Consider the following 54,687-nt stretch of genomic DNA (forward strand, 5'->3'; position numbering starts at 1 on the left):
CGCGAAGCGCTCACCAAGATGTGCACGCTCCCGCTGCTGGCCGGCGAGAACATTGGCAGCCGCTTTGTGCTGCCGACGGTGGCGGGCTGCGTCGACATCGTCATACATCTGGGGATCGCGGCGGACGGCCATCGGCGGGTGCGCGAGATCGTCGCGGTCACCGGGCGGGTCGAGGAGCAGGCGATCGAGACGGAGTCGCTCTTCGTGACGTACGACGGGTATCTGCGCCGGGCCGAGGGACACCTGCCGCACGCGGAGCGTTTCCAGCAGGCCGGGTACAACGTGGCCGGGCTGCTCACCGAGTTGCCCCGGAGCGCGGGCTGATGGGCCTCCTGATCGGGCTGTTCTTCGGGGTCGGCCTGCTGCTGATCATCGCGGCGTTCGTGTCGCCGTCCGAGGCGGTGGCCGGCACGGACGGGCGACTGCGTCGTCGAAGTCGTGAATTGCTTGCGAGCGCAGGGATCGAAGGCCTGACACCGGGTGCCTTCATGGGCGCTTGTGTGATCACCGGGCTGGCCGCATTCGTGCTGATGTTCCTCGTCTCCAGGGCCTTGCCGGTCGGTGCGGTGTTCGGGTTGATGGCGGGCTGGCTGCCGATCGCGTTGGTGCGATCGAGGGCTCGTCGGCGGCTGGCGGAGTTCCGCGAGTTGTGGCCGGACGTGGTGGACAACGTCGCGTCCGCGGTTCGTGCCGGGTTGTCGTTGTCCGAGGCATTGGCTCAAGTGGGTGAGCGCGGGCCGTTGCCGCTGCGCGAGCCGTTCCGCCGGTTCGGTGCGGACTACGCGTCGACAGGCCGGTTCGCCGAATCGCTCGACCGGTTGAAGGCACGATTGGCCGATCCGGTCGGCGATCGCGTGGTCGAGGCGCTGCGGATCGCGCGCGAGGTCGGCGGTGGTGATCTCGGTCGGCTGCTGCGATCGCTGTCGACGTTCTTGCGTGACGATGCGCGGACCCGGTCCGAGCTCGAGTCGCGGCAGTCGTGGTCGGTTAACGGTGCTCGGGTCGCGGTCGCCGCACCGTGGCTGGTGCTGGCGATGCTGTCGTTCCAGGGTGATGTGATCCAGCGCTACAACTCGCCCGTCGGTGCGCTGATCATCGCCGGCGGTGCAGTCATCTGCGTGCTCGCGTACCGGTTGATGCTGCGCATCGGTCGCTTGCCCGAGCCCGAGCGGGTGCTGCGATGAGCCCGATGCTGCTCGGCGGTTTCCTCGGCGCATTGCTCGGCGCCGGGTTGCTCGTCGTCGTACTGCGGTTGCCGTTCTTGCGCAAACCGACGGTCGACGAGCGGATCTCGCCGTACCTGCGGGATCTCGGGGCGCCGGACGTGTTCGTCGGCGTGGTCGATTCGCGGTCGCCGTTCTACGCGATCCTGCGGTTGTTCGGGCCGTCGCTGCGGTCGGCCGCGGCACGGCTCGAGCGGATCCTCGGCGGGGCGAACACGGTCCGGCGACGGCTGCAGCGGGCCGGGATCCAGCGGACCGTCGAAGAGTTCCGGATCGAGCAGTTGCTGTGGGGAGCGCTGGCTTTCGGCGCCGGTCTGGTGATCTCGATCATCGCGGCGGCGTTCGACACCGGGGATCCGGTCGCCCTGATGGTGTTCTGCTTGGTTCTCGGTGTCGTCGGAGTGCTTGGCCGCGACACCTATCTGACCTCGCAGGTACGTCGCCGCGAGCGGCGGCTGCTTGCTGAGTTGCCGACGGTTGCCGAGCTATTGGCGTTGTCGGTCGCCGCCGGTGAGGGGCCGGCGGCGGCACTCGATCGGGTGACGCGATCATGCCGGGGCGACCTGGCCGACGAGCTGGAACGGGTCCTGGCGGAGACCAGGGCGGGGGAGTCACTGGTCCGCGCGCTCGACGCGCTCGCGGACCGCACCGGATTGCTGGCGCTCTCGCGCTTCGCGGACGGGCTGGCGGTGGCGCTCGAGCGTGGCACCCCACTGGCCGACGTACTGCGGGCACAGGCCGCCGATATCCGGGAAGCGGGGCGCGTGAGCTGATCGAGTCGGGCGCGCGCCGCGAAGTAGCCATGATGGTGCCGGTGATCTTCCTGGTCCTCCCGGTGACCATCGCCTTCGCCTTCTACCCGGGCGCTGTCGGAATCCGGCTGATCGCCGGATGAATCGAGGAGAGGTCATGTCCCTACACCTGACGAGACTGTTCGTGGCGTTGCTGCTGAAGCCACGCCCGGCGCGGACAGAGCGCGGCGACGTCCCCGGCTGGGTGCTGATCACCGTGATGACGGCCGGCCTGGTCGTCGTGATCTGGCGCGTGGCCGGCGACCAGCTCGCCACCATGCTCAAGGACGCGCTGTCGTCGGTCTCCAACAAGTAATGCGCAAGGCCCGTGGCGAGCGGGGCGCGGCGGTTGTCGACTTCGTCCTGGTCTCGACGCTCGTGGTGCCGTTGTTCCTCGGGATCCTGCAGGTCGGCCTGTTCCTGTATGTGCGCAACACGGTGACCGCCGCAGCCTCCGAGGGCGCGCACTACGCGGCCGTCCTCAACCGGGAGCCGGCCGATGGTGAGGCACGCACCCGCGAGCTGATCAGCGGCGTGGTGCGGGACCAGTTGATCGACTCGGTATCGGCGGAGGCGACCAATATCGACGGGCAGCCCGGCGTCGAGGTCACCGTCGACGCGCACATGCCGCCGCTCGGGCTGTGGGGACCGGGTATCTCGTTCAGCGTCCAAGGGCATGCGGTCAATGAGACAGGCGAATGAGGCGCCGGCGGGACGAGCGCGGGAGTGCGATCGTCGAGTTCTCCTGGTTGGCGATCCTGCTGATGGTCCCGTTGGTGTACTTCATGCTCGGCGTCTTCGACGTCCAGCGAGCTTCGTACGGCGCGACCGCGGCGACCCGCGCCGCCGGACGCGCGTTCGTCATCGTGCCGGACGGCGTGTCCGAGGACGAGGCGCGGTCGCGCGCGTTCGAGGCCGCGAAGCTGGCGATGAAGGACCAGGGGATGGAGCTCAGCACTGACGAGCTCACGATCACCTGTAGCTCGGCCTGTCTTCAGCCGGGGTCGACGGTGACCGTCACGCTCAACACCGAAGTACGCCTGCCGTTGATCCCCGACGCGCTTGGTGGCGAACCGCCCGCGATCCGCATCAGCGCCTCGCACACCGAGGCGTTCGGCGACTACCGCGAAGCCAAGGGCAACGGATGAGCCGGCGCCGGGGAGAGGACGGGCAGATGACCGTCCTGATCATCGGGTTCACCGTGGTCATCCTGCTGATGATCGTGGTGGTGACCGACATCTCGAAGGCCTTCCTCGTCCGCCGCGACCTCGACGCGACGGCCGACGGCGCCGTCCTCGCGGCCGCCAACGGTCTGGCCGCGGTCTACGCCCAGCCCGGCGCCGGCGGCAACGCGGCGATCGACCCCGACCAGGCCGCCCGCCTGACCGCCGACTACCTGAACGAAGTTGCCGCCAGCAACAGATTCGACAGCCTGGGCTGGTCGGTCGACGTCCAAGGTACGACGGTCACCGTCCGCCTGACCTCCACCGCGAACCTCCCGTTCCACCCGCCAGGCTTCCCCACCTCGACCGACCTCTCTTCCGAAGCCGCCGCAATCGTCCCGATCCGCTGAACCGCCGTGCCCGCGTTGCCTTGGGAGGCGTTTCAACAGGTTGTGGTGGGTCGGCACAGGTTATTTCCTGTGTCGGACCCCGAGAAGCTGTGTCGACCCGGGTGGGGGCGCGGCCAGGTAGCTGGTTAGCTGAACAGGCCGGGGTGGTCGGTCAGCCAGGTCTGGAAGGTCCGGCCGGTGTGGCCGGTGAGGAGTTCGACGCCGGGCTCGATGCGTTGGGGCATGCCCACGCGGGACTTCCAGTAGGCCAGCAGTGTCTCGCGCTGACCCTCGTCGCGCATACGCATCTCGGCACGCGCCTCGTCGGGCGTGAGGTCGACGGCCTCGATCGGTACGGCGGTGGTCGCGGTGATCAGGCTGATCTGGTGCCGACGGGTCATCGACTCCGGGCCGGTGAGCGGATAGCCGCGACCGTCATGCCCGTTGCCGGGGCCGTCGAGGAGGATGCGGAGAGCCGCGTCGGCGATGTCCCGCTCATGGATCGGCGCCTCCTCGGCGTCGAGGTACGGCAACCGGATCTGACCGGTCGCGCGGACCTGATGCGCCCAGTACTTCGCATTGCTCATGAACGCACTGGGCTGCAGACGGGTCGTCGCATACGACCCGTTGGCGATCACCTGCTCGGTCTTCGCGTGCGGATCGTCGGGACCGCCGAGTGAGGACAGCGAGGAGAGCAGCACGACCTGCTTCACGCCGGCGGCCTCGGCTGCGGCCGCAAAGGCAGGCGCGGTCGACGGATCGGAGTACAGGAAGACCTGGCTGACATCGCGGAGAGCGGGTGCCGGGTCGGCGGGGTCGTAGCCGACGGCCGACGGGAGAGCGGAGGGCTCTCGGCTGGCGACGCGGACGTCGTGTCCGGCCGCGATCAGGCCGGCGGTGACGGCGCGGGCGATCGCGCCACGGCCGCCGGTGACGAGAATAGTCATTGGATGTGCTCCAAAAATGTAGTGACTACATGATTGGAATCAGTAAAGCAGATGCCCTACGCTCGGTGCAATGGAGCTCGGGCGGCGGGAACGCAAGAAGCAGCAGACGCGGCACGCCATCTCGGACGTGGCCACGCGGCTGTTCCTCGAGCGTGGGTTCGACGCCGTCACCGTTGCGGAGGTGGCGCGCGCGGCCGACGTCGCCGTACAGACCGTGTTCAACCACTTCCCGGCGAAGGAGGATCTGTTCTTCGACGAGTCGGGGTGGTGGCTGGGGCCGGCGCAAGCGATCCGGGAGGCGCCGGAGGATGCGGATCCGATCGATCTGCTCGAGGCGCACTACCTGGCCGGCACGCGGGATCGGTTCGAGGTCGGGCATCTGGCGACCTGGAAGCAGTTCGTCCGCACGATCGAGAACAGCCCGGCGCTGGAGGCCCGTCGTCGGTTGCAGGCCGCCGAGCTGGAGACCACGCTGACCGCGGCGCTCGACGAACGCGGCCTCGATCACCTGCGCAACCGGCTGATCGCAGCGCAGTACGCCGCCGCGCAGAAGGTGCTTGAGGAACAACTGATGCGCGTCCTAGCCGAGGACGCGTCGCCCCAGGAGCTCGAAGCCGCCCAAACCGAGCTCGAGCAGGCGATTGCCCAGGTCTTCGCCGTTCTTCGTCGCGGTCTGGCCTGAGGTACGCTGTTTCGTTGTGGCTGGACTGGATTTTGACGCGGAGCTGAAGCAGCTCGACGCGACGATGACCTCGATCGAGAAAGTGCTTGATCTCCCCGCACTGCGCAAGGAGATCGACGAGCTCGGCGAGGCTGTCGCTGCGCCCGACCTCTGGGACGACCAGGCGAACGCGCAGAAGGTGACGTCGCGGCTTTCCAGCCTGCAGGCCGATGTGGAGCGGGTGACCGCGCTACGCAGCCGGGTCGACGACCTCGGCATCATGGTCGAGCTCAGCCGCGAGGAGAACGACGCCGACAGCCTGGCCGAGGCGGAGAAGGAACTCAGCTCGCTGGCCAAGTCGATCCAGTCTCTCGAGGTCCGCACGCTGCTGTCCGGCGAGTACGACGAGCGCGAGGCGCTGGTCACGATCCGTTCCGGCGCGGGCGGTGTGGACGCGGCCGACTTCGCCGAGATGCTGCAGCGGATGTACCTGCGCTGGGCCGAGCGCCACGGCTACCCGACCGAGGTCTACGACACGTCGTACGCCGAAGAGGCGGGCCTCAAGTCGACCACGTTCGGGGTCAAGGCGCCGTACGCGTACGGCACGCTGAGTGTGGAGTCGGGGACGCACCGGCTGGTGCGGATCTCGCCGTTCGACAACCAGGGTCGCCGGCAGACGTCGTTCGCCGCGGTCGAGGTGGTCCCCGTGCTCGAGCAGACCGACGAGATCGATGTACCGGAAGAAGAGCTGCGGATCGACGTGTACCGGTCGTCGGGTCCGGGTGGTCAGAGCGTCAACACCACCGACTCCGCGGTCCGGATCACGCACATCCCGACCGGCACCGTGGTCTCGTGCCAGAACGAGAAGTCCCAGCTGCAGAACAAGGCCAGCGCGATGGTCATCCTGAAGGCCAAGCTGCTCGCGCTGAAGAAGGCCGAGGAGCGGGCCCAGCTCGACGCGCTGCGCGGTGACGTGGCCGGTTCGTGGGGTGACCAGATGCGGTCGTACGTCCTGCACCCGTACCAGATGGTGAAGGACCTGCGGACGCAGTTCGAGTCCGGCAACACCTCCGGGGTCTTCGACGGTGAGATCGACGAGTTCATCGAAGCCGGCATCCGCTGGCGCCGTACCGGCCACACGGTTGCCGAGCAGAACTGAACTCCGCGCCGACTGCGCTAACTGCGTCGGCCTGTGCTGCATCGCGCTGACTTTCACCAAGTCGGCGGACTTCGCGCTGGACAAACCGGCGGGTGAGCCGTGCCCGAATCTCAGTGACGACTTCCGCTGCACGATCCACAAAGACCTGCGCAGCAAGGGTTTCCAGGGCTGCACGGTGTACGACTGCTTCGGCGCCGGCCAGGCGATCACCAGCCGCGGACAGTCCGCGCCGGAGATGTTCGCGGCGCTACCGATCCTCCGCCAGCTGCACGAGCTGCTCTGGTACCTCACCGAAGTCCTCGAGTACGACGAGACCGCCCGCGAGGCGATCGCCCACATCCACCAAGTGAGCCGTACACCGGACCTCACAACCGTCGACGTGAACGCCGAGCGTGCGGCCGTGAACGAGCTGCTCCTCAAGACCAGCCAACGCGTCCGCGGCAAGCAGAGCAAGAAGAAGGAACGCCGCGGCGCCGACCTGATCGGAGCCCGCTTGCGCGGCGCCGACCTCGCCAAGGCCAACCTCCGCGGTGCCTACCTGATCGGCGCCGATCTCCGCGAAGCAGATCTGCGCCAGGCCGACCTCATCGGCGCGGACCTGCGGGACGCAGACCTGCGCGGCGCCGACCTGAGGGGCGCCTTGTTCCTCACCCAGTCCCAGATCAACGCCGCGCGCGGCGACGACGCGACCAAGCTCCCGCCGGCCGTCGAGCGACCGGCGCACTGGTCACAGCCGTAGCGTCACGTACTGCGTCGCGCCGGCCGCTCCGGTCACATCGACGGTCACATCGGCGCCCAGCAGCGTACGGCGTACTGTCACGCCCTGGTCCGCCTCGACCAGCCGTGCGCCAGGTGCGAGCAGGTGCAGCCGGAGCGACGTCGCGAGCTGGGTCGGGTCCGAGATGCCGATCTGAATGGTCGGCCCGTCGATCCGGCGAATGACCGAACATGGGTCGTCCGCAACCAGCCCACCGACCCGACCGGCCTGCCAGAAGTTCGCCAGCGTCAGACCGTGTCCGAGATCGAGCACGGCCTGCACCACCGTGGTGTTGCTGAGGATCAGAACCCCTGGGTTCCGCGACAACGCCTTGGTCTGCGCGACCGAAGCGCCCGGAACGACCAGATAGCTGTACGACGCCCCCGCCGGGTCCACCCCGTGATCCATCCACATGGTCGCGTACCGCCGCGTGATCGGTGTCGTCGGGCCACCCGTGTTGATGTCCCGCCACGCCCCTGTCCTGGCCTCTCGCAACACGTGCACGTCCGCACCCGACGGGAACACGTATCCGCCGACACCTTCCAGGTGCGCCCATCGCGCGTCTTCGATCGTCGCCGTGTCGCCTGGCGCCGGGACCTGTACTTGGCCGCCGACAGTTAGCGTGTTCGTCCCGTCGCTGTGCAGATTCCGGTTCTCCACCACGGTCTCCACCGGATGCCCGCTGCCGCCGGCGATGCCGGTACCCAGAGCGACGACGTAGCGGTCCAGGCAGAACCACGACTTCCGCGCACGCATCGGCGACGACGGCCCTTGCAGGTCCTGGCCGACAGCGGCGTATCCGTCGAGAGTGGTGCCGCCGACCCAGCTGGTCGTCGGCCGGGCCGCACCCCATTCGCCGCCGGCCTTCGGCGCGAGCGGCAACTTGTCGACGGTGATGCCGGGGAGACGATAGCGATCGACGGTCGGCCAGAAGGCATCGGCGTACTGCCCGTTGTCGTGGTCGTACAGATAGGTCATCCCGGACCCGGAGTGCCAGCCCTGGTCGTTCTCGCCGTTACCGCATTCGTAGTGCGCGATCCGGCGGCTGGCCATCGAGATCGAGTACGCCCACCCGGAGCGCCGGTGCACCGACCGGTCCATGCTCGCGAACAACGTGTGTCCGTCCGCCTCCGCGGCCGGCGCCACACCCTGCACGGACTTGATCAGCGCCACCCGCGGAATGCTTGCCCCCGACAACATGTTTCCGAACGTGTCGCGCTCCAGCCAGCCGGCGACCGCGGCGCGCCAGGGGCCGGCCAGCGAGGCGTCGACCCCTGCGGCCAGGCGCAGGATCGCCTCGGCGGCGATGTAGGCGTCGTCGTGGTCCGACTCGGTGTTGCGCGACACCGCGCGCCCGCGGACGAAGTCCATCATCCGCAGATCGTGGACGACCGGCAGGAACGTCCTGGCGACGGAGTCGAACAGGATCTGCCGCTTCGGGTCGGTCACCGCCCACGGCGAACCGGCCAGCAGCGCGAGCAGCTTCCCGATCCCGCCCAGCAGCACCTGCCCGTAGGTGCCCGTATAGGCGACCCAGGTGTGCTGGACGAACGAGCCGTCGCGGTAGAACCCGTCGCCGGTCGTCACGTACTGCCAGACGTCGCTCAACCCGTCCCGTGCGTGTACGAGCCTCGCCTCGTCCTCGGTGACGAGCGCGCGGACGATGGCCGCCTGGCACAGGTCCACCCGGTTGGCTCCGGTCGACACGACGGCGCGCGACGGCGGGAACATCTGGTACGGATCCGGCACGAAGTGGTCGATCGCGGCGCAGTACCGCGCCCGGGCCTCGGCCGGCAGGACGTCGTACAGCAGGACCATCGTGTTCGCGAGCGGCCGGGTCGCGCCGATCTCCCACGACCACCAGTTGCCGAACTCGGCCTGTCCGGGGTTGTAGATCAGCTGGTTCATCGACTCCAGCGCGGCCTGGACGTCGGCGAGCAGGCTCGCGCTGGAGTGGTACTGCGAACCCGGCGTCGCCCAGGCGGTGGCGAGTTGTTCCAGCCGGACGTACGTGTTCGCGACCGAGGGATCGGCGGTCAGCGGGTAGTCGGTGAAGACCTGTGTGCGCGATGCCGATCGGTCGAGCCTGGCGAGCGATGCTGTCGCGCCGGCGTCGAGGCGGGTCAGCGCAGCGGCGAAGTCGGGGTCGGACGGATCGAGGACCGACCCGCCGGTGAGCGCGTCGGCCCATTTCCGGCGGAGAGCGGCGAAGTCGGTGGGATCGGCGAACGCGCGAGGGCTCAGGGTCATGGCGGCGGCGGTTGCGGTCGAGGCGGCGAGGAACGTCCTGCGTTTCATGAGGTCTCCTGCAGTGGTGGCGGAAATCACTGAGGCGCTGCTGACGAATGAGTCTGTGACAAGTCATTCCCTTTGGCAACAGATTCATGAGAATGAATTTCTGGATTCATCCCGGTAGAGTCAGCGCTGTGACTGACGTCGTACGGGGCCAGAAGGCACGGCACCTGGCCGCTGAACTGCGCCGCGGGATCGCCGAGCTGCGCTGGCCGGGCGGCAAGCTGCCGACCGAGCAGCAGTTGGCCGCCGAGCGGGGCGTCAGCCTCAACACCGTGCGCCGGGCGGTCGACCTGCTGGTCCAGGACGGGCTGGTGTACCGCCGTCAGGGCTCCGGGATGTACATCGCGAGCCCCAGCACCGGTCCGCTGATCGGCGTCGCCGTGCCGTCGATGACGTACTACTACCCGCGGATCATCGTGGGGATCGAACGCGAGTTGTCCAAGCATGGCGCCCAGATGCTGCTCCGCAGTACCGAGTGGAACTCTGCAGAGACCAGATTGGCGATCGATGGGCTCGTCGGCGCTGGTGTTGCCGGCCTGATCGTCGCACCGGACACAGCCGAGTTCGAGGAGCTGGATCTGCCTGTGGTGCTGGTGGAGCGCGGACTGGAGGATCCGGCCACCCTGCACGAGTTCGTCGGTACCAACCACGCGGCGGGTGCTCGGCTGGCACTGAAACACCTGAAGGAGCTCGGGCACACCCGCATCGCCTACCTCGAACGCACCAGCCCGCATACCGCGCCGCAGGTGCGGGCCGGGCTGGGTGACGTGCCGGTGCTGAGCCGAGCGCTCGACCGCTGGACCGGTGTGGACGTGGAACGCTTCTTGACCGAGGTACGGCGGGAGCGGGTCACCGCCGTGATCTGCTTCGCGGACCGTGAGGCCAGCCTGCTCCTCAACGTGGCGCTGGCCCATGGGATCGACGTACCGGGTGAGCTGTCGGTGATCAGCTACGACGACGAGATCGCCGAGCTGTCCGACGTACCACTGACCGCTGTGTCGCCGGTGAAGCTGGAGGTCGGTCGCAGAGCGGTCGAGGTACTCCGGGCGCGCCTGGCGGACCCGGAGTCACCTCGTCGGCAAGAGTCGCTCGTTCCACGGCTCGTAGTCCGTGAGTCGACCGGACCAGCTCCGCGTTAGGGACTGCGGAGCTGGTTGGTCACAGGGGTCATCAGTAGCGAGATCGCGGTGATGGCCAGCGCTACTGCGGCCAACGCGCCGCCCTGGCCCCAGGACCCACCGGCCAGCGACAGGTAGGCGGTGCCGACCGTGGCTGCGCCAAGAGCCAGGCAGGTCTGCTGGCTGGTGAGCAGGATGCCGCTACCGAGGCCTGCCTGCGCAGGTGGGACCTGACTGAGCACCACACCCATCAGCGGAACCATGACCAGGCCGGAGCCGAAGCCGGCGATCAGCATCGGCAGGGCGAGCTTCAGCGGGTTCACGTCCGGCCACAAGGTGAGCGCCGCGACCGCGAGTACGGCATACCCGACGCCCTGGATGATCCAGCCCCGCACGATGAGGCCGGCGCCGTACCGCATCTGCAGACGCGGTCCGTAGATCGAGGTGATCAGGAACCCGACCGCCATCGGCAGCAGGCTCAGCCCGCCTTCCAGCGGGGACATGTGCGCCTCGCCCTGGGTGGCGATCGCGAACACGAACATGAACCCACCGAACGTGGTGAAGAACGCGACTGCCAGCAGGAGGCCGATCCGCATCGCCCGCAGCCGCAGCACGGTCGGCGGGATCAGGGGAGACCGGCCGGACTGCTCGGACCGGTGCTGATGTACGCCGAGGGCGAGTACGGCCGGAATCGTCGCGGCCAGGCAGAGCCAAGTCCACAGCGGCCAGCCGAGCGGCCTGCCCTCGGTGAGCGGCAGAAGCAGCAGGACCAGCGTCAGCGCGAGCAGTGCGGCTCCGACGAGGTCGACCCGCTGAGCCTTGGCGGCCTTGGTCTCCGGGATCAGCCGGATGGCCGCAGCCACGCCCACAATGCCGACCGGCACGTTGACGAGGAACACGGCCCGCCAGCCGAGGTCGAACACGTTCGCCTCGACCAGTACGCCGCCGAGAATCTGACCGAACGCCGCAGCGGCGCCGCCGGCCACGCCGTACATGGCCATGGCGCGGGCGCGGTGCTCGCCGGTGAGCAGGCTGGTGATCGTCGCCAGCACCTGTGGGGTCACGGCGGCGCCGGCAGCGCCCTGGACGACTCGGGCGACCAGAAGGACGCCGATGGTCGGGGCGACGGCGCAGATGAGCGACATCACAGTGAAGCCGACCAGACCGATCAGGAACAGGCGTTTGCGTCCGAACGTGTCGCCGAGACGACCGCCGACCACGAGCAGGGTGGCGACGGCGATGCCGTAGCTGCCGACCACCAGTTGGAGTTCGCCGGAGGTCGCCCGCAGGTCGGAGCCGATCGCGGGCAGGGCGACGTTGATGACGAAGAAGGAGAGCATCGGCAGGAAGGCGCCGAAGATGAGAGTCGTGAGGGCCACCGGCTTCAGCGGCGCCGCGACGGCCTGCGGCCGGACGGGCGCTCCGGTGGTGGCGGCTTGGAGCTGGTCTGTCATGCGTCCAGCCTGAACGCGATCGGAGCCTGGTGGTGAGAGCCTGGTTATCCTATTACCGACAGCACCTGGCACCAGGATCGATCTGTGCCCATGATGGAACCATGACCACTGTCCCAGCCGCCACCGACAGAACCGTGACTGCCGAGCGGCGGGAGCTCGGCGTGTTCCTGCGCAGCCGGCGCGAGCGCATCCAGCCGGACGAGGTCGGGTTCGCGCCGGGCGGCCGACGGCGTACGCCGGGACTGCGGCGCGAGGAGGTCGCGCTGCTCGCCGGGGTCGGAGTCACTTGGTACACCTGGCTCGAGCAGGGCCGCGAGATCAACGTGTCCGCGCAGGTCCTGGACGCGATCGCGACGGCGCTGCGGTTCGACCGCCAGGAGCGCAGCCACCTGTACCGGCTTGCCGGGAGCCGGTCCGCTCCGACGCCGGGACTGTGCTCGGCGTTGCCGCCGTCGGCGCAGAAGACCCTCGACGCGGTCTCGCCGTACCCGGCGGTGGTGCTGAACAAGCGGTACGACATCCTCGCCTTCAACGAGGCGTACTGCCGGGTCATCATCGATCTGGAGCAGGTGCCGGTCGAGGACCGGAACCTGCTCTGGCTGAACTTCGTCTCGAACGAGTGGAACTGCAGCTTCGTCGACGCCGAGGCGACCAAGCACCACATGGTCGCGGCGTTCCGCGCGGCATCGGCCGACCACCTCGGCGACGCGCTGTGGCAGGACCTGATCCAGAGCCTGCTCAGGAGCTCGCCGTACTTCGCCGAGCTGTGGGAGCGGTACGACGTCGCAGCGCCGAGCACCCGGACGAAGATGCTGGAGATCGACGGGTACGGCATCCTGCGGATCGATCCGATCAATCTGTGGCTGTCGCCGGTCGGGCCGTTGCGCGTGACCGTGTACACGGCTCTCGACGAGGAGACCGAGACCAAGCTCCGGCAGATCGTCGATCACGCCTGATCAGGCGGTGTCGCGGTCCGGCCAGGCGGCTTTCAGGGTGGCGAGCGTGACCGCGATCGCCGGGCGGCGCGAGGTGGTCGTGCGCCAGACGGCGTACAGGCGACGGGTCGGCGCGGGCTGCAGAGGTACGACGACCACGCCGTCGGGGACCGGGCCGCGGCCGAGGCGGGGAAGCAGGCCGATGCCGATGCCGCGGGCAAGCATCGCGAGCTGGGTCTGGTACTCCGCGACCGAGTAGGCGACGTCCGGCTCGACGCCCGCGCGACGCATCGTCCGGATCAGCCACTCGTGGCAGATCGACCCGACCGGCTGGCAGATCCAGCGCTCGCCGACCAGGTCCTCCGCGCGCACAAACTCCTTGCCGGCAAGGCGATGCGACGCCGGCACCAGTACGTCGGCCGGATCCGTGCCGAGCTTCGCCCGCGACAAACCTTCCGGCAATGCGAGTGGTGTGTTGTGCCAGTCGTGCACGACCGCGACATCGATCTCGCCGCGGTTGACCGCCGCCACTGCCTCGAACGGATCGGTCTCCCGGACGCGAATATCCAGCCCGTCGTGATCGTGGAGCAGCCGCACCAGCGCCGGCGGCAGCAAGCCGCGCGCAGCGGTCGGAAAGGCCGCGATGCTGAGCGTCCCGATCGCCTGCCCGCGCTGCTCGTCCAGCGTCAGCTCGGCGTCCTCGACCAGCGCGAGAATCCGGGCCGCCGTCGACGCGAGTTGCTGGGCCGCGTCGGTCAGCACGATCCCACGCCCTTGCCGCTCGATCAGCGTCGTCCGCGTCTCGCGCTCGAGCTTCGCCAGCTGCTGCGACACCGCGGAGGGTGTGTAGCCGAGCACCTCGGCCGCCCGGTTGACCGAGCCGTACTGCGCGACCGCGTGCAACGCGCGGAGCCGACCGAGATCGATCATGTAGCACTCCTACATTGAAGGCGGTAGAAATCGGTGCTGGTCCTTAAGTGTACCGCCACCCACACTGGACCGTATGAAGCCTCGTGACCTGCTCCTCGCACTCGCCGTCGTCGTTGTCTGGGGCATCAACTTCGTCATCATCGAGGTCGGCCTGGAGGGTGTGCCGCCGCTCCTGCTGTCCGCCCTGCGGTTCTTCTTCGCCGCCGTGCCGGCGATCTTCCTGCTCGGCAAACCCCGCGTCCCGTGGCGGTACGTCGTCGGCGTCGGGCTCGCGCTCGGCGTGGCGAAGTTCGGTCTGCTGTTCATCGCGATGGATCACGGCGTACCGGCCGGTCTGTCGTCGCTCGTACTGCAGGCGCAGGTGATCTTCACGGTCCTGTTCGCGATCGCCGTACTGCGGGAACGCCCGCGGCCGGCGCAGCTCGCCGGCATCGTGATCGCCTGCGTCGGGATCGCGTTGATCGTGCTCGACCGCAAGCTGTCGGCACCGCTCGGCGCGCTCGTTCTCGTCATCGTGGCGGCCGGCTTCTGGGGTGTGTCGAACACAATCACCCGGTACGCCAAGCCGCCGGACACGCTGCGCTTCATGGTCTGGGTGAGCGCGGTCGCCGTCGTACCGCTGCTGATCCTGTCGCTGATCACCGAAGGACCGCAGGCCGATGTCGACGCGCTGCGCGACCTCAACCTCAGCGGCATCGGCGCGATCGCCTACCTCGCCTTCGGAGCGACGCTGTTCGGCTTCGGGGTGTGGGGCTACCTGCTCCGGCAGTACGACGCGAGCACGGTCGCGCCGTTCTCGCTGCTCGTGCCGATCGTCGGGATGTCGGCCGCGTGGGTACTGCGCGGCGAGGCCGTCGGGCTGCAGCAGGGGATCGCCGCGGTGCTGGTGATCGGCGGTATGGCCTGCACGGTCATCCGGCGCCGGACCCCGCGCGCGGTGGAGTCCGGCGATCCGGAGCTGACGTCAGTCGCCTGATCCGACGGGGATCGGCATCGGCGGCATCTGCCAGCCGCGGGCGAGCGAGGACGCGTACGCCGGGCTGCCGCCGGCGAAGTACTCGGTGAACTTCATGATCAGTGGATCCCACCGCAGCGGGTCGATGTAGCGGTCGTTGCTCATCAGGAGGTCCTCGCGGACCCGCACGCGCTCGACCTTCATCTCCAGCGAGCACAGGTGCGAGTCCGGCCCGCCGATCTCGTTGATCGCCACGATCCGGCCCTCGAGGTTGATCGGGCTCTCGACGACGGAATGCACGTCGGACAGCTCGCTCGGCTCGCGGGTCAGCCCGGCCGCGGCGAACTTGTCCGGCTCGTACCGGTACCCGCGTGCCCGCTTCGCGTCGGACATCTCCTGCGACCCGGTCAGCAAGGCGATCCGGTCGAGCGCCGCGACCATGTCCGGGTCGACCAGGTTGAGGACGATCTCCGGCCGCTCGACGAGGTTCTTCACGGTCTGGGCGCTGGTCCCCATGCCCAACATCGCGGTGTATCCGAGCCACCAGGCCGACGACATCGGGGCGAGGTTCGTAGTGCCGTCGGGGTTGAGGGAGCTGATCAGGACAACCGGCGTACCGAAGTACAAGACCTTGGGCTCGACAGTTCGCTTCATGCGAATGGAACGGCTTGGAGCCCAGATGTGTGAGGGGACTACTCGTACGGATTGACCGGCGCCGTCGTCGGGGTGATTGTCTCGACGGTCAGCGCGGCGACGTCGCCGTCAACCCGTCTGGTCGGCTGGGCCCATTGGCCGGTGATGGTGACCCACTGGTTCTTCGGCGGTGCGACCTGCCCGCGGGCCTCGACCATGTACGCCGTACCGTCCGCGACGCAGCAGGTCAGGCCGATGCGAGTCACGTACCAGACGCCGTTCTTCGCCGGCGTGACGAAGCCGGTGAGCCGGAACGAGTAGCCCTGCATGCTGTCCTGCTCCCACACCGCCCACTCGGCGTAGTCGCGCACCGCGAGAGTCGTGGGTCCGCTTGTGTTCCCGCCCAGCCACGACGTGCCTTGAGGCTGAGCCGGTTTCGCCGCGACTGGCGACTGCCGCTGGGCGGCGTCGGCGCCGAGCGCAGGCGGGTCGACAACGAGCAGCGCGAAGATCGGGATGAGTAGTAGCCAGGCCGTCCGCGGCAGGCCGTGGTCGTGGTCCTCGCGGGTCTTGACCAGTACGTCGGTGATGGCGAGAGCGATCAGGATCAGCCCGGCCGCCAGCAGCATCCACCGCATGCCCGGCTTGACGTAGCGGAGGTACGTCCCGGATGTGGCGAGTTGCATCACCGCCGCTCCGACGAACACCATCACGAGCCCGGCGACGCTCCGCTTCACAGCAACCACCACCCGACGAGCAGACTGGCGGTTAATGCGACGACGAAGGTTGCCGGCGCGAACCGTACGGCGAACTTCGGCCCGAACGTCCCGGTCTGCAACGCGATCAGCTTCACGTCGACGATCGGCCCGACCACCATGAACGCGAGCCGCGCCGTGAGCGAGAACTGCGACAAGCTCGCCGCGACGAACGCATCCGCCTCGGAACAGATGGCCAGCAGCACGGCGAGCAGTCCGAGGATGACGACCGACAGCAGCAGATTCCCGGCGACGTGATCCAGCCAGGTCCGGGGTACGACGACGTTGAGCGTGGCCGCGGCGGCTGCGCCGATGACCAGGAACCCGCCGGCGTGCAGGAAGTCGTGCAGCATCGCCGAGCGGAACACGTCGAACTTGCCCGCGTCGTGCGCATGCCGGTTCTTGGGCGGCTTCATCCCCTTACCGGTCAGCAAATACAGCCAGCCGAGGACCATCGACACCGCGAGCGAGGTCACCGCGCGAGCGACCACCACCTTCGGTTGCCCGGGAAACGCGACCGCTGTCGATGTGAGCACGACCGGGTTGATCGCGGGCGCGGACAGCAGGAAGGCGATCGCCGCGGCCGGCGTGACGCCCCGGTTCATCAGGGCGGCCGACACGGGCACCGACGCACACTCGCAGCCCGGCAGGACGACGCCGGACGCGCTGGCCACCGGCACCGCGAGGGCAGGGTTCTTGGGCAGTGCCTTGGCGAAGAACGATGCCGGAACGAACGCGGTCAGCGCGGCCGAGAGCAGCACGCCGAGGACCAGGAACGGCATCGCCTGCACGGTCACGCCGACGAACATCGTCGCCCAGGTGCGGATCCCGTCCGCGGTGAACCAGCCGGAGAAGATCCGCCGCCCGAACAGCGCCGTACCGACCAGGAGGATCAACGTCGCGGTGAACGCGATCGAAGACCCCGAGGTCTCCTCCTTGGCCGTTGCCATGCGGGAATGCTGGCAGAGTTCCGCCGGAAATGAAAATCAACATCAAGAGGCCGGATCTCCGGGCCATCACAACGGCCCGCCGGCCTCGGCCGGCCGCCTGCACAGGCGTGGTCGTCAGCGATTGTGATGGCCTGGGGATCCGGGCGTGGCAGTGTGGTGGGTATGAATCCCGACGTGGTGCGCGCAGTCACTGACCTCACCACTCGCTGGGCGCGCAGTCTCCCGGCGGGCAACACGGTTGTGTCCGGCCTCGGGTTGTGGCCGCTGCTCGCGCTCCTCGCGACCGGTGCGGATGAGCCGGGTCGGAGCGAACTTGCTGCGGCCGCCGGGGTGGACGCGGCGACGGGTTCGACCGACGCGATCCGGCTGATCGAGGCGATCGAAGACTCCGCCGACCTGCACGCTGCGCTCGGTGTGTGGGTGAGTGAGCAGTTGAAGCTCGCGGAGTCGTTCGATGCCGTGATGCCGGCGCCGCTCGTCGGCATGCTCACCGGCAACCCCGCGGTGGACAAGCCGAAGCTCGACGCGTGGGCCGCCGAGCACACCGACGACCTGATCCGCGAGATGCCGCTCGAGCTCGACCCCGACGTACTCCTCGTGCTCGCGTCGGCCCTGCTGCTGCGCACGACCTGGGTCCGCCCGTTCACCGAGCAGGTGCGCCACGTGCCGAGCGGCCCGTGGGCAGGTTCGTGGCACTGGCTGGAGCGCGTCGACTCAGACCTGGACGCCGTACGACGGTACGGCGACCTGACCGTTGTCACCGTGCAGGGTGATGCCGATGTCGATGTGCTTCTGGGCATCGGCGATGACGACGTACTTGCTGGCCTGCTCGAAGCAGCTGCCCACCCGAACGACGGCGTACCAGGCAGTCGGTTGATCGACGACGACGAGCCGGGCCCGGGATTGCGGATCGGGCAGACGACTTCCGCGCGGCCGGATCTGAAGGTGGCGTTGCCGTCGTTCAGTGTCGAGGTCGAGCACGACCTGATGCAGTCACGCGAGTTGTTCGGCCTGACCGCCGTCACGTCGGATCCCGGCGATCACGGCCATTTCAGCGCGCTCAGCCCGACCCCGCTGCGCGTCGGGCAAGCGAAGCAGAAGGTGCTCGCGCGCTTCTTCGCGACCGGGTTCGAGGCCGCGGCCGTGACCGCGATGGCGATGACCCGCGCCGCGATGATCACGACCAAGCAGCGCCGGCTCGAGCTCGCGCTGGACAGGCCGTTCGCGTTCACCGCCGTACTGCGGGAGTCGCGGCTGCCGATCGTGGCCGGCTGGGTGGAGACGCCTACTCAACCGGGAGACTGAACAGCCGGTTGAGCAGCGCGGACGCCTCGTCGACGCCCGCGCGATCGCCGGTCAGCAGCAGATCGAACAGCAGACCGCGCGACGCCGCCAGACCGAGCCGCGCGTACGCCGGTGCCTCGTGCGCCGGGAGGCCCGCGCGGATACACAGCTCGATCAACGGCGGCAACCAGACGTTGATCAGGTCCGCCTTGAGCGACTCGGTGTGCGGCAGGTCCTGCATCGCGTGCGCGCTGAGCTCGAAGAACAGCGGACCGTAGATCAGCGCCGCCTCGGTCACCCGGCGCCAGAACAGCTCGCTCTGCTCCGCGATCGGGAGATCGGTGGCCAGCACCTCGGCCAGCAGGTCGCGCTGTTGCTGCTCGACCGTGCGGACCACCTCGGCAAGCAGCCCCTCGCGCGAGCCGAAGTGGTAGATCAGCATCCGGTGACTGGTGCCGACCGAGGTCGCGATACTGCGCAGGCTGGCGTCGCCGATCCCGTTCCGGGCGAAATGGTCGACCGCGTCAGCCAGCAGACTGTCGCGACTCACTGATCTCCTTCAACTTGGCCGTCTCGGTGGCGATGTAGCGCTTGGTCAGGCCCGCGTACAGCCGGCCGAAGAGCCAGCCGAGCGGACCTTCCTGGATGATCGTCGCGGTCGCGACCGTGCCTTCCGGCGTACTGATCACCCGGTGGCCGCCGGTGGTCTTGATCCCCGGGGCGCTGGAGACCCATTCGAAGTACTCGCCGTCCTTCAGTTCGGTCACCTCCCAGACGGCGACCGGGAGCTTGGGCTGGCGGATGCGGGTGCGGGCGCCGATGTGGATGCGGCCCGCGTCGAGCCGCTCGACGGAATCGACGGTCGGGGTCCAGTCGGGCCACCGCTCGACGTCGCTGAAAACCTCCCAGACCCGCTCTGGCGAGGCCTGGATCGTGCTGGAATGATCGAAGCGCATGTACCAAATGGTACATGGACCTGCAGCACTGACCAACTGCTCCGCCGAGCGTGCGCGGAGGTCGCACTGAGCGTGAGAGGCGGGTAAAACCAGACCCTTGGTCAGTGGTGGGAGTCCGCAGTACAGGTAGGGTCTGTGGCCATGGCTGACCAGAACGTCCCGCAGAACGTCGAGAACGAGCAGGACCCGGGCGCGAACACGCAGATGTTCCGCGCGTTCGTCAACGAGGGCTCGACCGAGACGACCCGCGATCCGAAGATCAACGGCCGCGTGCTCGCCGTCATCGGTGCGGCGGTGCTGCTGATCGCGGTGATCGCCGCAATCGCAGTTCTCTGACCTGACCAGACCTGATGTGACCGCTCTGACCGTCGAGGTCGTCCACGTCTTCACCGACCCGGACGGCCGGTTCGGCAACCCCCTGGGCATCGTCGACGGCCGCCTCGTCCCACCTGCGGATCGGCAACGGCTCGCCGCCGACCTCGGCTACAGCGAGACCGTGTACGTCGACGACGCGGCGACCGGCACGCTCCGCATCTACTCCGCCACCGGCGAGATGCCCTTCGCCGGCCACCCAACCGTCGGCGCCGCCGCCTGGCTTCACTCGACCGGCCAGCCGGTCGACACCCTCCACGTCCCCGCCGGCCCCATCCCCGTCACCCGCAGCGACGACCTCTTCTCCGTCCGCGCCGACACAACCTGGGGCAGCACCTGGGAGTGGCACCAACTCGCCTCACCCGAGGCGGTCCTGGCAGCCGACCCCACGACGTACGACGCCGGCCACACCTACCTCTGGTCCTGGCAAGACGAGCCCAACGCCGTCATCCGAGCGAGAGCCTTCGCCCCCGCCATGGGCGTCGTTGAAGACGAGGCAACCGGCTCCGCCGTAACCCAACTAACCGCCCAACTAGCCCGCAACCTCCACATCATCCAAGGCACCGGCTCCCACCTCTACACAACCCACGAACCCCCAACCCACGCCACCGTCGGCGGCCACGTCCGAATCGGAACCCAGCGCACCGGGAGACTTTGATGCCAGAGTCGATGGCGGGCGAGCTGCAGCCGCTTGGCTCGTTGGCGCCTGGCCCTCGGGGAAGTGGGTGGTCGCCTGAGGGTCTCGACAGGTCGGTTGTCATGGCGACGGACTTGCGAGCGATGGTCGCGGACTATCTTGCCGGATGCCCGGTCTTCCTGGCCTGGATGGAGTTCACAACGGATCTCATCGGCGGCCGGTTCGGGGTGAGTGGTGGCTCCGCGATCGCCTCCGACGGGGTGTATTACTGGCGGTTGGACGGGGCTGAATACGTACGCGAGTACGGGATTTTCATACCTGAGGCTGCCCTTCGGCATTTCGAGGCCGTGGATTGGAAACCGCCGGTGTTCTCCAGCGATCAGTACACGGCGATCTATCGGCGCCTGGACGCGATGCTCGGTGGGGGAGAGGTCGTGCAATGAGCACGGCTCCCTTTGCGGTTGGGTCGCGACCGGATGGGACCATCGAGATCGTGGTCACTGGGCCGTGGTCGGACGAGGCCGGCGCGGCGTTCGTCGACCAAGGCGCCGGCACCCTGGTGCTGAACCATGCCCTTGGTTTCGACACGCCCGACCTCCGATTTCTCGACGGCCTGCCAGTGCGGAACCTGGTAGTCATCGATCGGCGCCTGCAGTCGCTGGATCCGATCTACAGCCTTGCATCGACGTTGAGAAGCATGAGCCTGACTGTGGATCCTGCGTTGACCGTTGATCTCGAACGCCTGCCCGGGCTGACCGAGGTCGGGGCGGACTGGGGCCAGATCAGGCAGACGTTCGGCTTTGCGGTTCATCTCGTGCGACTGTTCGTGCGGCGATACACGGAGGACGACCTGTCGGTACTCGCGTCGGCTGCCGGCCTCGAGACTCTGGTAATGAAGGATCGGCCGCGTTTGACGTCGCTCGACGGCCTGCCCGGCCTCGCGGCCCTTCGGCATCTCGGCATCTATCTCGCTGGGCGGCTCTCTGACACCGGCGCGGTCCGTGGGGCAATTCTGCGTGAACTACATCTTGAAGCCTGCAAGAAGGTGACGACGCTCGACGACATTGCAACGTGTGGTGACCTCGAGGTTCTCAACCTGAGTGACGGAGCGAGCTTCTCGAGCGCTGAACCACTGCGTGCGCTGACGAAACTGCAGGATCTCTTCTTGTACGGCTCTACGAGAATCATGGACGGGGACCTGAGCCCGATCGCCGATCTTCCCGAACTCCGGGAGTTGCGAATGCAGAGCCGGCGGCACTATCGCCCCAGCGTCGAAGAGATCCAGAACCTCATGACCGAGCGAAAGTAGTCAACCACGTTATAACGGCCGGCTGGAGCTCACTGACGCTGAATGTCTGAACCGCGCATCGCGTGTCCCACGACGTGGATGAGATCCGCCGATTGAAAGTGAGAGGCCATGCTGCTGACTTACGGAATGCTCGATGTGAGCGAGCTTCAGGGGACGAGGCAGGGGGACGTTCTGGTCGCGGTGGATGCGGACTTCCGGGTGGTGGACGGTGAGCGGCTTGTGTATGAGGAACGCTCATTTCCGGTGGTCGAGTTGGCATGGGGTCTGTTGAGGTGGCTGGATCAGCCTGATCGACTGGACTTCGTGTTCGATTCGATGTCCTTTGAGGAATTGGGGGCGCTTACTGTCCGACGAGAGGGAGCGGGCTGGGTTTTCGGCTCGGTCTTCGTGTCTGACATCGGCGATCCGGTGTCCTGGACCGAGGTGGAGCGGTCCGTGCGTGTGTTCGTGCACAAGGTGACGGATGACCTGACTGCCGCCGGTCTCGATGCCGCTGAGGCGCTGCGGGCTCGTTGACTCTCTGTCGGGTCGGATGGAGGATGAGTGCTCGGCTACTTGGGGAGGTCTTGTGGCGGACGTTGTCAGGGCGGCTTTGGTGCAGACGGCGTGGACCGGTGACAAAGAGTCCATGATCAAGGCGCACGAGGACTACGCGCGGCAGGCGGCCGCGGCGGATGCGAAGGTGATCTGTTTCCAGGAGCTGTTCTACGGACCGTACTTCTGTCAGAAGCAGGACGCCGAGTACTACGAGTACGCCGAGTCCGTGCCGGGCCCGACGACCGAGCGGTTCGCCGCGCTGGCGCAGGAGCTCGGGATGGTGATGGTGCTCCCGGTGTACGAGCAGGAGCAGCCGGGCGTGCTGTACAACACCGCCGCCGTGATCGATGCCGACGGCACCTATCTGGGCAAGTACCGGAAGAACCACATCCCGCAGGTGAAGGGCTTCTGGGAGAAGTTCTACTTCCGGCCGGGTAACCTCGGGTACCCGATCTTCGACACCGCGGTCGGGCGGATCGGCGTCTACATCTGCTACGACCGGCACTTCCCGGAGGGCTGGCGCGCGCTCGGCCTGGCCGGCGCGAAGATCGTCTTCAACCCGTCGGCGACGAGTCGCGGGCTCTCGGCGTACCTGTGGAAGCTGGAGCAACCCGCGAGCGCGGTCGCGAACGAGTACTTCATCGGCGCGATCAACCGGGTCGGGATCGAGTCCGAGTTCGGCGAGAACGACTTCTACGGCACGTCGTACTTCGTCGACCCCGAGGGCAAGTTCGTCGGCGACGTCGGCCATGACCACGATCCGGAACTGATCATCCGCGATCTGGACCTCGGACTGCTCGACACCGTCCGGGACCGCTGGCAGTTCTACCGCGATCGCCGCCCGGACGCCTACGGAGACCTGACGAAGCCTTAAGGGGGACGCACATGTCTTTGCTCGTCAAGGGTGGAACGGTCGTCGGACCGACCGGGACACGGGTCGCGGACGTGCTGGTCGAGGGCGAGAAGATCGTCGCCGTCCTCGATCCGTCGTTCACGCCGACGGTCACCGCCGACGAGGTGATCGATGCCTCCGGCAAGTACGTGATCCCGGGCGGGATCGACGCGCACACGCATATGGAGATGCCGTTCGGCGGTACGTCGGCCAGCGACACGTTCGACACCGGGACCCGCGCCGCGGCGTACGGCGGGACCACGACGATCATCGACTTCGCGATCCAGCGGACCGGCGAGGTCGTGCAGGACGGGCTGGCGGCGTGGCACGCGAAGACCGAGGGCGAATGCCATATCGACTACGCGTTCCACATGATCCTCGGCGGCGTCGACACCGACGCGCTGAAGGCGATGGATCAGCTGGTCGCCGACGAGGGCATCACCAGCTTCAAGCTGTTCATGGCCTACCCGGGCGTCTTCTACTCCGACGACGGGCAGATCCTGCGGGCGATGCAGACCGCGCGGGCCAACGGCGCGATGATCATGATGCACGCGGAGAACGGCATCGCGATCGACGTCCTCGTCCAGCAGGCTCTGGAACGCGGCGAGACGGATCCGATCTACCACGGCATCACCCGCCCGGCCGCATTGGAGGCCGAGGCCACCAACCGTGCCATCGCGCTGGCCGAGGTCGCGCAGGACTGCCCGCTGTACATCGTCCACCTGTCCGCGAGTCAGGCGCTGGCGAAGGTTGCCGAGGCGCGGGACCTCGGGCGCAATGTGTTCGCGGAGACGTGTCCGCAGTACCTGTATCTGACGTTGGAGGATCAGCTCGGGGCGCCTGGGTTCGAAGGTGCGAAGTGGGTCTGCTCGACGCCGTTGCGCAGTAAGCACGAGTCGCACGCCCGCGACCTGTGGAAGGGCCTGCGCAGCAACGATCTCGCGATCGTGTCGACCGACCACTGCCCGTTCTGTATGAAGGATCAGAAGGAGATGGGCATCGGTGACTTCTCCAAGATCCCGAACGGTATCGGCGGCGTCGAGCATCGCGTCGACCTGATCTTCCAGGGTGTTGTCGACGGCAACATCTCGCTCGAGCGCTGGGTGGAGACGATCGCGACGACGCCGGCCCGGATGTTCGGGCTGTACCCGCAGAAGGGCATCGTCCAGCCCGGTTCGGACGCCGACCTGGTGATCTATGACCCGAACGGTACGACGCGGATCGGGGTCGAGACGCATCACATGAACATGGACTACTCGGCGTACGAGGGGGTCGAGATCCAGGGCCGGGTGGGCACAGTGATCTCGCGCGGCGAGGTGATCGTGGCTGACGGCAACTACCATGGCCGCAAGGGCCGGGGGAAGTTCCTGAAGCGTGGTCTCTCGTCGTATCTGATGTAAGTAAGGGGGAGATCGTGGATTTCGGTGTGGTGTTCCAGTGTGATCCGCCCGCGTCCGCGGTCGTGGAGCTGGCCCGGAAGGCGGAGGACGCCGGGTTCGACTACGTGTGGACGTTCGACTCGCATCTGCTGTGGCAGGAGCCGTTCGTCATCTACAGCCGGATCCTGGCCACCACCCAGCGGGTGATCGTCGGGCCGATGGTGACGAACCCGGGGACGCGGGACTGGACCGTGATCGCGTCCCAGTTCGCCACGCTGAACGAGATGTTCGGCAACCGGACGATCTGCGGGATCGGTCGTGGCGACTCCGCCCTGCGCACGCTCGGCGCGAAGCCCGGAACGATCGCCGAGCTGAAGCAGTGCGTCGAGGTCGTACGCGCGTTGGCCCGCGGCGAGACCGTCGAGTATCGCGGGCAGCAACTGAAGTTCGCGTGGGTCGACAACGGTGCGCTGGACGTGTGGGTCGCCGCGTACGGTCCGCGCGCGTTGGCCGCGACGGGGGAGGTCGGTGACGGCTACATCCTGCAGTTGGCGGATCCCGATATCGCCGAGTGGATGATCACCGCGGTACGGCGGGCCGCGGAGCAGGCGGGCCGCGATCCGATGGCGATCAAGTTCTGCGTCGCGGCCCCGGCGTACGTCGGCGACGACCTTGATCATCAGCGCGAACAGACCCGCTGGTTCGGCGGCATGGTCGGCAATCACGTCGCGGACATCGTGGAGCGCTACGGGTCCAGCGGCGCCGTGCCGAAGGCGCTGACCGACTACATCGAAGGCCGCAAGGGCTACGACTACGCCGAACACGGCCGCGCCGGCAACACCCACACCACCTTCGTCCCGGACGAGGTCGTCGACCGCTTCTGCATCCTCGGCCCGGTAGAGAACCACCTCGCCCGCCTGAACCAACTGAAGGACCTCGGCGTAGACCAGTTCGCGCTCTACCTCCAGCACGATGCCAAGGAAGAAACCCTCGCCGCCTACGGCAAGGACGTCATTCCGACCTTCTGAGCCGCGTGCGCCAGTTGCAGGCCCGGGGTGGTGGCGCGGTAGACGGTTGCGGGCGGGTAGTCGTCGGTGACGGTGCGGCTGATCAGGCCGGCTGCCTCGAGATCTTTGAGCGTCAGTGTCAGCGCGCGCGGCGTGACGTCGGGCAGGGCGCGGCGAATCTCCGAGAAGCGTCGTTCGCCGACCAGCAAGGTGAGGGTCGGGAGTGACCACTTCTTCAGGCCCACGTCGGTGACGCCCAGGTCCTCCAGGACGTCGGTGAGTACGGCGGCGTCCGCGCCGAGTCGCGGGTCGCTCAGCAGGTACTCCGGGCGCAGCGGGTGCCCTTTGCCCGGGTTGCGCTGGATCAGGCCGGTCTCGATGAGGAAGGCCAGCGTTCGGCGGAGCGACTCGCGGCTTACGCCCAGGGCGTGGCTGAGGTTCACGAAGCGGCCGCCGTGGCCGCGGTGGAGCTCGGCCAGCACCGGGACGGCCCAGCGGAAATGGACCAGGCGGGCAAGCGTTGACACGAAAGTAAGCTTAGTATAAAAACAGGACTATGGGCGGGATCGAGTACGACGGGCGCGCGGTCTGTGCGCTGGACGTTTCCGACCTGGAGCGAGCCGTGCAGTGGTACGAGCAGGCGCTCGGCTTCGAGGTCGTACACCGGCTGGAGTCCTGGGGCTGGGCCGAGTTGAGTACACCGTTGCCCGGGATCTCGATCGGCCTCGGCCAGGTCGAGGACCCGAAGACCGACGGCGGGGTCGTGGTCACGTTCGGCGTCCGCGACATCGACAAGTCCCGCGGACACCTGGAGTCGCTGGGCACCCGCTTCGACGGCGAAACGAGACAGATCGCCGACGAAGTCCGCCTCGCAACCTTCTACGACCCGGACGGCAACACCTTCATGCTCGCCGAGAGACTGGTGTGAGCACGCCGCCGCGCCCGGGCATGGAGGCCCTGACGCTGGTCCTGCTCCGCCGTCCGGCGACTCCGACGGACTTCACCGACGACGAGGCCGACCGGATCCAGCAGGCTCACCTGGACTTCCTCGACGGCAAGCGCGCAGCCGGCGTGATGGGCGCGGCCGGCCCGTTCCGCGATCACGACGACCAGGTACTGCGGGGTCTGTGCGTCTACCGCACCGGCATCGAGGAGACCCTCAAACACGCAGCCGAGGACCCAGCGGTACAGGCGGGCATGCTGGAGGCCGAGGTGCTGACGTGGTGGTTCCGCGACGGCGAGATCAGCTTGGGTTAGGCGTCCAGCGGTAGGCGCCGGGGAGCAGGTCAGTGGCGAGGACGGATCTCGGGCCGTCCTCGGTCGGCAGGATGACGCGGATGCCTGGGTGGTAGTCGACCAGGACCTGGCGGTCCCGGCCGCACGGGCCGACGACGCCGCGGCCTTCGTTGCCTACAGCCACGATTGTCGTCAGCTCGCGGGCGCCTGATGCGCGGGCGTGGCCGAGGGCAACCAGTTCGGCGCAGGGGCCGCCGGTGAAGTGGTAGAGGTTGATGCCGGCGTACATCCGGCCGTCGATACCGCGGACCGCGGCGCCCATCGTGTAGACGCCGTCGGGTCCGTCGGTGTTCGCGTCGACCGTACGACGGGCCAGCTCGATCAGCTCGCGGTCGTCGTCGGTCAGCGATTGCAGGGAGAGCATGCGCCCACCCTGCCACGCCCGCGGGGCGGCGCGCGGGTGCTGGTGAGGTCGTGATCGTCGGGGCTGGGGGAATGAACCGTGCGGGGGCGTGGTTTGATGTGCCAGGTCTAGTTTTCAGTAGCTGTGGTTGATCTCGATCTTTCCTTGCGAGAGATGGTGTGCCGCCGGTGCGACGAACGGCCGGGCCTGCCGCGACCGCGGTGCGCCCATCTCAGGAAAAGGAGCAACAACATGGCACAGGGATCTGTGAAATGGTTCAACGCCGAGAAGGGTTTCGGCTTCATCACCGTCGACGGGGGCGGAGCGGACGTGTTCGTCCACTACTCCACCATCCAGACCGACGGTTTCCGTAGCCTCGACGAGAATCAGCGGGTCGAGTTCGACATCGCCCAGGGCCCGAAGGGTCAGCAGGCGGAGAACGTCAAGATCGTCTGAGTCCGAGTCGGCACAGCCGCGGCCCCTCACCGGATGGTGGGGGGCCGCGGCCGTTCGTCAGCCCGCGATGCGTTTCAGCTCCGCCTCGGTGACGGTGCGGACCTTCTTGATCTCGGCCGCCGGGTCGGCTCCGCTGCGGATGATCCGGTTCAGCGCGTCGGAGTACGCCGTACTGGCCTTCGGCGACCACAGCATCGGGTTCTGCGGGTGGCCGTTCTCGTTGAGCAGCTTGACCGCGTCGGCGGCCGGGCCGGACTTGAGCTTGTCGGCCTTGGTGGCCAGGCTCTTGCGGGCCGGGACGTGGAAGCCGTACGACTGCGCGAAGTCGAGCTGGTCGTCGGTCTGGTCGACCCACAACCACTTGATGTACTTCTTCGCCGCGTCGATGTTCTTCGACTTCGCGTTCACGCACGCGCCGTACCCACCGACCGGCACGCTCGCCTTGCCGGTGGTCGCGTTGAGCTTCGGCCAGGGGAGTACGCCGTAGTCGCCCGGCAACGCCTTCTCGATCACGGGCAGCGTCCACAGCCCGGTGAACTGCATCGCGGTCAGCCCTTGCGTGAACGCGGACGGGTCGGACCAGTCGGTCGGTGCCCCGAGCAACAGAGCCTTCGAGGTCCAGAGCTCGCGCAGCTTGCTCAGCGACTCGGCGGCGAGCGGGTCGTCGAACCCGAACTGGTTGTCGGGCGTCAGATAGTCGAGCCCGGCCGACCACAGCGCCGGTCCGCCCAGCACGCCGACGCCGCCGTCGTTGCCGACGAACAGCCCCTTCACCTTGTCGTTGGTCAGCTTCTTCGCGGCCGCCAGCAGTTCGTCGACGGTCTGCGGCGGCTGTACGCCGGCCGCGGTCAGCATGCTCTTGCGATAGACCATCAGCTGCATGTCGATCACCTGCGGGATCGCGTACAGCTTGCCCTGGTACGACATCCGCTCGACCAGAGCTGCGTTGAAGTCGTCCTTGGCGTCACCCAGGATGCCGCTGAGGTCGACGACCTGGCCGCTCTTGATCATGTCGATCGTCGGACCGTTCGGGTACTCGAACGTGTCCGGTCCCTGGTTGGTGAGCAGCGCGGTCGAGGCCTTCTTCTCGTAGTCGCCCGGCGACCACTGGATCGTCACGGTCGCGTCCGGATAGGCCTTCGCGTACTTCTCGACCGCCTGCTGCGTGCCCGCTTCGCCGTACTGGTGGTACCACTGCTGGAGCGTCGGTTTCTCGCCGCTGCCGCTACTCGAGGGCCGTCCGCTGTTGGAACCACATCCGGCGACGGCCATCGCCGCCAGCCCGGCCCCGAACCCCAGCACGCTCCGCCTGCTGATCCCACCGCTCATCACGCCGTCTCCAGTCCCGCACGGTCCCACAGCCCGTGCGCATCCGCTGACTCTACGTCGGCGGCGGGGCGTCCAAGACGGTAATTCCAGGGATCAGGCAGGGGCCGGCGCAGCACCTGCGCCGTTGTCCGGGCGGGCACTCGCGATCCGGGCGACGCCGGCATCGGGTTTGCGGCCGGCCTTGCGGGCAGCTTCGACATGCAACCGGGCCAGCTCGACAGCCTGGCGGGAGACCTTCACGGTCCTCTTCTCAGCCATTGTCACTGTCTCCCTCGACGACCTCGATATCAGCATCCGCAATATCAGCGTACGCGGCTGCGCCGACGCGGTCGATCGCTACCGCGGCAGTCAGCGCGGCGACCAGGTCGTAATCCTCAGGCTGTAACAACTCCGACCGCATCAGGGAACGCAGCGTCACCACACCGGCGTCCGTGCCCGCGTTGTCCGCGCCGTCGAGGATCTGCTCGACCGCCCAGCGGACCATCCGCATGGTCTCCTCACGGTGCCGCCAGGTGTCGAGCTCGCGATCGGACTTGCGGACCAGGTACGACCCGAGGAAGACGCCGCCGAGCGCGAGCAGCGGACTGAGCACCGTCATCACGACGCCGACGATCGAGATCCAGGTGGGGATCACCTCACGCGCCTCCCAATTGCATGGTGTTGACCGGTTGATGATGTTACGAAGGAGCATTCCACCCGCCCCCGACAAACACCGACAGAACCGACAGAGCTGACCCAGGATGACAAGGAGCGGTGTCACCGTGACCGACGAACCCGAGATGTACGACGTGTTCGTACAAGGGACCGTGTTCTACGACATCGTGATGACCGGCCTGGAAACCGCCCCGACCACCGGGACCGAGATCTTCGCGGAGGGAATGGGCTCCTGCCCGGGCGGCGTCGCGAACTTCGCGATCGCGGCCGCGCGGCTCGGCCTGAAGAGCGGCCTGGCCGCCGTCTTCGGCGACGACGTGTACGCCGATTTCTGCTGGCGGACCCTGGCCGACCAGGAGGGCGTGGACCTGTCCCACTCGCGCCGGATCGGCCACTGGCACTCGCCCGTCACCGTCTCGATGTCGATCGACCGGGACCGGGCGATGGTCACGCACGCCCACGAGGCGCCCGGCGATCCGAGCAAACTGGTCGGTCCCGGCCTGAAGACACGGTCCGCGATCGTGCCGGTCGCCGACGAGTTGCCCGGCTGGACCGTCGAGGCGCGGGAGTCCGGCGCGCTGCTGTTCGGTGATGTCGGCTGGGACCCCACGGACGAGTGGTCCCCGGCCGTTCTCGACGTACTGGAAGGGTTTTACGCCTTCACGCCGAACGCGACCGAGGCGATGTCGTACACGCGGACCGACACGCCGAAGGCCGCGCTGCACAAGCTGGCCGATCGGGTGCCGCTCGCGGTCGTGACGAACGGCGCGGACGGCGTACTCGCGATCGACTCGACGACCGGTGAGGAGGAGCAGGTGCCGGCGCTGCCGGTCCGCTCGTACGACCCGACCGGCGCCGGCGATGTCTTCCTCGCGTCGCTCGTCCTCGGCACGCTCCGCGGCTGGCCGCTGGCCCATCGGCTTGCTTTCGGCAACCTTTGTGCCGGGCTGTCGGTCCAGCACTTCGGCGGATCGCTCGCGGCGCCGGGATGGGGCGACATCATCGACTGGGTCCGCGACCACACCCGGCACCGCCCCGGCGAGGTCGACCCGGCCGTCCTCGAGCACTACACGTTCATCGGTGACGTGCTCCCCGAGGGGCCGGTCCCGATCGTTCGCCGGGCGTCGGCAACCATCGCGCGCCAGTCGGACGCCTGACACGACCGTTTCAAACGCACCGGGTATCGGACGCGGCCGTACGGACCGGCAGGCCTGGTCGGCGGCACGCCCGGGAACGCCTAGACTGATCGCCGGCCGCTCCGGTGGCGTACGGTGCACTTCGTGGTTACCGTCGCGCCGCTTCCTGTTCCCGACCACGGCCGGATGAACCCGTGATCCGCTTCGAGAATGTGTCCAAGACGTATGAGGGCCAGTCCAAGGCCGCTCTGCTGAACGTCAACGTCGAGATCGAGAAAGGCGAGTTCGTCTTCCTGGTCGGCACCTCCGGGTCCGGCAAGTCGACGTTCCTGCGCCTGGTACTGCGTGAGCACCGGACCACCCGCGGTCACATCATGGTCGCCGGCAAGGACCTGAACCGGCTGGCCAGCTGGCGGATCCCGCAGATGCGCCGCCAGATCGGGACCGTGTTCCAGGACTTCCGGCTGCTGCCGAACAAGACCGTCGCGGAGAACGTGGCGTTCGCGCTGCAGGTGATCGGCAAGCCGCGCTCGCACATCCGCAAGACCGTGCCCGAGGTGCTCGAGCTGGTCGGCCTGGACGGCAAGGAAGACCGGATGCCGGACGAGCTGTCCGGCGGTGAGCAGCAGCGGGTGGCGATCGCCCGCGCGTTCGTGAACCGGCCGATGATCCTGATCGCCGACGAGCCGACCGGAAACCTCGACCCCGGTACGTCGGTCGGCATCATGAAGCTGCTGGACCGGATCAACCGCACCGGGACCACCGTGGTGATGGCCACCCACGACGTGTCGATCGTCGACCAGATGCGCAAGCGCGTGATCGAGCTGGAGAACGGCCACGTCGTCCGCGACGAGTCGCGCGGCGTCTACGGCTACCAGCACTGACCAGGGGACTGACTGACTGATGCGCTTGAACTACATCCTGTCCGACCTCGGGATCGGCCTGAAGCGGAACATGTCGATGACGATCGCGGTCGTCGTCACCATCTGGGTCTCGCTGTCACTGTTCGGCAGCGCGCTGCTCGCCCGCGAGCAGGTCGACCTGATGAAGGGGAACTGGTACGACAAGATCCAGATCTCGGTGTTCCTGTGCACCAAGGACTCCGGCGGCCGCGGGTGCGCCGGCACCGAGGTGACCCAGGAGCAGAAGAACCGGATCCAGCAGGTCATCCAGACCAACCCCGACACCGCGCCCGACGGCGTCTTCTCGGAGTCGAAGTCCGAAGCGTTCGAGTCGTTCAAGAAGCTGTACAAGGACTCGCCGATCGTCAGCACGGTCACGCAGGACCAGATGCAGGAGTCCTTCCGGGTCAAGCTGAAGGATCCACAGCGATATCAGAACCTGGTGAGTGCGGTCAGCGGCTTACCAGGCGTCGACACGGTCCAGGACCTCAGGCAGTACCTCGATCCGTTGTTCAAGGCCCTCAATGGGCTGCAAGTCGGCGCGCTGATAGCGGCCGGACTGCTGCTGGTCGCTGCCCTGATGCAGATCTCCAACACGATCCGGTTGGCGGCGTACGCCCGGAGACGGGAGATAGGCATCATGCGCCTGGTGGGCGCCTCGAACTTCTACATCCAGCTGCCGTTCCTGCTGGAAGCGGTGCTGGCGGCCCTGGTGGGCGCGGTCTTTGCCTGCGGCACCTTGTGGGTCGGGGTGTACTTCGTTGTCATGCAGCGGGCCCAGGAGACGTTCCGGGTCTGGCAGTGGGTCGGCGCGACCGAAACCTTCCGCGCGACCCTGATCATGGTCGTGGTCGGCCTGATCCTGGCCGTCATCCCGACATTCCTGACGACGCGGAAATACCTCAAAGTCTGACCCGGGTGCCTTATCGTGCGTTAACAGGAGTAACAGCAGTCACTCCTGTTACGCACAACTGAACCCAGAGCAAGGGGTCGACCTGTGGTCCCGCACTTCCCCGGTGCGAACCCGCGCGAGCGGGGGAGCATCAAGCGAGACGACAGCACCGGCACCTCCACCACGCCGTACCAGCGATCACGCACGCGACCGCCGGGCCGGCAGACGGTGGTTGCCGCATGCTGCCTTGTCCTGTCCCTGTCCGCCGGAGTCCTGGCGGCGGTTCCCTCTGCACCGGCAGAGGCGAAACCGCCGGATCCAGCCGCCAAGAAGAAACAGCTCGACGCGCAGCTCGGCCAGCAGAAGGCCGATCTCGACGACGCATCCGACCAGCTCGGCAAGTCCGTTGCCGCGTACAACCAAGCCGAGACGAAGTACCAGGCCGTCCAGGTCCGGTACGCCGCCGCGCAGGGCCAGCTGGCCGCTGCGAAGGCCGCCGATGCGGTTGCCGCGGGCAAGCTTGCCGCGGCCGAGGCGGCGCTGCGTACGGCGGTGTCCGACGTCGAGGCCGGCGAGAGGCTGATCGCGGAGAAGCGGGCCGTCGCCGGTCGCGCCGTACGGTCGGCGTACCAGCAGCAGAACAGCCTGGTCGGGCTGTCGATCGCACTGCGCGGCGCCGCGCCTGCCGATATCGCCACCGGGATGCAGATCCAGCGGAACGTGTTCGGCATCCAGAGCAACGCGATCACCAACCTGAACAACGCGCAGGCGGAGCTCGCCAGCCGTCGGGTCAAGGTGGCGGCCGCGGAGAAGGCGTCCGAGGCCGCTCGGGCCGAGGCGGCGGCGACGGTACAGCGGGTCACCGAGCTGACCAAGCAGGTCGCGGCCGACAAGGCCGAGGCAGCGGCGGTCGCGAAGGTCAAGCTGGTCGCGTTCAAGGCCGCCGAGAAGGAGAAGAACAGCGAGCTGGCGCAGTACAACTCGCTGCTGCGGGAGCGGGCGCGGGTCGAGCAGGTGCTGATCGCGCGGGCGAAGGCCGAGAAGGCGGCGGCCGCGCGCCGGAAGGCAGCAGCTGAGAAGGCCGAGCGGGAGAAGGCGCGCAAGGAGCACCGGCCGCCGCGGAACATCCCGGACCCGGGCGGCTCGGGCGACGGACGGCTGAGCTACCCGGTGAGCAGCTACATCACCTCGCCGTACGGGATGCGCTTCCACCCGGTCCTGCACTACTGGAAGCTGCACGACGGCACTGACTTCCGCGCCCCCTGCGGTACGCCGGTGCGCGCCGCGGCCGACGGGGTGGTGACGGACAAGTACTACAACGGCGGCTACGGGAACCGGCTGTTCGTCTCACACGGCGTGATGGACGGCCGGTCGATCACGACCGTCTACAACCACCTGTCGAAGTACAAGGCCCATGTCGGCGAGCGGGTGCGGCGAGGCGAGATCATCGCCTGGTCCGGGACGACTGGGTACTCCACCGGCTGTCACTTGCACTTCATGGTCTACCAGGACGGCAACGTCATTAACCCCATGAAGTGGCTCTAGGCGGTCTGAGATACTGGTCGGATGGTGAAACAGACCGGCCAGCAGAAGCCGATCGCGCAGAACCGGAAGGCGCGACACGACTACCACATCGAGGACGTGGTGGAGGCCGGGCTGGTGCTGACGGGGACCGAGGTCAAGTCCCTCCGGCAGGGCCGGGCCTCCCTCGTCGACGCGTTCGCCGCCGTCCGCGGTAACGAGCTGTGGCTGCAAGGCATGCACATCCCGGAGTACAAGCACGGCACGTGGACCAACCACGAGCCGCGCCGTGCGCGGAAACTGCTGCTGCACAAGGACGAGGTGCAGAAGCTGATCCACGAGGTCGAGCAGCAGGGTGTGTCGCTGATCCCGCTCTCGCTGTACTTCAAGGACGGCTACGTGAAGGTCGAGCTCGCAACCGGCCGAGGCAAGAAGGACTACGACAAACGCCACGCCCTGGCCGAACGCCAAGCCAACCGCGAAGCCCAACGAGCCCTCTCCGACCGCCACCGCCCCTGACCGGCGGTTCGCCTGTGGACAACGCCGCCGGCGAACTGATGGAAGCGGATACGCTCAAGCAGGAAGAGCAGGGTGCGGGGCGGCGGCGCCCGGCCCGGAGCTCAGGTGGGGTTCGGTCAGGGGCTGTTCGGGGCTGAACCCGATGGGGTGAACGGCCGGCTGCACGCAGAGTGGAAGCATGTCCACTTCAGACCTGCTGGTGACGCCGGCCCAACGGGACCGCGCAGTCGAGATCCTGAAAGAGATGTACGCCGACGGCCGGCTCGACCACATGGAGTTCGACCTCCGGCTCGAGAAGGCCCTGAAGGCCCGCACCCGCGCGGAGCTGAACAGCACGTTCGACGGCCTGGTCGCCCGGCCGGTCCCGACGTTCGCGCCGGCCGCCTTCACCCGTCCTGCGCCGATCCAGCAGTACCGGGGTGACGGCCGCGGCATGGGCACGGTCGCCCACTGGCTCGGGTACCCGACCTTCTTCGTCGGTCCGGCCATCGTGGTCGCAACCACCGGCCAGAAGAACCCCGCCGTACGCCGCCACGCCGTCGAGGCCCTGAACTTCCAGCTGACCGCCGTCGGCGCGTTCGCCGCCCTCGGCATCATCACCGGGTTCACTCACGGCTTCTTCGGGTTCCTGTTCCCCATCCTCGGCATCCTCTGGTTCTTGCTGACCGGCATCGGCGGCCTGGCCACCGCAGCCACCGGGAAGTTCCGCTACCCGTTCACGCTCCGGCTGATCAAGTAAGCCCTACGCTTTCTGCGTGAGCGTTCCGGTCGGGGTGCGGTGGGAGGTCGGGGCGTTCCTGGGGTTGACCGCGGCGACGGGGCTGATCGACGCGGTGAGCTATCTGAAGCTCGGGCATACCTTCGTCGCGAACATGACGGGGAACGTGGTGTTCCTCGGGTTCGCGGTGGCGCCGGATTCGGGGTTCCGGTTCGGACCGCCGGTGGTCGCGGTGGTGGGGTTCGTGCTCGGGTCGCTGGGCGGGGGACGGGCGGCTCGGGTACTCGAGGCGCGACCTCGGCGGTGGCTGGGGATCGCCTTCGGGACGCAGGCAGTCGTGCTGTGGTTGTGCGGGCTGCTGGTCGGCGTCGGCGTACTGCGGGAGTCGGGCGGGACGTCGTACCTGCTGATCGCCGCGCTCGCAGCCTGCTTCGGCCTGCAGAACGCGACCGTTCGACACGTCGCGCCGCGTGACATGACGACTACGGTGCTCACGCTGACTCTGACCGGGTTGGCCGCGGACAGCGTGCTCGGGAGCGGGCGCTCCGCGTCACCGTACCGCCGGCTGGGCTCGATCGCGGCGATGCTGGCCGGGGCCGCAGTAGGTGCTTTGCTGCTTCGGTCCACCACTGGGTGGGTGATCGCGCTGGCCGGGGCCGTCGTCTGCGCGGCCGCGGTGATCTTCCTGGTGGCACCCGCGGACTGACGCCTGGGGAATGTCGGATGCGGTCGGTCCGTTGGACTTGATAGTGTGGATCTTCCACCACCCTCCGGGGCGGTGGGAGTTTGACAACTCAACAGGGGGTGAACGGTTTCGACTTTGGACGTTGGTTCCAAGGGAAGCGGGCCGAGGATCCAGGGTTATCTCGTTAACGATCTCTGGAAACCAATAAGTGCCAATAAAACGCGCACTAGCTACGCTCTCGCCGCCTGACGGCCGAGCACTAAAGTAGCGGTCAGCCCGGGGATGCTTCCGACCCGGTTCCTGGCCTCAGCTAGGAAGCTTGCTGTGTTAGCCCGGTCACGGGGTTAACACGGGACATTTACAGTGACTGAGCCTGTCAGCGAGATGTCTGTACAAACGCTGGGGCTGAGAAAAGCGCCATTCAGACTGCGCCCGGAGAAGTCTTGAAACCCCGCCGAAGGACGCGGGTTCGATTCCCGCCACCTCCACGAAGGCGATAGGCGACGTGTGCCTGCGGAAAGCGCAGGCCGCGTCGCCTTCGTCGTGTTGTGCGGCTGCGCTGCGCTTGCCGCAAGCGGGGGCTCCGCCACCCGCACCCCCTGCGCCTTCGCTGCGCTCGGCTCCTGGGTGTGGCGCAGCCGCTCGTCCGGGACAGCATTCATCCCGGACGAGTGACTCCGACGTTCCCTTCGGGCCGTCAGCTCGGCCGCCGTGCGGTGCGCTGGCGTCACTGCTTGGCTAGGAGTGCCTGTAGTAGCTGATTCGTCCGGAGTTGCTCGTTGACCAGGGCGATGGCGTGCTGGTTGGCTTCCTGGGCCAGCTGGTTTGAGCGTGCCAGCTCGGTTGCGACAGCCCCGAGTAGTTCTACCTGCGCGGCCAGGCTGCAGGTTCTGGGCTCCGATCAGTTTGCGGTCTTGCGCGTGTTCATCGCAGCCGCGGCAAGGTTCAGTCCGTCGACGCTTCCCATGGCGTCCCCGTCTCGGGGTGGACATCGTGGTTCGGCCGACAGCTGTTACCGCAGCTTGTTGCGCGTTAGTCGTCGGTGAGTAGTTGGGCGGCTAGGGCGGTGTCTTCGGTGCCTCGGTAGTGGTAGACCTTGCCGTCGCGGAAGCGCCACCAGTGGTGTAGCTCCATCGTGCCGGACTTGCCGGTTCGGATGCTGGTTGAGCTGAAGCGGACGATGGTCATCACGTCGGTGTCGTTGGAGGCGAACGACAGTGGTGTGAACTCGGTGACGGTGATCGTCTCGGCCAGTTGCTGGAAGAAGGTCTGGACCTCGGCCGTGCCGTGGCGGGCGCCGTGCCAGGGCGCGATCGGCAGTTCCGAGACGGACGACCAGTCGACGTCGTCGGTGAGTTGGTCGACGATGAAGCCGACGTCGGCGCGGCCGAATGCGTCGTAGATGGCCTCGACCGTCTTGATGTTGTCGTTCATGCTCGCCATGAGAGCCTCCCCTGTCGCGCGGCCGGGGGCGCTGTTCACCCCAGTTGCGCAGTGTCGGATCGGCCCGGATGCCAACGGCACCACGGCGAAAGCCTTCCCCCGGGACCACGTCCCTCCCTACAGCTATAGACCCTCCGACGGCGGATGGGAACCGGCCGGCCGCACGCGGAAACGGGTGCCTAGTCGAGCGAATTCTTGCGACGCGCTGTTGTCGTTGTCCGGTCGCGCTCTGTAGTGGGGTTCCTTAGGCTTGACTGCGGATTGGGGGAAGCGTGGTCGATGCCCGTTGTGAGGTTGTGCTGGTTTCCGGGCCTGAAGGGTTCGCTGACAAGACTCGGGAGGTTGTTCGGCACGAGCCCGCGGCGAATGGGCGGATCGCGATCACCTACAACGGCGGCCGGCGTTACGAGTACGGGCGGAACCGCGTGCGGATCCTCGCCCATCCCGTGGCGATCGAGGTCCGTGACGGGCAGAAGCTCGAAGTCGACGGCCAGATCTGGGAGAACGCGACAGAGGTACGGCGATTCGTCGCGCCCGAAGGCGAGTGGGCGCACGTGTTCTACCGGAAGATCGACGGTGAAGGGTGGGCCAGTCGTACGGCGCCGCGGGTCCGGGTCATCTCAAGCGCTACCGACACACCAGGTGTCGCGGACATCCTGGGGTACTGGCGCAACATCGTGTCCCGTCTCGGTCCCGACGACCCGCTCCGACCGGTGTACGAGTCGCTGAGCTTCGTCCATCCCGAGAGCGCCCTGGCGCAGTATCTGACCGGTGCTCCGATCCAGCTACATGAGCTGACATCGCCGCCGATCTATCCCTTCCGCAGCAACCTCAGCCAGCGCCAGGCGGTCGAGAATGCCCTGACCCACTCCGTGTCCGTGATCGAAGGACCGCCTGGCACCGGCAAGACCGAGACGATCCTGAACCTGATCGCGAACATCATCGTGGGTGGCACGGCGACCGTCGGCGTGGTTTCGTACGGCAACTCGGCGGTCGACAACGTCCGCGAGAAGCTCGACGATCTCGGGTTCGGGCACGTGATCGCCAGGCTCGGACGCCGCGAGCTGGTGGACGCGTTCTTCGAGGGACAGGCGCAGCGCAACACCCAGGTGGAGGATTTCGTCCGCCGTACTCCGCCTCCGCCGCCGCCCGAGCGGTTGGCCGAGCTGGACACCCGGCTGCGCCGACTCCAGGAGGCCGACCGCGAACGAGCCAGGATGCGGCAGGAGATCGACGCGTACAGCTTGGAGCTGCAGCACTTCGAGAAGCACGTCGAGCCCGGTGACTTGTCGCAGCTCGAACGCCTTCCGCTACTGCGCCGATCGTCCGACCTCATCCTCGACTACTTGGCCGAGACCGCGCTCGAGAATGGTCGGCGCGTGGGACTGGTCGGGCGGATCCGCAAGTACCTGAGGTACGGATCGCTGCGCGGACTCAACCCCGCCGACACCTCCGTCGTACTGCGACTCCAGCGAGCGTTCTACGACCGCCAGCTCGCTGAACTTACCGCCCAGCTTGCGAAACTGGACAACGAACTGAGCGGGGCCGACTTCGAGCGGCTCGTCGAGGAGCACAGCCAACTATCGGTGCAGGCGCTTCACGCAGCGCTCGGCGACCGGTACGCGGCGACGCGCACGACGTACAGCGCGAAGAGCTATCGCAACAACTTTCAGCGATTCGCGGCCGAATATCCCGTGCTGCTGAGCACCTGTCACGCGCTCCGTGCCAACCTGCCGTTCGGGCAGTTGCTCGACTACCTGATCATCGACGAGGCGTCCCAGGTCAACCTGCTGGCCGCCGGAGTCGCGCTCGCCTCATGCCGGAATCTCATCGTGGTCGGTGATCTACAGCAGCTTCCGCCGATCGTCGACAACGATGCGGCGCGTGGTGTCGCTGCACCAAGCGTGGCCTACGACTACGAGCACCAAAGCATCCTGTCATCGCTGGGCGCCGTCTATCCGGAGGACTTTCCGCGCACCCTGCTGCGTGAGCATTACCGCTGCGACCCGGCGATCATCGGCTTCTGCAACAAGACGTTCTACGGCGGCCGGCTTGTTCCGTTCACTCGTTCCCAGAGCGAGCAGCCGATGGTGGTACGCCGTACCGCCGAGGGCAATCACATGCGCCAGCACCGCGGCGGCGGTCGTTCGAACCAGCGTGAGATCGATGTCATCGTCAACGAAGTCATCCCCGAGGACTGCGCCGGCGTACCGCGCGATCAGATCGGTGTCGCGACGCCGTACCGCAAGCAGGCCGGCAAAGTCGTCGAGCAGTTCGTCGACGCGATCGAGAAGCTCGAGGCGGACACCGTTCACCGGTACCAAGGCCGGCAGAAGGACACCATGATCATGACCACGGTTCTCGATGAGACCTGGCGGGGGCAGACCGGGCTCGCGTTCGTCGACGATCCGCAGCTGGTCAACGTCGCGATGTCGCGGGCCGTGCGGAAGTTCATCCTGGTGACGAACCACAGCCTGCTCTCGAAGAGCAGGTACATCCGCGACCTGATCGGCTACATCGACTACCAGGCCCTCGACGCCGGTGTGGTCGACAGCTCCATCGTCTCGGTGTTCGACCTGCTGTACCGCGACTACAACGAGCGGCTGCGGGCGCTCGCCGGCCGACTGCGCAACGAGCAGAAGCACCGGTCCGAGGACATCATCTGGACCCTGCTCCACGACATCCTCGCCGATGCGAAGTACCGGCATCTGACCGTACGAGCGCAGATCCTGTTGCGAAACCTGTTCCTGGGAGACAGGCCGCTCACCGAGGCGCAGGCGACGTACATCGCCAATCGGGCCTCCGTCGACTTCGTCGTCTACAACCGGGTGAGCAACCGGCCGCTGCTCGGGATCGAGGTGGACGGGTTCGCGTTCCACGAGAACGACCCCATGCAGCTGCGACGAGACAAGCTCAAGGACGAGATCTTCCTGGCCTACGAGATGCCGCTGCGGCGACTGCCGACCACGGGGAGTGACGAGGTCGCCCGGATTCGTACGGCGCTCGACCAGTCCGAAGCCGAATGGGTCAGTCGATCCATCTGAATTCGTGTCAGTGGGAAGACAGAGGCGTGCCAGGGGTGTTGGGGATGGTAGGGGTGTGAATCAGGGAGGGTTGGGGATGGGGCGTAGCGAGGTGTGGCGGCGGTCAGTGGTCGACGGGGTCGAGGTGTCCAGTACGGGGGCCGGGCCTGGGGTGGTGGTGATTCCGGGGAACAATCGGCGGGCTCATCAGTACGAGCGGCTCGCTCGGGGGCTGGCCGGGGTTCATACGGTGCATGTGGTTGAGCGGCGTGGGCGGGGTGCTAGCGCGCCGCGCGGTACGGCGTACAGCATTGAGACCGAGACTGACGATGTGCTTGCGGTGATGGAGCGCACAGGTGCTCGGGTGGTGTTTGGGCATAGTTACGGCGGGTTGATCGCGCTGCACGTGGGGCTGCGGCAGCCGTTGGATGCGTTGATCGCGTATGAGCCGGGTGTGAGTATCGGCGGGTCGTTCGATGCGAGTTGGCTGGATGTGTTCAGGCAGCAGTTGGGTGACGGGCGGAAGGTGGCCGCGATGGCTACATTCCTCAAAGGCACTGATTTGTTGCCGTTCCGGGCCAGTCCTTTGCTGTGGGCAATCTCGTTGCTGATGTTGCGCGGCTCGGGTGGACGCGAGACGCGGGAGATGATGCCGACGACGCCGGCCGAGATCGGCGAGGTCGTCCGGCTCGACTCCGACGGCAGCCGGTACGCCGGGATCGCGTCGCGGACCCTTCTCCTCGGTGGTGAGAAGTCGCCCGCGTACCTGACCGGAGTACTCCCGCAGCTCGCGACGATCCTGCCGAGCGCGGAGTACACGATCCTGCCCGGCCTCGACCACAACGCCCCCGACGTCAACGCGCCGGACACGATCGCCCAGCAGATCCGTCTGCACCTCGTTCGCGGGGAGCGCCACGGGTACGTCGACCACGACCTCGAGGCGTCGCTGCCGATTATCTGACCGCTTATGTACCTTGACGGTTACGTACCCGAGTGGTTACATAAGAGCCATGGAAGCTGTACTGCGGGCTCTGGCCGATGACGGGCGACGGACGCTGGTAGAGGCGCTGGCCGCCGGTCCTGCGACCGCGGGCGAGTTGGCGGAGCTGTTGCCGATCGCGCGCCCCGGGGTCTCGCGGCATCTGAAGGTGTTGCGGGAGGCGGGGTTGGTGGACAGCCGGCAGGAAGCGCAGCGTCGGGTCTACAGCCTGCGGTCCGAGCCGCTGGCCGAGCTCGACGAATGGCTGGGACGGTACCGCGCTCTCTGGGAGCAGCGGCTGGACGCGCTGCACACCGAGATCGCCAGGGGAAAGAGGAGCGACAAATGACATCCAGCGGAGCAAGTCGGGTTCTGGGCCGCTTAGCTGTGGCCGACGGAGCGGGCGTCGTCCGGATCGAGGACCGCTACGACACAGATATCAACGATCTCTGGTCGGCCGTCACCGAGCCGGACCGGCTGGCGCGATGGTACGGGAAGGTGGACGGCGATCTTCGCCTCGGCGGCGCCTTCACCCTGTACGTCGAGTCCGCCGACCTGCACAGCACCGGACGCGTCGACGTCTGCGAACCGCCGCGAAACGTGCGGGTCACGACCAGGGAGACCGTCGAATCGGCGGAGCGAGGCAACGGCCCGGCGCCGTTCGACAAGACGATCGAAGCCACGCTGACCGCCGACGGCGAGCAGACGATCCTGACCATCGAGGTGCGTGGCGTCCCGCTGGACAAGATCGAGTACTTCGGCATCGGCTGGCAGATCCACGCCGAGAACCTCGCGGCGTACCTCGCCGGGAGCGAGCGCACCGACACCGAGTCCCACCGGGCCGAGCTCGTCGCCGCCTACCAAGCGCTGTCGACCGCCGTCCGCTGACCCGTGCGTCAGCGCAGATCGCGGAACGTACGCCGGAGGTCGTCGGTCCATTCCGTTGGGAGCTCCCACGGAATGAAGTGGCCGCCGTTCGGGTGAGCGGTGATGTTGACGTGGTTGTACCAAGGCGCGCGGTCGCCGGCGAGGAAGTTGTCGACGCGTTCCTGCGGGGTGTGTACGCCGGGCGGGTCCTCGTGGCCGACGAAGGTGATCCCGGTCGGCGCTTCGATCACCGGCGTACGGTCGTGGGACGGCGTCCACGGGTAGCGGTTGTTGTTGGCGTAGGTGCGGATCGAGGTGTCGATCGCGTTGCCGGCCCAGAAGATCGTCGCGTGCGTGAGCAGGTCGTCGTCGGTGAACGCCTTCTCGCTCTCGGCCCACTTCTGCCAGCGTTCCAGGATCCACGCGAGCATGCCGGCGGGTGAGTCGGCGAGGCCGAAACCGAGTGTGGTCGGGTCCAGGACGTGCGTGGCGAGGTGCGACGCGAAGCGGTGTTCGAGCTCGATGATCCGGGCGTGAATCTCCGGCGGCAGACCGGCCGGGATCGGGTTGCCGCCGCTCAGGTCCCACCCGCGATCGCCGTTGAAGAACGACAGCTTCAGCGCCGATCCGATGTGCATCCCGTACAACTCATCGGCGTACTTGTGCCCGAGCTGCCCCGTCACCAGTGCGCCCACGTCGCACCCGGCCGCGGCGTACTTTGGATGTCCCAGAACCTCCGTCATCAGCGAGTGCCAGACGTCGGCGATCTTCCAGAAGTTCATGTCCGGCCGCGTCGGCGTCGAGAAACCGAACCCGGGCAGCGACGGCACGGTCACGTCGAACGCGTCCGCCGGATCACCGCCGTACGACCCGGGGTCGGCGAGCGGGTCGATCACCTTCGACCAGTGCCAGAACGTCCACGGCCAGCCGTGACTCAGGATCAACGGGATCGGGTTCGGGCCGACCCCCGGCTTGTGCATGAAGTGCACCGGTACGTCGCCCACGTCGACCCGGTAGTGGTCGTACGCGTTGATCGCGCGCTCGGCGGCCCGCCAGTCGAAGCCGTCGGCCCAGTACTCGACGAGCGGTTGCAGGCGGGTACGACGTACTCCGTAGAAGCCGTCGTCGTTGCCGGCGTCGCGGGGCCATTTCGTCGACAGGAGACGCCGACGGAGATCCTCGAGAACGTCGTCGGACACGTGGATGGGCGTTGGAATCATGGGGAATCCTCCGCAAGCTCGGTCAAGCGATGGAGTACGTCGACGGAGCCCGCGAGCACGGCACGCTCTTCGGGCGTCAACTGGTCGACGAGTGCGGTCAGTTTCGCGACCCGGTGCGCGTGCCGGGAGTGGACGATCTCCTGGCCCGCGCTGGTCAGTGAGATCAGGCTGGCCCGGCCGTCGCTGGGGTCGGAGCGGCGTTCGAGGAGACCGTCCTGCTCGAGCTTCGCGACCAGGCTGGTCAGGGCAGGCTGCTTCAGCTGCTCCGTCGGGAGGAGCTCGGTGAGTCGCAGTGGGCCTTTGCGGTTCAGCGTGTGCAGCACCGACAGAGTCGAGAAGTTGAATCTCCGCACCGACGGCAGCCGGATGAAGATCGTGTTGAAGTCCTCGATGACAGTCGTCAGCCGATCGACATCCATGCCGACGACTATATCAATTTTCGATGTATGTTCAAGTCAGTTGCTGAGGGCAACAGGTACGGCGAACGCGGTCTCGCCGGATTTCAGCGTGAGGACGGCGGCGTCCGCGCTGTCCGGGAGCTTGCCCTTGAACGTGATCGTGCCGTGCTGGGTGCCGCCGGTCGCCACCTTGCTCGGCCAACTGCTGCGGCGGGTGTCGGCGCGCAGGGCGGTGCCGTCCGCGGCTGTGAACGTCGCGCCGGCGATCGGGATCGTGACCGGCTCCTTCGCACCGTTCGCGAGCATGACCTCGACGCGAGTGAAATGGCTTGTGTAGGTGACGTTCTCGACCGTGACGGTGACCTCGCCGGAGGGTTTCGCGATCGGTTTGACCAGCCGGTCCTCACCGGATTCGTTGCCGGTCAGGTAGCCGCCGACGTACTCCGTGCCCGCCGTCAGCGCGAACCCGCCGACGCCGACGCCGACGAGCACGACGGCGATCGCGATCAGGATCGACACGTCGAGCCGCCCGGGACGCTGGTCCTTCGGCGCGGCCGCATCGAGCAACGCAAGCACCATCGCCACCACCAGTGCAATCCCCGGCGGCACCAGCCACCGCAGCGCGCCACCGGGCCCGTCGGCGAGGAACGTGACGATCAAGTTCACGATCAGCCCGAGGACGATGATCCCCGCGCTAACGATGAGCAGCCGAGGCAGCCGCACCGTCCCAACGGCATCCCCCTCGAACCCCGCCGCCTGTCGGTCCGCCTCGGGCAACCGCTCGGCATTCGCACGCCGGTCCGCGCTCGAGCCCCGCTCGGCGTTCGTACGGCGGTCTGCGCTGGTGCCCCGTGCGGCGTTCGTGCGCCGGTCTGCGCTGGCGCCGCGCTCTGCGTTCGTGCCACGGTCTGCTTTGGTGCCGCGCTCGGCGTTCGTCCGGTGGTCTGCGCCCGCGCCGCGCTCGCCGTTCGTACGTCGGTCTGCGTTCGCGCGTCGATCCGCATTCGTACGCCGGTCTGCGCCGGGCAACCGTCGCTCCGCCGGCGCTCGGCTCGGTTCGGGCCAGTTGTCCGACTGGTTCCAGTTCGGCTCCGCCTGCTCGACCCGCGCCGAGATCTCCCACGGCGACCGAACCGGCTCCGGATTGTCAGCCGACGGATAAGCCGCCCAACCCCCATCACCCGCCCGCCCGACCGGATCCTCCACCTCAAACCCAGGCACAACCCCAGCAGCCCCGTACTCATCCCCCTGGTCGCCCGAATACTCAGCTCGGTCACCCTGGTACGCCGGTCCGCCGTACTCCTCACCCCCGCCGACTACCTCGTCGGCCTGGTACCCGGCCGCGTCGTCGGCCTGGTACCCGGCCGCGTCGTCGGCCTGGTACCCGGCCGCGTCGTCCGCCTGGTACCCGGCCGAGTCGCGTGCTTGGTACTCGGCCGCAGCGTCACGCTGGTTTGCCGGCTCGCCGTACTCCTCACCGCCGCCGACTACGTCGTCGCCCTGGTAGCCGGCCGCATCACCCGCCCGGTCCTCGGCCGAGTCACCTGCCTGGTACCCGGCCGCAGCGTCACCCTGGTACGCCGGTTCGCCGTACTCCTCACCACCGACCACCTCGTCGGCCCGATGGCCGGCCGCATCGCCCGCCCGATACCGGGCAGCGTCGCCCTGGTCTGCTTCGCCATACCGCTCGCCCCCGCCCGCACCCCCGCCGGCCCACGGCTCCTCAGCACGCGCCCCACCGGGCGCACGCCCCGCAGACGCCGGTGGGGCGGCAGGCGGATGGGCAGCAGCCGGCCGCGCGACCGCCTCCTCCGGCGAGAAGTCGCCGTACGGCTCACCGCCGCCCGCACCCCCGTCGGCCCCCCACGGTTCCTCAGCACGCGGGAACGCCCCACCGGGCGCACGCCCCGCGGACGCTGGTGGGGTTGCAGCTGGAGGGGCGGCGGCCGGCGGTGCGACTGCCTCCTCCGGTGTGAAGTCGCCGTACGGCTCGCCGCCGCCCGGATCCCGGTTGGCCCCCCACGGATCCTCCGCGGACGGAAACGCCCCACCGGGCGCAGGCCCCGCAGGCGCCGGCGGGACAACCGAAGACGCCTCTTGCGCCGCGAATCCGGCGTACCCGGGGCCATCGGCCGAGCCCCCGGACCTGCGCTCAGGCGTGTACCCGGGCTCGTGCCCGCGAGCCGCCGCCGAGCCCCCGGGCGTGTATCCGGAGCCGGGCTCGTACTCGGGCTCGGCAGGTGTGTACTCGGACGCGGCCGGGCCGGAGCTTCTACCCGCACCCGCACCCGCAGCAGCACTCGGAGCCGCACCCGGAGCAGCACTCGCACCCGCACCGGCGGCCGCGCTTGGACCCGGAGCGGCTTGCGGTGGGGACTGGTGAGCCGCGCCGCGGACCTCGCCCGACCCCGCCTCGCCCGAACCGACCTCACCCGACCCGGCCTCGCTCGGCTGGGCGGCGGCCGGGACCACCGGGTCCGGGATGGTGGATTTGTGGAAGGTCAGGACTGAGCGGCCGATGTGGATGCGGTCGCCGGTGCTGAGCGCCGTGGGTGCGGTGATGCGGTGGCCGTTGAGTCCGGTGCCGTTGCGGGACTCGTCGTGGAGGGTCCAGGTGGCGCCGTCGCGGGACAGGCGGGCGTGGATGCGGGAGATCTGGTCGTCCGCCTGTAGCCGGATGTCGGCGTTGGAGGCCCGGCCGATGGTGAACGTGTCGGTCCCGGCCGGCAGCGTCCAGCGCTGCTCACCGAGCGACAGCACGAATTCGGTTTCCACTCACACCCCAGCCGGCGTCATCCTGATCGCGTTCCGTCGCGCCGCTGCCGGCGCGTCGCACCCCGCCGCAGCCAACCCGTCTGCGCGATTCTGCCATCCGCGCCCGCTCCGGACCACCGGCAGTACCCCACCAGCACCCTCCGCGACAGCACCCTCACAGCCCGGCCCGACGCACCCGGCGTACAGCCTCCGGTTGTCACAAATCTCAGGATTCGGTCGCCTTTGTCAGCTGTTAGTAGCGATGACAACGCGGTCAGTTGTCCTTGGGGTGCCAACGGCACGGTAGCGCCTTGCCCGGGTGAGGTCGCGGACATAGTGTCCCCCCGCGCGATTCATCGGGGCCGGATGAAAAAGGGGGACCCAGTAACAGGCCCGATGAGTAGGCCGGAGGTTCCAGGCGGAGTGGTGCACCGCCTGCAGTCCGGCGAGGCGCAACCCGCCCAAAGCACCGTATTCGCGAAGGGACCAATACCAATGGTCTTGTTCCAGCGTTCTCGCAAGCCTACCGTCGTACTGGGGCTTACCGGCCTCGCCGCGGCAGCACTCGCCGGATTCGGTACGTCGGCCGCAGGGGCCGCGCCGAGTGCGGCACCTCCGCCCCGGCCCTCGCAGGCGCAGTCGAAGGCGTTCGCCGTCGATTCCGCGTCGTCCCTGGTCGCCGGCCGGCCGAGCGCACTGCACGCCTCGAAGGACGACAAGTTCACCGCGAAATCGGTGATCTCGGAGCCGTCCGGCCTGCAGTATGTCCCGTACGAGCGTTCGTACAAGGGGCTCCCGGTCATCGGTGGTGACTTCGTCGTCGTCACCGACGCCAAGGGGGCCGTGAAATCCACCTCGGTCGCCCAGACCACCGCCGTACCCGACCTGTCGACGACGGCCAAGGTGACGGCCGCGGCCGCGCTGAAGACCGCCACCAAGCAGCTGAAGAAGGTCGACTCCTCGACCACTCCGACGCTCGCGGTCTACGCGCTCAACGGCACCCCGAAGCTCGCCTGGCAGTCCCGGGTCAGCGGCCGCAGCGCTAGCGAGCCGTCGAGTCTGTCGGTGTACGTCGACGCGCAGAGCGGCAAGGTGCTCGGTACGCAGGAGCACGTGATGGCCGGCAACGGCACCGCGGCGTACAGCGGACCGAACCCGGTCCACCTGGACACCACGCTGTCCGGCAGCACGTACTCGATGAAGGACCCGAACACCACCAACCAGTCCTGCCAGGACGCGGCGAACAACACCACGTTCTCCGGTCCGGACGACAACTGGGGCAACGGCACCGCCAGCAACAAGGAGACCGGCTGCGTCGACGCGCTGTTCACCGCTCAGACCGAGCGGCACATGCTGACCGACTGGCTCGGCCGTAACGGCTTCGACGGCAACGGCGGCGGCTGGCCGATCCGCGTCGGCCTGAACGACGAGAACGCGTACTACGACGGCTCGCAGGTGCAGGTCGGCCACAACACGGCCGGCGGCTGGATCGGTTCGATGGACGTCGTGGGCCACGAGCTCGGCCACGGCATCGACGACCACACCCCGGGCGGCATCTCGGGTTCGGGCACGCAGGAGTTCGTGGCCGACACCTTCGGCGCGTCCACGGAGTTCTACAGCAACCAGGGTTCGGCCTACGACCCGCCGGACTTCCTGGTCGGTGAAGAGGTCAACCTGGTCGGCAGCGGCCCGATCCGCAACATGTACAACCCGTCCGCGGTCGGCGACCCGAACTGCTACTCGAGCTCGATCCCGGGCTCCGAGGTGCACGCGGCAGCCGGTCCCGGCGACCACTGGTTCGTCCTGCTCTCCATCGGCAGCGGCGGCAACCCGAACGTACCGACCTGCAACAGCTCGTCGGTGACCGGTCTGGGCATCCAGAAGGCCATCAAGATCATGTACAACGCGATGCTGATGAAGACCAGCAGCAGCTCGTACCTGAAGTACCGCACCTGGACCCTCACCGCGGCGAAGAACCTGTACCCGGGCAGCTGCACCGAGTTCAACACCGTCAAGGCGGCGTGGGACGCGGTGAGCGTACCGGCGCAGTCGGGTGACCCGACATGCACCGTCTCCGGCGGCGTCACGGTCAACAACCCGGGCAACAAGAGCGCCACGGTCGGTACTGCGATCGGGTCGTTCACGCTGACGGCCAGCGGCGGCACCGCGCCGTACACCTGGTCCGCCACCGGTCTGCCGGCCGGCATCACCATCGGTTCCTCCACGGGCACCGTCTCCGGTACGCCGACCACCGCCGGCACCTACAACGTGACCGCCACGGCCACCGCGAGTGCGGGCGGATCCGGCAGCACGTCGTTCAGCATCACCGTCAGCTCCGTCGGCGGCGGTTGCTCCTCGCCCGGCCAGAAGCTCGGCAACGCGGGCTTCGAGACCGGTACGGCGTCGCCGTGGTCGGCCTCGGCCGGAGTGATCGACAACACCGCCTCCCAGCCCGCGCACAGCGGCACCTGGAAGGCATGGATGGATGGTTACGGCCAGACGCACACCGACACGCTGAGCCAGTCGGTCACCATCCCGTCCGGCTGCGCGGCGACGCTCACCTTCTACCTGCACATCGATTCTGCGGAGACCACCACGACTACGCAGTACGACAAGCTCACGGTGAAGGCGGGCTCGACCACGCTGGCGACGTACTCGAACCTGAACAAGGCGAGCGGCTACTCGCTCAAGTCGTTCAACCTCTCGTCGTTCGCCGGCCAGACGGTGTCGATCAGCTTCACCGGCACCGAAGACAGCTCCCTGCAGACCTCGTTCGTCATCGACGACACAGGCCTCAACCTGAGCTGACCCCCTGAAAAGAACCCGGCCGCCGCACCTTCGGGGGTGCGGCGGCCGGCTCTGTTCAGTTGAGGGACATCCTGGGCTCGCCGTTGAGCAGGCCGGTGCCGGCGATCGTGCAGGTGCCGCCTCGGTTCTGGGTGTAGGTCTGGCGGACGCAGTTGCGGAGTGCGAGCTGGGCCCAGTAGTTGGGGTGCAGGGACTCCTGGATGAAGTAGTTCGAGCCGACCGTGGTGACGGTGCGGATCTGGTTGATCCACTCGGTCTTGTCGACGGCGGTGGGCTGTGTCCAGGAGGTCAGGCCGACTTCCTCGTACAGGCCGACCGTGTTCTCACAGAGACGACGGCCGTTGAAGGCGGACTGGAGTTCGAGCAGGCGGGCATTGCCGAGGCCGGACTGGCCGATCGCGGCGCGGACGGTGTTGTTGATCGTGAGCAGCGCGGTCGCGTTGGCCCAGTCGGCGTCGGCGTTCCAGAAGCCGCAGCCGCCGGTGCTCTGCCGGGTGAAGCCGCTCTGGCTGTACCGGAATCCGCTGGCCGCCGGGATCGGGGACGGATAGGTCTGTACGACGAGGCTCCACGCGGTGTCGCCGTACCCGGCGTTGCGCATCGCGGTGCGGACGTTCTGGAACGCAGTCGCGATTCTGGCGCGGACGGTGGTGATGTTGGCGGAAGTGAAGTTGGCGACGACCGACGAGTCGTCCTTGCAGTAGTCGGGATCCCAGGACGGCGACAGCAGGAAGTCCTGCACGCACTGGGTGACGATCGACGCGAAGTTGAAGTCGTTGCCGCCGATCGAGACGACGACCTGCTTCACGTTGTGGCTGACGGCGAACTGCTGCAGCATCTTCGCCTGGCCGAGGTTGCCGGCGCCGTCGTCGTAGAAGTCGATGCCCGGCTTGAAGTAGTCGCCGGCGGCGGTCGTGGTCTTGGCGCCGGAGCAGGCCAGGTTCAGTCCGCCGACGCCGCCGCCGATGTACGCCTCGGCGGACTGGCTGCGGTGGCATCGCGGGATCTGCTCGGCGGTGTGGCTCGCGTTGTCGTGGTAGGCGTGAGCACCGAGCGCGTCGGCCGGTGCCTCGGAGTCGTTCGAGCTACCGGCCCAGCGGCCGGCCTCACCCGAGATGTAGGAGTCCCCAACGGTGACGACGTACGGCGTACCAGAGCCGGGACCGTCGGCGTGTGCCGGGGGAGCGACCAGGCCGAGCCCGGTCAGGGAGAGTAGGAGGATTGCTGCGGACACTCGACGACTTCTCGGAGTTTTCATAACCCGGAAGGCCTCTCTCGCCGGAGTTCGGTGATCTCAGGACCCCCACCAGATCACCGTCGGCGTCAAGGTACTCCCGGGTAACCATCATTGGTAGACCGAGCGTACTGACACGTTTGCGCCCTGTCACCACCGTGACAGCCCCGCGGCCGGCCCGTCCGGCCTGTCCGTCCGGCCCCGTCCGGCCTGTCCGGTCGCGGCTCAGGTCAGCCGAGGAGGTTGAGTTCCTCCGGCCAGCGTTGCTGCCACCACGCGCGCCAGCGGGTCTCGAGCTCGTCGCGGTCGACGTCGGCGTACACGGACAGGATCGCCATCGTGGCGCCGTCCGGCTTCTGCTCGCCCGGCGGGAGGTGGCTGAGCACGAGCAGACCGTTGCCCCAGGCATCTACTGTCAGACCGACCTGATGCTCGCTGGTATACCAAATCTCGCCCTTGATGGGCTGACCAATGAGCTCAAGTTCGACGGGTGCGCCGGCTGACTCGGCCGGGATGCCCAGCTCCGTGATCGGCGACACCGCGCCCGTGCCGGAGAAGAACAGCGTGTGCCGGGGCTCGCCCGGGTGCCGCTCGACGGCGAAGCGCAGTTGGTGCAGGAAGGTGATCCAGCCTTCGGTGACGTCGTCGTAGTACGCCTCCCACTCGGGATTGGCGCCGCGCGCTGCGCGAGTCAGCGTGACGCGGGACCCGCCCTCGAACGGCTCGACCTCGAACCGGTCGCCGTGGCCGAGCGTCAGCGTCGTACCGTCCTCGGTCGTCTCGGTGAAGTAGATGAGGTCGATCTCCTCCTCCAATCCACCCTGCGGCCCCTCGTACTCCCAGCCGTGCCAGTGCCGGATCTTCTCCTTGTTCCGCAGGGCGTCCCACACTGCCTCGACCGGCGCCGCGACGGTGACCACGATCTTCATGACTCTCCTTCGGTACGGCGGGGTGCCGGATGACCGCCCGCCATCAATCGGTACGGCCGTCCGCCTTCGCTGTCGAACTGCTCGACGACCTGCTGTACTGCCGCGGTCAACGCATCGGTGAACCGGTGCACATCACCCGGCTCCGCGAACCGCACCTCGGCCTCGAGCGTGAACGTGAGCAGCCGCTTCCCCTCGGCGTCGGCCGCGCTCTGCATCCGCGCAACATCGCGTACCGTGCCGGCGGCGACCTCGACCAGGTGCTCGGCGGCGTACTGGTCCTGGATCTCGGTGAACGCCCGACCCATCACGCCCGGATCGACCACCAGGCCGGCCGATGCCCGCAGGATCCGCTCGGTGAACCCGCGCCGCTGCCGCTCCTCGACGAGCTCGACCAAACCGGCCTTCTCCAGCTCGCGCAGGTGGTAGTTCACCCGCTGCCGAGGCAGGTCGAGCGTGGCGGCCACCTGGGTCGCGGACGCCGGCTCCCGCAGCAACTCGAGCAGTTGCCGCCGGATCGGCGACAACGCCAATCGCACCTTCTCCGGCTCCTCGACGTAGCGCAGCATGTCCTCAATCTCCAATTGTCAGGAAAATTTGTCAAGACTGAGTCGACTCGGCGCGTGATGTGTCGTGTCGCGCGGTTTGGCTCGGTTGTCATCGGGTAGCTTCAAGCGTCGAGACTGGGGGGCGCATGGATGGTGGTGACGCGATCGGCTGGCCGATCAGCCCATCAGCAGCAAACGGCCTGTGGAGCGCGCGCAGGCGACGCCTGCAGGCTGCGTTGGGCCAGCGCGATGAGCTGTTCGCGGACCTCTATCGACGAGCAATAGACTCACTGAACGAACAGCCCTTGAGACGTGGGTCGCTTGTGATCGCCGGTCATTGCATCCGAGATCTGGTCAACGGTCTTCCGGATGTGCTCGCCGACGTCGACTCGGTCCCGCCGTACAGCCCTATGAGCAAGCCGGCGCGCGAGCTGTCGGAAGTATGGGCCGAGCACGAAGACATCCTGGGGCCCGCCGAGATGGAAGACACGCTGTCGGAAGATGGACGGGTCGCTGGAGTTCGGGTGACCGTTCCAGGTGTAGTGGTCCAAGCAGCCCGCAGGGTGGTCGTGGCTAGCCGCACGGGAGAACTCAACGCGCGCCAGCGTCACAGTGCATTGGTCCTTGGACGCGTAGAGGTCCGACTAGATGCATCGGTCAAGGTATTTCGCGAGAGTGTCGCCATCTTCGAGCGACTCAGACATCCTCAGCGTGGTCGAGACGTGACGGTATCCGCGGAGACTCTCCCGAGGCTGGTCAAAGCCCTGGAGATCATCGAGGGTGCTCTTGAGGGACGAATGGGCAGCTTCTTTGCGGCAGTAGAGGACCTTGGAGATATCCTCCATGCCGCCAACGAGCGGGACGGAGTCGATGGTCAATGACTGATGACCCCTTGGCAGGTTGGAGCGAGCCGGATGAGGAGCTCATCCGACGGGCGCTGTCGCGGATCGGCGATCGCCAGCATCGGCGTGTGTTCTTCGAGCGTCTCGACAACCCGCGCTGGGTGACTGCACTCGACGCGCACAATGTCTTCGACTCCCCGCCCGAGATGGCCGTTGATGCGGCAGGTCACGAACTTTGGCTGCCATGGGCGGAGGGTGAATATCTCGTCCGTATGGCGTCCATGGTCCCTCGGGCGATCGCTCAGATCCTGGAGCGCATCTCTGATAGCGACAATCCAAACGTGCATGATCTCGTGGTTCGTGCTGCTCTGAGACTTCCGGCCGATGAAGCGCGGCGACTGGCTTCGGCGATTGGTGGTTATCTGATCGGAGGAACGCTTCACAACGGTGAACAGATCGTCGCGTTGATCGAGAGCTTCGCCGCGGCGGGACTACGCAAGCCTGCCGTCCGGATCGCACAAGCCGCGTTTCGGCCGCGGGCGGCAGAAACGCAGCCGCAAGATCCTCCCGTGCGGAGACGGGTGGTGGCCGGAATTGATCACTACTGGTATGGCGAGTTGCTCGGGCGAGTTGTCGTGGCACTTGACCAGGTTCTGGCCGATAAAGTCTTGACGGTTCTCGTTGCCTGGCTGGAAGAGCTTCAGGACGCTCTAGGTGAATATGATCCGAGGACAGGCACTGACTCCAGTTATGTCTGGCGACCAGCGATCGGTGACCACGCCCAGAACCATCGTCATCATGAGTTGCGAGATTTCTTGGTTGAGGCGGTGAGGGATCGCGCACTCGCAGACGTTGTCCGGGGGCGTCCGGTCAACGAGGTCATGGTGGTCTTGGAACGCAGTGGCCGTCCGATCCTCGCTCGGATCGGGATGCACGTGTTGGCGCAAACGACGGCAGACATCAGCGCGACTCGCGCCGAAGGTAAGCGTTGTTTGATGGATCGTCGCTATATGGCCGCCGACTATAGACATGAATACGTGGAACTCGCTCGCGCCCTACTGCCATTCCTCGATGAAGAGTCCTCCGGGGACTGGGAAGCGATGATCCTCGGCGGGCCACCGTTAGACGAAGATGCGCTGCGCGACCGAGGTAATCGTAATATTCAGCCAGGAGAAAGTAGCGAGGATGCGGCACGGAGATACAGTGACGTCTGGCAACTTAACATCTTGTGTGCGATCGGGCAAGAAATATTGCCTGGCCGGGCCGCTGTGCGGCGAGCTGAGCTTGTAGAAACCTACGGCGAGCCTGAACATCCGGATTTTCCTAGTTTTATGTCATCGTGGTCTGGGCCAAAAAGCCCAGTAGACCAGGAAGAGTTGTCGAGTAAGAGCGTCGATGAGGTCCGCCAGTTTCTGACTGGCTGGACGCCCAGGCAAACTGCTCCTTGGGGAGATTCTAAGGAAGGCCTGTCGAGGATACTTCAAACAGTAGTTGCTGGTCGTCCATGGGAATTCGCTGAAGTAGCCATCGAGTTCGCGGATCTAGATCCCACCTATGTGAGAGGGTTCTTCTCTGGGCTGTCCGATGCCATCAAGTCCGCAGCTCAGATTGATTGGGTGCCGGTAATTCGCGCCAGCGCGGTAGTCTCACGAAGATCGGATGATGGGACTGAAGGTGCCGGGGGTATGGATGAGGACGTGGTGTGG

60 protein-coding genes and 1 other RNA gene (2 of these 61 running past the window's edge) are annotated in these 54,687 nt (G+C 67.4%); 40 read left to right on the plus strand and 21 right to left on the minus strand.

Annotation, left to right across the window (positions count from 1 at the left end):
* The 7 genes from ACQPYH_RS09610 to ACQPYH_RS09640 form a co-directional block, all read left to right on the plus strand.
* Nucleotides 1-324 carry the 3' end of a CpaF family protein gene (locus ACQPYH_RS09610; RefSeq protein WP_432889164.1) on the plus strand. The gene continues 954 nt to the left of window position 1, outside the view, so the window shows 324 of its 1,278 coding nt (coding positions 955-1,278); its start codon lies beyond the left edge, outside the window; the stop codon is at nucleotides 322-324.
* Nucleotides 324-1,184, plus strand: a complete 861-nt coding sequence (locus ACQPYH_RS09615; protein ID WP_432889166.1) for a type II secretion system F family protein — start codon at nucleotides 324-326, stop codon at nucleotides 1,182-1,184. The genes ACQPYH_RS09610 and ACQPYH_RS09615 overlap by 1 nt, the downstream gene beginning before the upstream one ends.
* Complete coding sequence (locus tag ACQPYH_RS09620) at nucleotides 1,181-1,996, plus strand: type II secretion system F family protein (RefSeq protein WP_432889168.1); 816 nt, start codon at nucleotides 1,181-1,183, stop codon at nucleotides 1,994-1,996. Before ACQPYH_RS09615 ends, ACQPYH_RS09620 begins: the two co-directional genes overlap by 4 nt.
* Nucleotides 1,997-2,132: 136 nt before the next feature.
* On the plus strand, nucleotides 2,133-2,330 hold the full coding sequence (locus ACQPYH_RS09625; protein ID WP_134104988.1) for a hypothetical protein: 198 nt from the start codon (nucleotides 2,133-2,135) through the stop codon (nucleotides 2,328-2,330).
* Nucleotides 2,330-2,716, plus strand: coding sequence for a TadE/TadG family type IV pilus assembly protein (locus tag ACQPYH_RS09630; protein WP_432889170.1), 387 nt, complete (start codon nucleotides 2,330-2,332; stop codon nucleotides 2,714-2,716). Before ACQPYH_RS09625 ends, ACQPYH_RS09630 begins: the two co-directional genes overlap by 1 nt.
* A complete protein-coding gene (locus ACQPYH_RS09635) occupies nucleotides 2,713-3,162 on the plus strand; it encodes a TadE/TadG family type IV pilus assembly protein (protein ID WP_432889172.1) in 450 nt (149 codons plus the stop codon). Before ACQPYH_RS09630 ends, ACQPYH_RS09635 begins: the two co-directional genes overlap by 4 nt.
* Nucleotides 3,163-3,188: 26 nt before the next feature.
* Entirely contained in the window at nucleotides 3,189-3,587 is a 399-nt protein-coding gene (locus ACQPYH_RS09640; protein WP_432889174.1) for a pilus assembly protein TadG-related protein, read from the plus strand.
* A 125-nt stretch (nucleotides 3,588-3,712) separates the two neighbouring features.
* On the opposite strand, the gene ACQPYH_RS09645 is transcribed toward ACQPYH_RS09640, so the two are convergent.
* The gene (locus ACQPYH_RS09645; protein ID WP_432889176.1) at nucleotides 3,713-4,513 is read right to left on the minus strand and encodes an SDR family oxidoreductase; all 801 of its coding nucleotides are present in this window, start codon (nucleotides 4,511-4,513) and stop codon (nucleotides 3,713-3,715) included.
* A 70-nt stretch (nucleotides 4,514-4,583) separates the two neighbouring features.
* Between ACQPYH_RS09645 and ACQPYH_RS09650 the strand changes: the two genes are divergently transcribed.
* The 3 genes from ACQPYH_RS09650 to ACQPYH_RS09660 are packed head-to-tail and all read left to right on the plus strand — an operon-like array spanning nucleotide 4,584 to nucleotide 7,072.
* Entirely contained in the window at nucleotides 4,584-5,195 is a 612-nt protein-coding gene (locus ACQPYH_RS09650) for a TetR/AcrR family transcriptional regulator (protein WP_432889178.1), read from the plus strand.
* A gap of 16 nt (nucleotides 5,196-5,211) precedes the next feature.
* On the plus strand, nucleotides 5,212-6,333 hold the full coding sequence (gene prfB / locus ACQPYH_RS09655) for a peptide chain release factor 2 (protein WP_432889180.1): 1,122 nt from the start codon (nucleotides 5,212-5,214) through the stop codon (nucleotides 6,331-6,333).
* Nucleotides 6,317-7,072: a pentapeptide repeat-containing protein gene (locus ACQPYH_RS09660; protein ID WP_432889182.1), complete on the plus strand. Its 756-nt coding sequence runs from the start codon at nucleotides 6,317-6,319 to the stop codon at nucleotides 7,070-7,072. The genes prfB and ACQPYH_RS09660 overlap by 17 nt, the downstream gene beginning before the upstream one ends.
* Here the strand turns inward: ACQPYH_RS09660 and ACQPYH_RS09665 are convergent.
* Entirely contained in the window at nucleotides 7,061-9,388 is a 2,328-nt protein-coding gene (locus ACQPYH_RS09665) for a polysaccharide lyase 8 family protein (RefSeq protein ID WP_432889184.1), read from the minus strand. The two genes, ACQPYH_RS09660 and ACQPYH_RS09665, sit on opposite strands and share 12 nt — an antisense overlap.
* Nucleotides 9,389-9,516: 128 nt before the next feature.
* Here ACQPYH_RS09665 and ACQPYH_RS09670 point away from each other — a divergent pair, with 128 nt between their 5' ends.
* Entirely contained in the window at nucleotides 9,517-10,524 is a 1,008-nt protein-coding gene (locus ACQPYH_RS09670; RefSeq protein WP_432889186.1) for a substrate-binding domain-containing protein, read from the plus strand.
* Here ACQPYH_RS09670 and ACQPYH_RS09675 read toward each other — a convergent pair.
* On the minus strand, nucleotides 10,521-11,957 hold the full coding sequence (locus ACQPYH_RS09675; protein ID WP_432889188.1) for an MFS transporter: 1,437 nt from the start codon (nucleotides 11,955-11,957) through the stop codon (nucleotides 10,521-10,523). The genes ACQPYH_RS09670 and ACQPYH_RS09675 overlap by 4 nt on opposite strands.
* 101 nt (nucleotides 11,958-12,058) lie before the next feature.
* Between ACQPYH_RS09675 and ACQPYH_RS09680 the strand changes: the two genes are divergently transcribed.
* A complete protein-coding gene (locus ACQPYH_RS09680) occupies nucleotides 12,059-12,913 on the plus strand; it encodes a helix-turn-helix transcriptional regulator (RefSeq protein WP_432889190.1) in 855 nt (284 codons plus the stop codon).
* Here ACQPYH_RS09680 and ACQPYH_RS09685 read toward each other — a convergent pair whose 3' ends face one another.
* A complete protein-coding gene (locus ACQPYH_RS09685) occupies nucleotides 12,914-13,822 on the minus strand; it encodes a LysR family transcriptional regulator (RefSeq protein WP_432889192.1) in 909 nt (302 codons plus the stop codon).
* A 73-nt stretch (nucleotides 13,823-13,895) separates the two neighbouring features.
* On the opposite strand from ACQPYH_RS09685, the gene ACQPYH_RS09690 reads away from it, so the two are divergent.
* The gene (locus ACQPYH_RS09690) at nucleotides 13,896-14,798 is read left to right on the plus strand and encodes an EamA family transporter (protein ID WP_432889194.1); all 903 of its coding nucleotides are present in this window, start codon (nucleotides 13,896-13,898) and stop codon (nucleotides 14,796-14,798) included.
* Here ACQPYH_RS09690 and ACQPYH_RS09695 read toward each other — a convergent pair.
* Genes ACQPYH_RS09695 through ACQPYH_RS09705 form a run of 3 tightly spaced genes read right to left on the minus strand, consistent with a single transcriptional unit; the run spans nucleotide 14,787 to nucleotide 17,115 of the window.
* Nucleotides 14,787-15,431, minus strand: a complete 645-nt coding sequence (locus ACQPYH_RS09695) for a flavin reductase family protein (protein ID WP_432889196.1) — start codon at nucleotides 15,429-15,431, stop codon at nucleotides 14,787-14,789. The genes ACQPYH_RS09690 and ACQPYH_RS09695 overlap by 12 nt on opposite strands.
* 38 nt (nucleotides 15,432-15,469) lie before the next feature.
* A complete protein-coding gene (locus tag ACQPYH_RS09700; protein ID WP_432889198.1) occupies nucleotides 15,470-16,147 on the minus strand; it encodes a TIGR03943 family putative permease subunit in 678 nt (225 codons plus the stop codon).
* Complete coding sequence (locus tag ACQPYH_RS09705; protein ID WP_432889199.1) at nucleotides 16,144-17,115, minus strand: permease; 972 nt, start codon at nucleotides 17,113-17,115, stop codon at nucleotides 16,144-16,146. Before ACQPYH_RS09705 ends, ACQPYH_RS09700 begins: the two co-directional genes overlap by 4 nt.
* A gap of 162 nt (nucleotides 17,116-17,277) precedes the next feature.
* Between ACQPYH_RS09705 and ACQPYH_RS09710 the strand changes: the two genes are divergently transcribed.
* Nucleotides 17,278-18,420: a serpin family protein gene (locus ACQPYH_RS09710; RefSeq protein WP_432889201.1), complete on the plus strand. Its 1,143-nt coding sequence runs from the start codon at nucleotides 17,278-17,280 to the stop codon at nucleotides 18,418-18,420.
* Here ACQPYH_RS09710 and ACQPYH_RS09715 read toward each other — a convergent pair.
* Together ACQPYH_RS09715 and ACQPYH_RS09720 are read right to left on the minus strand one after the other, a co-directional pair.
* Nucleotides 18,401-18,949, minus strand: a complete 549-nt coding sequence (locus ACQPYH_RS09715) for a TetR/AcrR family transcriptional regulator (RefSeq protein WP_432889203.1) — start codon at nucleotides 18,947-18,949, stop codon at nucleotides 18,401-18,403. The two genes, ACQPYH_RS09710 and ACQPYH_RS09715, sit on opposite strands and share 20 nt — an antisense overlap.
* Nucleotides 18,924-19,355, minus strand: coding sequence for an SRPBCC family protein (locus tag ACQPYH_RS09720; protein WP_432889205.1), 432 nt, complete (start codon nucleotides 19,353-19,355; stop codon nucleotides 18,924-18,926). Before ACQPYH_RS09720 ends, ACQPYH_RS09715 begins: the two co-directional genes overlap by 26 nt.
* Before the next feature lie 141 nt (nucleotides 19,356-19,496).
* On the opposite strand from ACQPYH_RS09720, the gene ACQPYH_RS09725 reads away from it, so the two are divergent.
* From ACQPYH_RS09725 to ACQPYH_RS09760, 8 genes are all read left to right on the plus strand, one after another.
* On the plus strand, nucleotides 19,497-19,691 hold the full coding sequence (locus ACQPYH_RS09725) for a hypothetical protein (protein ID WP_350848235.1): 195 nt from the start codon (nucleotides 19,497-19,499) through the stop codon (nucleotides 19,689-19,691).
* A 16-nt stretch (nucleotides 19,692-19,707) separates the two neighbouring features.
* Nucleotides 19,708-20,385: a PhzF family phenazine biosynthesis protein gene (locus ACQPYH_RS09730; protein ID WP_432889207.1), complete on the plus strand. Its 678-nt coding sequence runs from the start codon at nucleotides 19,708-19,710 to the stop codon at nucleotides 20,383-20,385.
* Nucleotides 20,386-20,486: 101 nt separating this feature from the next.
* On the plus strand, nucleotides 20,487-20,807 hold the full coding sequence (locus tag ACQPYH_RS09735) for a hypothetical protein (RefSeq protein WP_432889209.1): 321 nt from the start codon (nucleotides 20,487-20,489) through the stop codon (nucleotides 20,805-20,807).
* A gap of 116 nt (nucleotides 20,808-20,923) precedes the next feature.
* Nucleotides 20,924-21,673 (plus strand): hypothetical protein, encoded by a 750-nt coding sequence (locus ACQPYH_RS09740; protein WP_432889211.1) that lies wholly within the window; start codon nucleotides 20,924-20,926, stop codon nucleotides 21,671-21,673.
* A 108-nt stretch (nucleotides 21,674-21,781) separates the two neighbouring features.
* The gene (locus ACQPYH_RS09745; RefSeq protein WP_432889213.1) at nucleotides 21,782-22,189 is read left to right on the plus strand and encodes a hypothetical protein; all 408 of its coding nucleotides are present in this window, start codon (nucleotides 21,782-21,784) and stop codon (nucleotides 22,187-22,189) included.
* Between the two features lie 52 nt (nucleotides 22,190-22,241).
* Entirely contained in the window at nucleotides 22,242-23,084 is an 843-nt protein-coding gene (locus ACQPYH_RS09750) for a nitrilase-related carbon-nitrogen hydrolase (RefSeq protein ID WP_432889215.1), read from the plus strand.
* A gap of 11 nt (nucleotides 23,085-23,095) precedes the next feature.
* Nucleotides 23,096-24,502 (plus strand): dihydropyrimidinase, encoded by a 1,407-nt coding sequence (hydA, locus tag ACQPYH_RS09755; protein ID WP_432889217.1) that lies wholly within the window; start codon nucleotides 23,096-23,098, stop codon nucleotides 24,500-24,502.
* 14 nt (nucleotides 24,503-24,516) lie between these two features.
* Nucleotides 24,517-25,509 carry a TIGR03842 family LLM class F420-dependent oxidoreductase gene (locus ACQPYH_RS09760; protein ID WP_432889219.1) on the plus strand — a complete coding sequence of 331 codons (993 nt, stop codon included), beginning with the start codon at nucleotides 24,517-24,519 and terminating at the stop codon, nucleotides 25,507-25,509.
* Here ACQPYH_RS09760 and ACQPYH_RS09765 read toward each other — a convergent pair.
* The gene (locus tag ACQPYH_RS09765) at nucleotides 25,479-26,015 is read right to left on the minus strand and encodes a winged helix-turn-helix transcriptional regulator (RefSeq protein WP_432889222.1); all 537 of its coding nucleotides are present in this window, start codon (nucleotides 26,013-26,015) and stop codon (nucleotides 25,479-25,481) included. The genes ACQPYH_RS09760 and ACQPYH_RS09765 overlap by 31 nt on opposite strands.
* Nucleotides 26,016-26,044: 29 nt before the next feature.
* Here ACQPYH_RS09765 and ACQPYH_RS09770 point away from each other — a divergent pair, with 29 nt between their 5' ends.
* Both ACQPYH_RS09770 and ACQPYH_RS09775 read left to right on the plus strand, forming a co-directional pair.
* Nucleotides 26,045-26,416 carry a VOC family protein gene (locus ACQPYH_RS09770; RefSeq protein ID WP_432889223.1) on the plus strand — a complete coding sequence of 124 codons (372 nt, stop codon included), beginning with the start codon at nucleotides 26,045-26,047 and terminating at the stop codon, nucleotides 26,414-26,416.
* Nucleotides 26,413-26,745: a YciI family protein gene (locus tag ACQPYH_RS09775; RefSeq protein WP_432889226.1), complete on the plus strand. Its 333-nt coding sequence runs from the start codon at nucleotides 26,413-26,415 to the stop codon at nucleotides 26,743-26,745. The genes ACQPYH_RS09770 and ACQPYH_RS09775 overlap by 4 nt, the downstream gene beginning before the upstream one ends.
* Here ACQPYH_RS09775 and ACQPYH_RS09780 read toward each other — a convergent pair.
* Nucleotides 26,732-27,148, minus strand: a complete 417-nt coding sequence (locus ACQPYH_RS09780) for a cytidine deaminase family protein (protein ID WP_432889228.1) — start codon at nucleotides 27,146-27,148, stop codon at nucleotides 26,732-26,734. The genes ACQPYH_RS09775 and ACQPYH_RS09780 overlap by 14 nt on opposite strands.
* Before the next feature lie 231 nt (nucleotides 27,149-27,379).
* Between ACQPYH_RS09780 and ACQPYH_RS09785 the strand changes: the two genes are divergently transcribed.
* Nucleotides 27,380-27,583: a cold-shock protein gene (locus ACQPYH_RS09785; protein ID WP_432889231.1), complete on the plus strand. Its 204-nt coding sequence runs from the start codon at nucleotides 27,380-27,382 to the stop codon at nucleotides 27,581-27,583.
* A 57-nt stretch (nucleotides 27,584-27,640) separates the two neighbouring features.
* Here ACQPYH_RS09785 and ACQPYH_RS09790 read toward each other — a convergent pair whose 3' ends face one another.
* From ACQPYH_RS09790 to ACQPYH_RS09800, 3 genes are all read right to left on the minus strand, one after another.
* Complete coding sequence (locus ACQPYH_RS09790) at nucleotides 27,641-28,912, minus strand: ABC transporter substrate-binding protein (RefSeq protein ID WP_432889234.1); 1,272 nt, start codon at nucleotides 28,910-28,912, stop codon at nucleotides 27,641-27,643.
* Nucleotides 28,913-29,005: 93 nt separating this feature from the next.
* Entirely contained in the window at nucleotides 29,006-29,170 is a 165-nt protein-coding gene (locus tag ACQPYH_RS09795) for a hypothetical protein (protein ID WP_432889236.1), read from the minus strand.
* Nucleotides 29,163-29,546, minus strand: a complete 384-nt coding sequence (locus ACQPYH_RS09800; RefSeq protein ID WP_432889239.1) for a hypothetical protein — start codon at nucleotides 29,544-29,546, stop codon at nucleotides 29,163-29,165. Before ACQPYH_RS09800 ends, ACQPYH_RS09795 begins: the two co-directional genes overlap by 8 nt.
* 127 nt (nucleotides 29,547-29,673) lie before the next feature.
* Here ACQPYH_RS09800 and ACQPYH_RS09805 point away from each other — a divergent pair, with 127 nt between their 5' ends.
* From ACQPYH_RS09805 to ssrA, 8 genes are all read left to right on the plus strand, one after another.
* Nucleotides 29,674-30,723 carry a carbohydrate kinase family protein gene (locus ACQPYH_RS09805; protein WP_432889241.1) on the plus strand — a complete coding sequence of 350 codons (1,050 nt, stop codon included), beginning with the start codon at nucleotides 29,674-29,676 and terminating at the stop codon, nucleotides 30,721-30,723.
* A gap of 173 nt (nucleotides 30,724-30,896) precedes the next feature.
* Nucleotides 30,897-31,586, plus strand: coding sequence for a cell division ATP-binding protein FtsE (gene ftsE / locus ACQPYH_RS09810; RefSeq protein ID WP_130444829.1), 690 nt, complete (start codon nucleotides 30,897-30,899; stop codon nucleotides 31,584-31,586).
* 19 nt (nucleotides 31,587-31,605) lie between these two features.
* Entirely contained in the window at nucleotides 31,606-32,517 is a 912-nt protein-coding gene (gene ftsX / locus ACQPYH_RS09815; protein ID WP_130444831.1) for a permease-like cell division protein FtsX, read from the plus strand.
* Between the two features lie 84 nt (nucleotides 32,518-32,601).
* Entirely contained in the window at nucleotides 32,602-34,041 is a 1,440-nt protein-coding gene (locus tag ACQPYH_RS09820; RefSeq protein WP_432889244.1) for a M23 family metallopeptidase, read from the plus strand.
* Between the two features lie 21 nt (nucleotides 34,042-34,062).
* The gene (gene smpB / locus ACQPYH_RS09825) at nucleotides 34,063-34,536 is read left to right on the plus strand and encodes an SsrA-binding protein SmpB (protein ID WP_432889247.1); all 474 of its coding nucleotides are present in this window, start codon (nucleotides 34,063-34,065) and stop codon (nucleotides 34,534-34,536) included.
* A 178-nt stretch (nucleotides 34,537-34,714) separates the two neighbouring features.
* Nucleotides 34,715-35,275: a DUF1707 and DUF4870 domain-containing protein gene (locus tag ACQPYH_RS09830; protein WP_432889249.1), complete on the plus strand. Its 561-nt coding sequence runs from the start codon at nucleotides 34,715-34,717 to the stop codon at nucleotides 35,273-35,275.
* Between the two features lie 16 nt (nucleotides 35,276-35,291).
* Nucleotides 35,292-35,960, plus strand: a complete 669-nt coding sequence (locus ACQPYH_RS09835) for a YoaK family protein (RefSeq protein WP_432889252.1) — start codon at nucleotides 35,292-35,294, stop codon at nucleotides 35,958-35,960.
* A gap of 94 nt (nucleotides 35,961-36,054) precedes the next feature.
* Nucleotides 36,055-36,430: a transfer-messenger RNA gene (gene ssrA, locus ACQPYH_RS09840) on the plus strand.
* A 541-nt stretch (nucleotides 36,431-36,971) separates the two neighbouring features.
* On the opposite strand, the gene ACQPYH_RS09845 is transcribed toward ssrA, so the two are convergent.
* Nucleotides 36,972-37,382, minus strand: coding sequence for a nuclear transport factor 2 family protein (locus tag ACQPYH_RS09845; RefSeq protein ID WP_432889254.1), 411 nt, complete (start codon nucleotides 37,380-37,382; stop codon nucleotides 36,972-36,974).
* A gap of 272 nt (nucleotides 37,383-37,654) precedes the next feature.
* Here ACQPYH_RS09845 and ACQPYH_RS09850 point away from each other — a divergent pair, with 272 nt between their 5' ends.
* The 4 genes from ACQPYH_RS09850 to ACQPYH_RS09865 all read left to right on the plus strand — a co-directional run bounded on the left by ACQPYH_RS09850 (nucleotide 37,655) and on the right by ACQPYH_RS09865 (nucleotide 42,272).
* Nucleotides 37,655-40,426: an AAA domain-containing protein gene (locus tag ACQPYH_RS09850; RefSeq protein ID WP_432889257.1), complete on the plus strand. Its 2,772-nt coding sequence runs from the start codon at nucleotides 37,655-37,657 to the stop codon at nucleotides 40,424-40,426.
* A 76-nt stretch (nucleotides 40,427-40,502) separates the two neighbouring features.
* On the plus strand, nucleotides 40,503-41,366 hold the full coding sequence (locus ACQPYH_RS09855) for an alpha/beta fold hydrolase (RefSeq protein ID WP_432889260.1): 864 nt from the start codon (nucleotides 40,503-40,505) through the stop codon (nucleotides 41,364-41,366).
* A 49-nt stretch (nucleotides 41,367-41,415) separates the two neighbouring features.
* The gene (locus ACQPYH_RS09860; protein WP_130444849.1) at nucleotides 41,416-41,733 is read left to right on the plus strand and encodes an ArsR/SmtB family transcription factor; all 318 of its coding nucleotides are present in this window, start codon (nucleotides 41,416-41,418) and stop codon (nucleotides 41,731-41,733) included.
* Nucleotides 41,730-42,272, plus strand: a complete 543-nt coding sequence (locus ACQPYH_RS09865) for an SRPBCC domain-containing protein (protein WP_432889263.1) — start codon at nucleotides 41,730-41,732, stop codon at nucleotides 42,270-42,272. The genes ACQPYH_RS09860 and ACQPYH_RS09865 overlap by 4 nt, the downstream gene beginning before the upstream one ends.
* An 8-nt stretch (nucleotides 42,273-42,280) precedes the next feature.
* Here the strand turns inward: ACQPYH_RS09865 and ACQPYH_RS09870 are convergent, their stop codons facing one another.
* The 3 genes from ACQPYH_RS09870 to ACQPYH_RS09880 are packed head-to-tail and all read right to left on the minus strand — an operon-like array spanning nucleotide 42,281 to nucleotide 46,644.
* A complete protein-coding gene (locus ACQPYH_RS09870) occupies nucleotides 42,281-43,471 on the minus strand; it encodes an epoxide hydrolase family protein (RefSeq protein ID WP_432889265.1) in 1,191 nt (396 codons plus the stop codon).
* Nucleotides 43,468-43,890, minus strand: coding sequence for a MarR family winged helix-turn-helix transcriptional regulator (locus ACQPYH_RS09875; protein ID WP_432889268.1), 423 nt, complete (start codon nucleotides 43,888-43,890; stop codon nucleotides 43,468-43,470). The genes ACQPYH_RS09870 and ACQPYH_RS09875 overlap by 4 nt, the downstream gene beginning before the upstream one ends.
* Nucleotides 43,891-43,926: 36 nt before the next feature.
* Nucleotides 43,927-46,644, minus strand: a complete 2,718-nt coding sequence (locus ACQPYH_RS09880; RefSeq protein ID WP_432889271.1) for an FHA domain-containing protein — start codon at nucleotides 46,642-46,644, stop codon at nucleotides 43,927-43,929.
* Between the two features lie 474 nt (nucleotides 46,645-47,118).
* Between ACQPYH_RS09880 and ACQPYH_RS09885 the strand changes: the two genes are divergently transcribed.
* Nucleotides 47,119-49,431, plus strand: coding sequence for a M4 family metallopeptidase (locus tag ACQPYH_RS09885; RefSeq protein WP_432889274.1), 2,313 nt, complete (start codon nucleotides 47,119-47,121; stop codon nucleotides 49,429-49,431).
* A gap of 55 nt (nucleotides 49,432-49,486) precedes the next feature.
* On the opposite strand, the gene ACQPYH_RS09890 is transcribed toward ACQPYH_RS09885, so the two are convergent.
* From ACQPYH_RS09890 to ACQPYH_RS09900, 3 genes are all read right to left on the minus strand, one after another.
* Nucleotides 49,487-50,665, minus strand: coding sequence for a hypothetical protein (locus ACQPYH_RS09890; RefSeq protein ID WP_432889276.1), 1,179 nt, complete (start codon nucleotides 50,663-50,665; stop codon nucleotides 49,487-49,489).
* Between the two features lie 230 nt (nucleotides 50,666-50,895).
* Complete coding sequence (locus tag ACQPYH_RS09895) at nucleotides 50,896-51,594, minus strand: SRPBCC family protein (protein WP_432889279.1); 699 nt, start codon at nucleotides 51,592-51,594, stop codon at nucleotides 50,896-50,898.
* A complete protein-coding gene (locus ACQPYH_RS09900; protein ID WP_432889281.1) occupies nucleotides 51,591-52,160 on the minus strand; it encodes an ArsR/SmtB family transcription factor in 570 nt (189 codons plus the stop codon). The genes ACQPYH_RS09895 and ACQPYH_RS09900 overlap by 4 nt, the downstream gene beginning before the upstream one ends.
* Nucleotides 52,161-52,285: 125 nt before the next feature.
* On the opposite strand from ACQPYH_RS09900, the gene ACQPYH_RS09905 reads away from it, so the two are divergent.
* Both ACQPYH_RS09905 and ACQPYH_RS09910 read left to right on the plus strand, forming a co-directional pair.
* On the plus strand, nucleotides 52,286-53,020 hold the full coding sequence (locus ACQPYH_RS09905) for a hypothetical protein (protein WP_432889283.1): 735 nt from the start codon (nucleotides 52,286-52,288) through the stop codon (nucleotides 53,018-53,020).
* On the plus strand, nucleotides 53,017-54,687 hold the 5' portion of the coding sequence (locus ACQPYH_RS09910) for a hypothetical protein (protein ID WP_432889285.1). It continues 1,206 nt past the right edge of the window; 1,671 of the gene's 2,877 nt are visible here — the first part of the coding sequence; the start codon lies at nucleotides 53,017-53,019; the stop codon falls past the right edge of the window. The genes ACQPYH_RS09905 and ACQPYH_RS09910 overlap by 4 nt, the downstream gene beginning before the upstream one ends.

The organism is Kribbella sp. CA-245084 (assembly GCF_050942355.1).
In the GTDB taxonomy this organism is placed as follows: Bacteria; Actinomycetota; Actinomycetes; order Propionibacteriales; family Kribbellaceae; genus Kribbella.

Coding starts and splice junctions, on each gene's coding strand:
- ACQPYH_RS09615 (WP_432889166.1), top strand. CDS start 324: ATGGGCCTCCTGATCGGGCTGTTCTTCGGGGTCGGCCTGCTGCTGATC.
- ACQPYH_RS09620 (WP_432889168.1), top strand. CDS start 1,181: ATGAGCCCGATGCTGCTCGGCGGTTTCCTCGGCGCATTGCTCGGCGCC.
- ACQPYH_RS09625 (WP_134104988.1), top strand. CDS start 2,133: ATGTCCCTACACCTGACGAGACTGTTCGTGGCGTTGCTGCTGAAGCCA.
- ACQPYH_RS09630 (WP_432889170.1), top strand. CDS start 2,330: ATGCGCAAGGCCCGTGGCGAGCGGGGCGCGGCGGTTGTCGACTTCGTC.
- ACQPYH_RS09635 (WP_432889172.1), top strand. CDS start 2,713: ATGAGGCGCCGGCGGGACGAGCGCGGGAGTGCGATCGTCGAGTTCTCC.
- ACQPYH_RS09640 (WP_432889174.1), top strand. CDS start 3,189: ATGACCGTCCTGATCATCGGGTTCACCGTGGTCATCCTGCTGATGATC.
- ACQPYH_RS09645 (WP_432889176.1), bottom strand. CDS start 4,513: ATGACTATTCTCGTCACCGGCGGCCGTGGCGCGATCGCCCGCGCCGTC.
- ACQPYH_RS09650 (WP_432889178.1), top strand. CDS start 4,584: ATGGAGCTCGGGCGGCGGGAACGCAAGAAGCAGCAGACGCGGCACGCC.
- ACQPYH_RS09665 (WP_432889184.1), bottom strand. CDS start 9,388: ATGAAACGCAGGACGTTCCTCGCCGCCTCGACCGCAACCGCCGCCGCC.
- ACQPYH_RS09675 (WP_432889188.1), bottom strand. CDS start 11,957: ATGACAGACCAGCTCCAAGCCGCCACCACCGGAGCGCCCGTCCGGCCG.
- ACQPYH_RS09680 (WP_432889190.1), top strand. CDS start 12,059: ATGACCACTGTCCCAGCCGCCACCGACAGAACCGTGACTGCCGAGCGG.
- ACQPYH_RS09685 (WP_432889192.1), bottom strand. CDS start 13,822: ATGATCGATCTCGGTCGGCTCCGCGCGTTGCACGCGGTCGCGCAGTAC.
- ACQPYH_RS09690 (WP_432889194.1), top strand. CDS start 13,896: ATGAAGCCTCGTGACCTGCTCCTCGCACTCGCCGTCGTCGTTGTCTGG.
- ACQPYH_RS09695 (WP_432889196.1), bottom strand. CDS start 15,431: ATGAAGCGAACTGTCGAGCCCAAGGTCTTGTACTTCGGTACGCCGGTT.
- ACQPYH_RS09705 (WP_432889199.1), bottom strand. CDS start 17,115: ATGGCAACGGCCAAGGAGGAGACCTCGGGGTCTTCGATCGCGTTCACC.
- ACQPYH_RS09710 (WP_432889201.1), top strand. CDS start 17,278: ATGAATCCCGACGTGGTGCGCGCAGTCACTGACCTCACCACTCGCTGG.
- ACQPYH_RS09720 (WP_432889205.1), bottom strand. CDS start 19,355: ATGCGCTTCGATCATTCCAGCACGATCCAGGCCTCGCCAGAGCGGGTC.
- ACQPYH_RS09725 (WP_350848235.1), top strand. CDS start 19,497: ATGGCTGACCAGAACGTCCCGCAGAACGTCGAGAACGAGCAGGACCCG.
- ACQPYH_RS09735 (WP_432889209.1), top strand. CDS start 20,487: ATGGCGACGGACTTGCGAGCGATGGTCGCGGACTATCTTGCCGGATGC.
- ACQPYH_RS09745 (WP_432889213.1), top strand. CDS start 21,782: ATGCTGCTGACTTACGGAATGCTCGATGTGAGCGAGCTTCAGGGGACG.
- hydA (WP_432889217.1), top strand. CDS start 23,096: ATGTCTTTGCTCGTCAAGGGTGGAACGGTCGTCGGACCGACCGGGACA.
- ACQPYH_RS09770 (WP_432889223.1), top strand. CDS start 26,045: ATGGGCGGGATCGAGTACGACGGGCGCGCGGTCTGTGCGCTGGACGTT.
- ACQPYH_RS09780 (WP_432889228.1), bottom strand. CDS start 27,148: ATGCTCTCCCTGCAATCGCTGACCGACGACGACCGCGAGCTGATCGAG.
- ACQPYH_RS09785 (WP_432889231.1), top strand. CDS start 27,380: ATGGCACAGGGATCTGTGAAATGGTTCAACGCCGAGAAGGGTTTCGGC.
- ACQPYH_RS09790 (WP_432889234.1), bottom strand. CDS start 28,912: ATGAGCGGTGGGATCAGCAGGCGGAGCGTGCTGGGGTTCGGGGCCGGG.
- ACQPYH_RS09795 (WP_432889236.1), bottom strand. CDS start 29,170: ATGGCTGAGAAGAGGACCGTGAAGGTCTCCCGCCAGGCTGTCGAGCTG.
- ftsX (WP_130444831.1), top strand. CDS start 31,606: ATGCGCTTGAACTACATCCTGTCCGACCTCGGGATCGGCCTGAAGCGG.
- smpB (WP_432889247.1), top strand. CDS start 34,063: ATGGTGAAACAGACCGGCCAGCAGAAGCCGATCGCGCAGAACCGGAAG.
- ACQPYH_RS09830 (WP_432889249.1), top strand. CDS start 34,715: ATGTCCACTTCAGACCTGCTGGTGACGCCGGCCCAACGGGACCGCGCA.
- ACQPYH_RS09845 (WP_432889254.1), bottom strand. CDS start 37,382: ATGGCGAGCATGAACGACAACATCAAGACGGTCGAGGCCATCTACGAC.
- ACQPYH_RS09855 (WP_432889260.1), top strand. CDS start 40,503: ATGGGGCGTAGCGAGGTGTGGCGGCGGTCAGTGGTCGACGGGGTCGAG.
- ACQPYH_RS09860 (WP_130444849.1), top strand. CDS start 41,416: ATGGAAGCTGTACTGCGGGCTCTGGCCGATGACGGGCGACGGACGCTG.
- ACQPYH_RS09865 (WP_432889263.1), top strand. CDS start 41,730: ATGACATCCAGCGGAGCAAGTCGGGTTCTGGGCCGCTTAGCTGTGGCC.
- ACQPYH_RS09870 (WP_432889265.1), bottom strand. CDS start 43,471: ATGATTCCAACGCCCATCCACGTGTCCGACGACGTTCTCGAGGATCTC.
- ACQPYH_RS09875 (WP_432889268.1), bottom strand. CDS start 43,890: ATGGATGTCGATCGGCTGACGACTGTCATCGAGGACTTCAACACGATC.
- ACQPYH_RS09885 (WP_432889274.1), top strand. CDS start 47,119: ATGGTCTTGTTCCAGCGTTCTCGCAAGCCTACCGTCGTACTGGGGCTT.
- ACQPYH_RS09895 (WP_432889279.1), bottom strand. CDS start 51,594: ATGAAGATCGTGGTCACCGTCGCGGCGCCGGTCGAGGCAGTGTGGGAC.
- ACQPYH_RS09900 (WP_432889281.1), bottom strand. CDS start 52,160: ATGCTGCGCTACGTCGAGGAGCCGGAGAAGGTGCGATTGGCGTTGTCG.
- ACQPYH_RS09905 (WP_432889283.1), top strand. CDS start 52,286: ATGGATGGTGGTGACGCGATCGGCTGGCCGATCAGCCCATCAGCAGCA.